This is a genomic window from Pseudomonas sp. S30 (assembly GCF_016518545.1).
GTDB lineage: Bacteria > Pseudomonadota > Gammaproteobacteria > Pseudomonadales > Pseudomonadaceae > Aquipseudomonas.
Genome location: NZ_JACVTO010000020.1, coordinates 1 through 57671, shown reverse-complemented (window position 1 = coordinate 57671; position 57671 = coordinate 1). Strand labels below are relative to the sequence as shown.

General features: G+C 64.7%; 48 protein-coding genes and 1 pseudogene (1 of these 49 running past the window's edge). 33 read left to right on the top strand and 16 right to left on the bottom strand.

The genetic code is table 11. From position 1 onward, the window contains the following. Both IAE34_RS19780 and IAE34_RS19775 read left to right on the top strand, forming a co-directional pair. Positions 1 to 2871, top strand: the 3' portion of a protein-coding gene (locus IAE34_RS19780) for a response regulator (protein WP_200140636.1). It extends 36 nt beyond the left edge of the window; only the last 2871 of its 2907 coding nucleotides appear in the window; its start codon lies beyond the left edge, outside the window; its stop codon occupies positions 2869 to 2871. After that, positions 2868 to 3533 carry a response regulator gene (locus IAE34_RS19775; RefSeq protein ID WP_200140635.1) on the top strand — a complete coding sequence of 222 codons (666 nt, stop codon included), beginning with the start codon at positions 2868 to 2870 and terminating at the stop codon, positions 3531 to 3533. Before IAE34_RS19780 ends, IAE34_RS19775 begins: the two co-directional genes overlap by 4 nt. A gap of 128 nt (positions 3534 to 3661) precedes the next feature. On the opposite strand, the gene IAE34_RS19770 is transcribed toward IAE34_RS19775, so the two are convergent. The 7 genes from IAE34_RS19770 to IAE34_RS19740 form a co-directional block, all read right to left on the bottom strand. Further along, positions 3662 to 4438 (bottom strand): hypothetical protein, encoded by a 777-nt coding sequence (locus IAE34_RS19770; protein ID WP_200140634.1) that lies wholly within the window; start codon positions 4436 to 4438, stop codon positions 3662 to 3664. A 215-nt stretch (positions 4439 to 4653) separates the two neighbouring features. Then, on the bottom strand, positions 4654 to 5811 hold the full coding sequence (cprA, locus tag IAE34_RS19765) for a cationic peptide resistance protein CprA (RefSeq protein ID WP_200140633.1): 1158 nt from the start codon (positions 5809 to 5811) through the stop codon (positions 4654 to 4656). 386 nt (positions 5812 to 6197) lie between these two features. Continuing rightward, positions 6198 to 7016, bottom strand: a complete 819-nt coding sequence (gene efeO / locus IAE34_RS19760) for an iron uptake system protein EfeO (RefSeq protein ID WP_200140632.1) — start codon at positions 7014 to 7016, stop codon at positions 6198 to 6200. A 19-nt stretch (positions 7017 to 7035) separates the two neighbouring features. Continuing rightward, entirely contained in the window at positions 7036 to 8346 is a 1311-nt protein-coding gene (gene efeB, locus IAE34_RS19755; protein WP_200140631.1) for an iron uptake transporter deferrochelatase/peroxidase subunit, read from the bottom strand. After that, entirely contained in the window at positions 8343 to 9572 is a 1230-nt protein-coding gene (gene efeO, locus IAE34_RS19750; RefSeq protein ID WP_233631258.1) for an iron uptake system protein EfeO, read from the bottom strand. The genes efeB and efeO (IAE34_RS19750) overlap by 4 nt, the downstream gene beginning before the upstream one ends. Further along, the gene (gene efeU, locus IAE34_RS19745) at positions 9569 to 10417 is read right to left on the bottom strand and encodes an iron uptake transporter permease EfeU (protein WP_200140630.1); all 849 of its coding nucleotides are present in this window, start codon (positions 10415 to 10417) and stop codon (positions 9569 to 9571) included. Before efeU ends, efeO (IAE34_RS19750) begins: the two co-directional genes overlap by 4 nt. Positions 10418 to 10548: 131 nt before the next feature. Continuing rightward, positions 10549 to 11919, bottom strand: coding sequence for a GntT/GntP/DsdX family permease (locus IAE34_RS19740; protein ID WP_200140629.1), 1371 nt, complete (start codon positions 11917 to 11919; stop codon positions 10549 to 10551). A 194-nt stretch (positions 11920 to 12113) separates the two neighbouring features. Between IAE34_RS19740 and IAE34_RS19735 the strand changes: the two genes are divergently transcribed. From IAE34_RS19735 to sfnG, 6 genes and pseudogenes are all read left to right on the top strand, one after another. Next, positions 12114 to 12620, top strand: coding sequence for a peroxiredoxin (locus tag IAE34_RS19735; protein WP_200140628.1), 507 nt, complete (start codon positions 12114 to 12116; stop codon positions 12618 to 12620). Positions 12621 to 12703: 83 nt separating this feature from the next. Next, complete coding sequence (locus IAE34_RS19730; RefSeq protein ID WP_200140627.1) at positions 12704 to 12859, top strand: hypothetical protein; 156 nt, start codon at positions 12704 to 12706, stop codon at positions 12857 to 12859. Further along, positions 12856 to 13170 (top strand): annotated as a pseudogene (locus tag IAE34_RS19725) (hypothetical protein); the annotation flags it as partial. The gene IAE34_RS19730 and the pseudogene IAE34_RS19725, both read left to right, overlap by 4 nt. Before the next feature lie 104 nt (positions 13171 to 13274). Beyond that, positions 13275 to 13625 carry a DUF7079 family protein gene (locus IAE34_RS19720; RefSeq protein WP_200140626.1) on the top strand — a complete coding sequence of 117 codons (351 nt, stop codon included), beginning with the start codon at positions 13275 to 13277 and terminating at the stop codon, positions 13623 to 13625. Between the two features lie 63 nt (positions 13626 to 13688). Continuing rightward, entirely contained in the window at positions 13689 to 14873 is a 1185-nt protein-coding gene (locus IAE34_RS19715; protein ID WP_200140625.1) for a DUF2252 family protein, read from the top strand. Between the two features lie 198 nt (positions 14874 to 15071). After that, the gene (gene sfnG, locus IAE34_RS19710; protein WP_200140624.1) at positions 15072 to 16163 is read left to right on the top strand and encodes a dimethylsulfone monooxygenase SfnG; all 1092 of its coding nucleotides are present in this window, start codon (positions 15072 to 15074) and stop codon (positions 16161 to 16163) included. A 34-nt stretch (positions 16164 to 16197) separates the two neighbouring features. On the opposite strand, the gene IAE34_RS19705 is transcribed toward sfnG, so the two are convergent. Beyond that, the gene (locus tag IAE34_RS19705; protein ID WP_200140623.1) at positions 16198 to 17292 is read right to left on the bottom strand and encodes a sigma-54 interaction domain-containing protein; all 1095 of its coding nucleotides are present in this window, start codon (positions 17290 to 17292) and stop codon (positions 16198 to 16200) included. Between the two features lie 217 nt (positions 17293 to 17509). Between IAE34_RS19705 and IAE34_RS19700 the strand changes: the two genes are divergently transcribed. After that, positions 17510 to 18256 carry a hypothetical protein gene (locus IAE34_RS19700; protein WP_200140622.1) on the top strand — a complete coding sequence of 249 codons (747 nt, stop codon included), beginning with the start codon at positions 17510 to 17512 and terminating at the stop codon, positions 18254 to 18256. A gap of 62 nt (positions 18257 to 18318) precedes the next feature. Here the strand turns inward: IAE34_RS19700 and IAE34_RS19695 are convergent, their stop codons facing one another. Continuing rightward, on the bottom strand, positions 18319 to 19365 hold the full coding sequence (locus tag IAE34_RS19695; RefSeq protein ID WP_200140621.1) for a LacI family DNA-binding transcriptional regulator: 1047 nt from the start codon (positions 19363 to 19365) through the stop codon (positions 18319 to 18321). Between the two features lie 205 nt (positions 19366 to 19570). Between IAE34_RS19695 and IAE34_RS19690 the strand changes: the two genes are divergently transcribed. The 9 genes from IAE34_RS19690 to IAE34_RS19650 all read left to right on the top strand — a co-directional run bounded on the left by IAE34_RS19690 (position 19571) and on the right by IAE34_RS19650 (position 29930). Then, complete coding sequence (locus IAE34_RS19690) at positions 19571 to 21835, top strand: TonB-dependent receptor (protein WP_200140620.1); 2265 nt, start codon at positions 19571 to 19573, stop codon at positions 21833 to 21835. A gap of 78 nt (positions 21836 to 21913) precedes the next feature. Beyond that, positions 21914 to 23254 (top strand): LLM class flavin-dependent oxidoreductase, encoded by a 1341-nt coding sequence (locus IAE34_RS19685; protein ID WP_200140619.1) that lies wholly within the window; start codon positions 21914 to 21916, stop codon positions 23252 to 23254. Continuing rightward, positions 23251 to 24540 (top strand): alpha/beta hydrolase family protein, encoded by a 1290-nt coding sequence (locus IAE34_RS19680; protein WP_200140618.1) that lies wholly within the window; start codon positions 23251 to 23253, stop codon positions 24538 to 24540. The genes IAE34_RS19685 and IAE34_RS19680 overlap by 4 nt, the downstream gene beginning before the upstream one ends. A gap of 13 nt (positions 24541 to 24553) precedes the next feature. Continuing rightward, the gene (mgrA, locus tag IAE34_RS19675) at positions 24554 to 25597 is read left to right on the top strand and encodes an L-glyceraldehyde 3-phosphate reductase (RefSeq protein ID WP_200140617.1); all 1044 of its coding nucleotides are present in this window, start codon (positions 24554 to 24556) and stop codon (positions 25595 to 25597) included. Between the two features lie 5 nt (positions 25598 to 25602). Next, complete coding sequence (locus tag IAE34_RS19670; RefSeq protein WP_200140616.1) at positions 25603 to 26535, top strand: aliphatic sulfonate ABC transporter substrate-binding protein; 933 nt, start codon at positions 25603 to 25605, stop codon at positions 26533 to 26535. A 452-nt stretch (positions 26536 to 26987) separates the two neighbouring features. Further along, complete coding sequence (locus IAE34_RS19665; RefSeq protein ID WP_200140615.1) at positions 26988 to 27653, top strand: amino acid ABC transporter permease; 666 nt, start codon at positions 26988 to 26990, stop codon at positions 27651 to 27653. After that, positions 27634 to 28293, top strand: a complete 660-nt coding sequence (locus IAE34_RS19660) for an amino acid ABC transporter permease (RefSeq protein ID WP_200140614.1) — start codon at positions 27634 to 27636, stop codon at positions 28291 to 28293. The genes IAE34_RS19665 and IAE34_RS19660 overlap by 20 nt, the downstream gene beginning before the upstream one ends. Continuing rightward, positions 28290 to 29045, top strand: coding sequence for an amino acid ABC transporter ATP-binding protein (locus tag IAE34_RS19655; protein ID WP_200140613.1), 756 nt, complete (start codon positions 28290 to 28292; stop codon positions 29043 to 29045). Before IAE34_RS19660 ends, IAE34_RS19655 begins: the two co-directional genes overlap by 4 nt. Before the next feature lie 3 nt (positions 29046 to 29048). Continuing rightward, positions 29049 to 29930, top strand: coding sequence for a transporter substrate-binding domain-containing protein (locus IAE34_RS19650; RefSeq protein ID WP_200140612.1), 882 nt, complete (start codon positions 29049 to 29051; stop codon positions 29928 to 29930). Between the two features lie 601 nt (positions 29931 to 30531). Here the strand turns inward: IAE34_RS19650 and IAE34_RS19645 are convergent. From IAE34_RS19645 to IAE34_RS19635, 3 genes are all read right to left on the bottom strand, one after another. Then, complete coding sequence (locus IAE34_RS19645; RefSeq protein ID WP_200140611.1) at positions 30532 to 30933, bottom strand: ExbD/TolR family protein; 402 nt, start codon at positions 30931 to 30933, stop codon at positions 30532 to 30534. A gap of 1 nt (position 30934) precedes the next feature. After that, positions 30935 to 31657, bottom strand: coding sequence for a MotA/TolQ/ExbB proton channel family protein (locus tag IAE34_RS19640; protein ID WP_200140610.1), 723 nt, complete (start codon positions 31655 to 31657; stop codon positions 30935 to 30937). 90 nt (positions 31658 to 31747) lie between these two features. Next, positions 31748 to 32563 carry an energy transducer TonB gene (locus IAE34_RS19635; protein ID WP_200140609.1) on the bottom strand — a complete coding sequence of 272 codons (816 nt, stop codon included), beginning with the start codon at positions 32561 to 32563 and terminating at the stop codon, positions 31748 to 31750. A 600-nt stretch (positions 32564 to 33163) separates the two neighbouring features. Between IAE34_RS19635 and IAE34_RS19630 the strand changes: the two genes are divergently transcribed. The 14 genes from IAE34_RS19630 to IAE34_RS19565 all read left to right on the top strand — a co-directional run bounded on the left by IAE34_RS19630 (position 33164) and on the right by IAE34_RS19565 (position 52550). Then, complete coding sequence (locus IAE34_RS19630) at positions 33164 to 33970, top strand: thioesterase II family protein (protein WP_200140608.1); 807 nt, start codon at positions 33164 to 33166, stop codon at positions 33968 to 33970. Positions 33971 to 34008: 38 nt separating this feature from the next. Continuing rightward, positions 34009 to 34926: a hypothetical protein gene (locus IAE34_RS19625; RefSeq protein ID WP_200140607.1), complete on the top strand. Its 918-nt coding sequence runs from the start codon at positions 34009 to 34011 to the stop codon at positions 34924 to 34926. Continuing rightward, positions 34926 to 37133 carry an iron-containing redox enzyme family protein gene (locus IAE34_RS19620; RefSeq protein ID WP_200140606.1) on the top strand — a complete coding sequence of 736 codons (2208 nt, stop codon included), beginning with the start codon at positions 34926 to 34928 and terminating at the stop codon, positions 37131 to 37133. Before IAE34_RS19625 ends, IAE34_RS19620 begins: the two co-directional genes overlap by 1 nt. A gap of 22 nt (positions 37134 to 37155) precedes the next feature. Next, entirely contained in the window at positions 37156 to 38349 is a 1194-nt protein-coding gene (locus IAE34_RS19615; RefSeq protein ID WP_200140605.1) for an acyl-CoA dehydrogenase family protein, read from the top strand. Between the two features lie 2 nt (positions 38350 to 38351). Continuing rightward, the gene (locus IAE34_RS19610) at positions 38352 to 39476 is read left to right on the top strand and encodes a cytochrome P450 (protein WP_200140604.1); all 1125 of its coding nucleotides are present in this window, start codon (positions 38352 to 38354) and stop codon (positions 39474 to 39476) included. 131 nt (positions 39477 to 39607) lie between these two features. Continuing rightward, a complete protein-coding gene (locus IAE34_RS19605) occupies positions 39608 to 40984 on the top strand; it encodes a lysine N(6)-hydroxylase/L-ornithine N(5)-oxygenase family protein (RefSeq protein WP_200140603.1) in 1377 nt (458 codons plus the stop codon). Positions 40985 to 41025: 41 nt separating this feature from the next. Continuing rightward, positions 41026 to 42057, top strand: coding sequence for an NAD(P)/FAD-dependent oxidoreductase (locus IAE34_RS19600; protein ID WP_200140602.1), 1032 nt, complete (start codon positions 41026 to 41028; stop codon positions 42055 to 42057). 36 nt (positions 42058 to 42093) lie between these two features. Then, positions 42094 to 44397 carry a class I tRNA ligase family protein gene (locus IAE34_RS19595; RefSeq protein ID WP_200140601.1) on the top strand — a complete coding sequence of 768 codons (2304 nt, stop codon included), beginning with the start codon at positions 42094 to 42096 and terminating at the stop codon, positions 44395 to 44397. After that, a complete protein-coding gene (locus tag IAE34_RS19590; RefSeq protein WP_200140600.1) occupies positions 44394 to 47675 on the top strand; it encodes a non-ribosomal peptide synthetase in 3282 nt (1093 codons plus the stop codon). The genes IAE34_RS19595 and IAE34_RS19590 overlap by 4 nt, the downstream gene beginning before the upstream one ends. Beyond that, a complete protein-coding gene (locus IAE34_RS19585) occupies positions 47672 to 49183 on the top strand; it encodes an AMP-binding protein (RefSeq protein WP_200140599.1) in 1512 nt (503 codons plus the stop codon). Before IAE34_RS19590 ends, IAE34_RS19585 begins: the two co-directional genes overlap by 4 nt. 4 nt (positions 49184 to 49187) lie before the next feature. After that, the gene (locus tag IAE34_RS19580) at positions 49188 to 49454 is read left to right on the top strand and encodes a hypothetical protein (RefSeq protein WP_200140598.1); all 267 of its coding nucleotides are present in this window, start codon (positions 49188 to 49190) and stop codon (positions 49452 to 49454) included. 50 nt (positions 49455 to 49504) lie between these two features. Then, on the top strand, positions 49505 to 50122 hold the full coding sequence (locus IAE34_RS19575) for a GNAT family N-acetyltransferase (protein WP_200140597.1): 618 nt from the start codon (positions 49505 to 49507) through the stop codon (positions 50120 to 50122). Continuing rightward, positions 50119 to 51195 (top strand): C45 family autoproteolytic acyltransferase/hydolase, encoded by a 1077-nt coding sequence (locus IAE34_RS19570; RefSeq protein ID WP_200140596.1) that lies wholly within the window; start codon positions 50119 to 50121, stop codon positions 51193 to 51195. Before IAE34_RS19575 ends, IAE34_RS19570 begins: the two co-directional genes overlap by 4 nt. A 176-nt stretch (positions 51196 to 51371) precedes the next feature. Then, on the top strand, positions 51372 to 52550 hold the full coding sequence (locus IAE34_RS19565; RefSeq protein WP_200140595.1) for an SfnB family sulfur acquisition oxidoreductase: 1179 nt from the start codon (positions 51372 to 51374) through the stop codon (positions 52548 to 52550). Between the two features lie 38 nt (positions 52551 to 52588). Here the strand turns inward: IAE34_RS19565 and IAE34_RS19560 are convergent, their stop codons facing one another. Together IAE34_RS19560 and IAE34_RS19555 are read right to left on the bottom strand one after the other, a co-directional pair. After that, positions 52589 to 53092, bottom strand: a complete 504-nt coding sequence (locus IAE34_RS19560) for an OsmC family protein (protein ID WP_200140594.1) — start codon at positions 53090 to 53092, stop codon at positions 52589 to 52591. Positions 53093 to 53151: 59 nt separating this feature from the next. Continuing rightward, positions 53152 to 54042 carry a LysR family transcriptional regulator gene (locus IAE34_RS19555; RefSeq protein ID WP_200140593.1) on the bottom strand — a complete coding sequence of 297 codons (891 nt, stop codon included), beginning with the start codon at positions 54040 to 54042 and terminating at the stop codon, positions 53152 to 53154. A 90-nt stretch (positions 54043 to 54132) separates the two neighbouring features. Between IAE34_RS19555 and IAE34_RS19550 the strand changes: the two genes are divergently transcribed. Next, the gene (locus IAE34_RS19550; protein WP_200140678.1) at positions 54133 to 54879 is read left to right on the top strand and encodes a sulfite exporter TauE/SafE family protein; all 747 of its coding nucleotides are present in this window, start codon (positions 54133 to 54135) and stop codon (positions 54877 to 54879) included. 214 nt (positions 54880 to 55093) lie between these two features. On the opposite strand, the gene IAE34_RS19545 is transcribed toward IAE34_RS19550, so the two are convergent. Together IAE34_RS19545 and IAE34_RS19540 are read right to left on the bottom strand one after the other, a co-directional pair. Next, the gene (locus tag IAE34_RS19545) at positions 55094 to 55996 is read right to left on the bottom strand and encodes a LysR family transcriptional regulator (RefSeq protein ID WP_200140592.1); all 903 of its coding nucleotides are present in this window, start codon (positions 55994 to 55996) and stop codon (positions 55094 to 55096) included. Positions 55997 to 56275: 279 nt separating this feature from the next. Next, positions 56276 to 57493 (bottom strand): Bcr/CflA family efflux MFS transporter, encoded by a 1218-nt coding sequence (locus tag IAE34_RS19540; protein ID WP_200140591.1) that lies wholly within the window; start codon positions 57491 to 57493, stop codon positions 56276 to 56278. Positions 57494 to 57671 lie beyond the last annotated feature (178 nt).

Sequence of the window (57671 nt, the reverse complement as noted above, 5' to 3'; positions counted from 1 at the left end):
AAAAGTTCCCAGCGTCTCAACAAGGCCTTGGTGCTGCTCAGCGGCCTCCTGCTGCTGTTTTCAGGCGTCGGCTACTGGGCTACTTCGCGGTTGCTCGAGTCCGAGCAGCAGCGCGCGGCGTTCCACTTCGCACGCATGCTCGAGCTCATTACCGAGCACGAGACCTTTTTGCGCAGCGTGTCGGAACTGGAACCACGCCAGCCATCAGGGGTACAGCCGGTCGTGGTGGCAGTATCGCTGGAAGCTGATCGCCGCAGGTTGCTCGAGGCGCGTGCCGCGGAGCTGTCCACGCCTTTTTCACTGGCCCACGGGGAAGCTCTGCGGCCAGAAGATCTGCGTGACGCCTTGAGTTGGGGGGCACGCTTTGCCAGTTATTATGGTGATTTCTGGGCGGGCTCGTCCGGTGCCTCGCCGCAGGTGTTCGTATGGACGGCAGAGGGCCAGGCCAGCTTGGCCATACCTGCTGTCGGCCATCGTCGCCAGCATCTGCAACTGACCGCGCCGCAGTTCGAGCGCGTCGTGGGCCGACTTGAACAACTGAGCAGTCGGCATGCCCTCCCGGTGGACCGGCGCGTGCACTGGATACGCGCGCCTGCGGGTCTGTATGAGGGTAGCCACAACCTGGTCGCGACTACCCGGCTGGACACCAGCGGCGTTCTGCCTGCGCCCAGCCGGGGCGGCGGCATGATGCTGGCCGCGGTGGTGGACACATCGCGAATGGATGAGTTCGACCGTGTGCTGCAGCTTTCGGTACACAACCAGTTCTCCCTGATTTCGCCGGATGGCGAAACGGTGATGGGCGAGCCCAACGAGATGGCATCGACGCCTCCGGGCCTGAGTTTCGACAGGTATAGCCTGCACTTCAAGATGGTCTCGACCGGTGAGCGTCGTTGGACTGGCGTGTATTCGATCACCTACCGGGAGTTCCTGCGCTATGCCAGATGGCCTCTGATGGGGCTAGGGCTTACCCTCATCGTCGTCATGCTGGCCGCCCTGTGGATCAATCGCTGGTACCGCACGCGTATCGTCGCGCCCGCGCGACGGGCGCAAGACCGGCTGTTCGAGAGCGAGGCCTTCAACCGGAGCATGCTTCACAACGCCCCGGTAGGGTTGTTCGTACTACGCCAGAGTGACTTTCAGTTGCTGCTGGAAAACGAGCGCGCGAGCGAACTTGGAGGTACCGAGACAGTCACCCGTCTGCTGGTCGACCACCACAGCGATCAGCCGCCGGGTGAGATGACGCTGCTGCTCGCGGACCGCTATCTGCAGGTGGTGGTAGTCGCCACCCGTTATGAAGGGCAGGACGTCTTTCTCTGCGGCTGCAACGACATCACCCAGCAGGTGGCCGAACAGCTGCTGTTGAACCAGTCCCACCGCCAGGCAAACGCGGCCAATCAGGCCAAGACCGTGTTCCTCGCCACCATGAGCCACGAGATCCGTACACCGCTGTACGGCGTCCTGGGTAATCTGGAGTTGCTGGCCCTGACCGAAATGAGCGAACGCCAGCGTCAGTATCTGGATGTCATACAGAGCTCGTCGACGGTGCTGTTCCAGCTCATCAGCAATGTGCTGGACGTATCGAAGATCGAGTCTGGGCAAATGGCCTTGGAAGTGGCAGCTTTCGATCCCGAAGCGCTCGTCGAGGACGCGGTGCTGGCGTTCACTGCCACCGCCCATAACAAGGGGCTGGAAATCGAGGCCGAGCTGGACCCGGACTTACCCGGAATGATCGAAGGTGATGCTGTTCGTATCCGGCAGATCCTCCATAACCTGTTGAACAATGCGATCAAGTTCACCGACTCGGGGCGGGTGCGTCTACGTCTGATCGTTCAGGAGCGCACTGAGCGTAGCGTGTCCCTGCAATGGCAAGTGACCGACACCGGTGTGGGTGTGCCGGAGCTCGCGCTCGGCGAGCTGTTCAAGCCGTTTTACCAGACCGCGGCCGGGCAGGGCGGGTGCGGTGCAGGGCTGGGGCTGTCGATCTGTGCGCGCCTGAGCGAGCTGATGGGCGGGCGCATGCGCGCCGTCAGTGAGCCCGGGCTTGGTAGCAGCTTTTCCTTGCTGATCACCCTGCCGGTGGTCGACACGCCCGGCCCTGCGCAGACCGGGACACCCTTGTGGTCGGGTGTCGGTGAACCCTGCCTGAACATGCGTGTTCTGGTAGCCGAAGACGACCCGATCAGCCAGGCCGTGATGCGTGAACAGCTAGAAGCGCTCGGTGCCTTGCCCACCGTGGCGAGCGACGGCCAGCAGGCGTTGCAGACCTGGCATGCGCAGCCATTCGACCTGGTGATCACCGACATCAACATGCCGCGCCTGAGTGGATACGAATTGGCGCGTACGCTTCGCGCTCAAGGTGCCAGTGTGCCTATCATCGGGGTGACCGCCAATGCCCTGCGTGAAGAGGGGGCGCGTTGTCTGGCGGTGGGCATGAACGCCTGGGTGGTGAAACCCTTGAGCTTGAACATGTTGCGTCAGGCGTTGCTGTCTCAGTGCAGAAGCCGGAACACGCTGGAGCACGTATCCTTCGCCGTGGACGATCCAAATCAGCAGACGTCGGACTGGATCGAGCTGTCCCCGCAGATGCGCCAGTTGATGGGCGAAACCCTGATGGCCGACATCGCCCAGCTCGAACAGGGCCTGCAGCACGCGGACTCGCTGGTACTGCAACAGCGCCTGCACCGGCTCAGCGGTTCGCTTGCAACAGTCAATGCCCAGCCACTCTACCGCCTCTGCCAGCATCTGGAAAAAACCTTGCACGATGCGCCCTTGACCGATGCATTGGCCAAGGACATCGAGACCTTGTGCGCGCGGCTGCTCGCGGTCGCACGCTACCTGCTGGCCCATTCTCCATCGAGCCCCAGTCCATGAGCCAAACCCTGAACAGGCGTGCATTGAACGTCGTTCTCGCCGATGACCACCCTATCGTCCTGCTCGGTGTGCGTGAAATCATCCACCGTGACCAGCGCTACAACGTGGTCGGTCAGGCGCATACCTCGTCCGAGCTGATCGAGCAACTCAAGGCGCACCGGCCAGAGGTGCTGGTTACCGATTTCAACATGCCGGGCGATCCGACCTACGGCGATGGGCTCAAGCTGATCGAGTACATCCTGCGCCACTTTCCCGCGACCCAGGTGCTGGTACTGACGATGATCTCCAACAGCCTCATCCTGTCGCGTCTGCATGAGCTAGGCGTGGCGGGTGTGATCCACAAGAGTCATCTTCACGGGGAAATCGAAAAGGCCTTGCACGCCATCAGCGTGCAACGCCGGTATCAGAGTCCGGGAATGGAAGCGACTTCAGTGGTTCGCCACCGAGAGCAGGTCCAGGCGCGTTTCGAGCAACTGTCGCCGCGAGAGGTGGAGGTCTTACGGCTGTTCGTTGGCGGGCTCAGCGTTGCCGACATCGCCCGGCACCTGTCGCGCAGCAACAAGACGGTGAGCGCGCAGAAGGTGTCGGCCATGCGCAAGCTTGAGGTGGAAACGGATCAGGCTTTGCTGACCTACTGCATCGAGGCTCGGTTGTTTCAATGAAGGTGGACCGATTCAGGCAGGCCATTTGTCCCCGGCCAGGCGTACCCGTCGAAGTCAGGCTGTCGGCGGGGTAGCGAGTCCACCTCGTGGATCGAAGACGAATCAACCTCGGTGCTGGTGATCGAACGCTATTTCGCCGCGCGACGATTTTTCAACATTGTGGCCAGTGCCAGCGTCAGTGCGACCGCCAGCGCGATGGCCAGCAGGAAGGTCAGGGCGATGCCCAGGTGCGGCAGCAGGTTGCCCAGGACCAGGTAGAAAGCGATGACACCGATGCCGCCGATGGCGTTACCGCGGATCATACCGGCCAGGGTGAAGCGGCCGCCTTGCACGTGGGAGAACACCACCAGGGGCCAGGCAATCACGGGAATCGGCGCGAGCATGCCGCTGATCGCAGGGCCGAGCCAGTGCGCCGCGCCGGTGGTGAGCATCAGCAGCGCCGTGGCAGCGACCATCCGCAGGGGGATTTCCCACCAGCGGTGGCGAATCTGCGCCAGCTGCGCGGGACGGGGCTCGCGGGCGGTGGCCCGGATCAGCAGGGCGATCAGCGTCAGGGCGATGGCGATCGACAGCGCCAGATTGCCCCAGTGGGTCAGGGCGTAGGACATCACGGTGTACAGGGCCAATGCCAGGAGAACCGAGCACGTCACGCCGTAGCGGCCGCTGGCGAACAGGTAGCAGGCATAACTGGCCTGCACGGCTGCCAGGCCGCCCAGGGCGCCAGGTACGGCCTGCTGGGAGAACGCGGTGCCTTGCTCCAGGCACAGGAACAGCATGACCAGCGCCGAGGTGATCGGCATACCCGACAGCAAGCCACCGAGCAGGCCGCCCCAGCGCCGCGACGCGAGGGACACGGCCCACATGAGCAAAGGTGTGGCGATCAGCTTGAGGTAGAAGAGGGTCATGGTGCGCGGTGATCCGAGAGTGCGTGTGAGGCCCCAGGAGGACACCTGCGGCAGCGGCATTGTCGGTCATCTGGCGCGCCAGGAATACTGCTTTGCGGGTCGCGGGACGAATTCGGGCATGATTCTGTCGGACGACAGGCCGAATGCCGAAGGCCGGGTTGGCCGGCCTTCGGTGGGATGGATGGCTGCGGCGACTGGCCGGACCTGTCCAGGGGTTACTTGAAATCCCACTGCATCTGGGTCGCGATGCTCACACCGCTGGAGGATCGCACGCAGACGTCCAGGTAATCGGTGAAGCGCGGCGGCATGGCGATGCCTTCTTCGAGCAATCGACGGTTGTCGAACAGATAGTTCAGGTCGGCGAAACCGCTGTACAGGCGCAAGGCCCGCAGGACCAGGCGCGGATTGGCAGGGCCGATGCGCGACTCGAAGCTCACGGCCAGCTCCTTGAGGTTGTCCACGTCGATCTTGCGGTAGCGCTCGCCGACCGGGTCGGCGCCGTTGGCCAGGGCGAAGGCGCGGTCGATTTCGCCGAAGGTGCACGCCGAGTCGTGCCCGGCCGAGATGTGGTACAGGTCGTGGCTCAGGCGTGGCTTGAGGGTCAGCCCGATCAGCGCCTCGGCGCAGTAGTCCACCGGAATCACGTCGATCTGCTCGTCCAGGCCGCAGGTGAAGCTCTCCAGCGCGAAGCCCATGCGGAATACCCAGAAGATACTGCCCGAGGCCTGGCAACCCAGGCTGCGGTGCCCGACCACGATCGACGGGCGTGCCACCACCAGTGGCAGCGACGGCAGGTCTTCACGCATGCGCCGCTCGATTTCGGCCTTGGACGCGGTGTAGTCCACCAGTTGCTGCTCGGCCTCGGGGAACTCCCATGACTCGCTGATCGGCGACTCGCGCTGCGGGCCGCAGCACATGGCGGTGCCTACGTGCAGGAAGCGCTTGAGCCGACGAGAGCGGCTGAGCACTTCGGCGAAGGCGAAGGTGCCCTCGACGTTGACCGGCCAGATGGTCGGGTTCTTCGAGAACGATGCCACCGCAGCGCAGTTGATGACCCGGTCCACTTCCAGCAGCCGCGGCGTCTCCCGGGCCAGCCAGCGGGTGTCGAGAAAATCGCCGCAGATGATCTGCTGCGTCTGCAGCGCCTGCCGTTCGGCAAGGCCCACACCATGCTGCTCCAGGTTGTTGCGCAAGCGCTGCAGACCTTCTTCGGCATGGTTGGCACGAACCAGGAACGACAGTTGCGCAGCCTGGCCGCTGGCGATCAGCTGGGCGGCGACCGACCCGCCAAGGAACCCGGTGGCGCCAGTGATCAGGATGCGTTCGGGCGGAGCGGTAAAGGTGATGGGTTCACCGGTGGCGAGCATGTTCATAGTTATCCTCAGGACGAGTGGGTCAGCCGCAGACGAATGATAGGCGCGCCATCGAACCAAAGTAATGAACTTAAAGTCATGCGGGCTTTCGATAATAGGTTTGGGATTTATCCGTGAATCCTGCCGGAACGGTAGGCGTAATGCGCAGGCAGCCGCTGACGCAAGGTGCGAGGCCTTGCGGGGCGTGGAGTTGGCGAGTCGAGACAGGGAAGGGCAAGGCGATGGCGGGCACGGTGACGAGCGGCGCGGTGCCGACCTGACACACACATGAAACAAACTTCAGGCAGGTAGCATGTCGCGGTCGACGCGCACGGCCGCTACTGCCGGTTCACGGCAGAGCAGGGCAGCGCGAGGAGTCGCGGCGCCCTGCCTCGGCGCCGGGGGGGTCAGTCGAGTCCCAGTTTGCCGCGCAGGGTCGACAAATCCTCGGCCAAGGTATTGACCGGGCCGATCATTGCCTTGCGGTCGCGCTCGGCCACCTTGTCATAGGACTGGAAGCCGCCATCGGCGGTCTTGTACTTGGCCAGCAGGGCGTTGACCGTAGCGAAGTTCTTGTCGACCTTGGCGACGAAGGCCTGGTCCTGGGCAGCCAGGTGGGTGCGGAACAGCTCGAAGATCTTCTGCGCGCCGTCGATGTTGCCCTGGAAGTCATAGAGGTCGGTATGGCTGTAGCGGTCTTCCTCGCCCGAGACCTTGGTGGCCGCCACTTCCTCCAGCAGGGCGGCCGCCCCACCCACGACTTTCTCCGGTGGGAACGTCAGGGTGGCGATGCGACTCTGCAGGTCCTTCACATCGGCGATGAGCTTGTCGGCGATGGGCCCCTGGTCCTGGGTGGTGTGGCGGTCGAACAAGGCGTATTCCAGGCGATGGAAGCCCGTGAAGTCTTCGGCCTGCACGCCTTTTTCGTGGTCGTCCACTCGCGAGTCGATGGCCGCATCCAGGTCGCTGAACAGCTCGGCGATCGGTTCGACCGCTTCGTAGTTGACGCGGGTGGTGGCGTACAGCGACTGCGCCTTGGCCAGGTCGCCCTGTTTGACCGCCTGAGTGAACTGCTGGGTGTCGTTGACCAGCTGATCGACCTTTTCGGTCACGTAGATCTTGTAGTCGGACACTGGCTGGACCAGGGTCAGGGGGTCGACCGCATTGGCGGCATGGGCCAGCAGCGGGGCACAGCTGAGCAACAGGGCGAGGCGGGTCTTGTTCATGTAGGCGTCCTGATCCGTGTCATGCGTTGTGGGAAGGCTGGGCCGCGCCGAGCAGCGAGCGGCCGATGAAATCCTGGTCGTGTTTCACGCCGGGCAGGGCGAAGAAATAGCCGCCGCCCACCGGTTTGATGTATTCCTCCAGCGGTTCACCGTTGAGGCGGTTCTGTACGGTGATGAAGCCTTTTTCCAGATCCGCCTGGTAGCAGATGAACAACAGGCCCATGTCCAGCTGGCCGTTCCTGCCCACGCCGGCGGAATAGTTGAACGGCCGGCGCAGGATCAGGTTGGCCTGGCTGGCGGCGTCGCGCGGGTTGGCCAGGCGAATGTGCGAGTCCAGGCGCGTCAGCTTGCCCTGCGCGTCGTGGGCGTAGTTCGGCACATCGGTTTCGCGCTGCCCGTCCATGGGAGCGCCGCTGGCCTTCTTGCGGCCGAAGATCGACTCCTGCTCCTGAAGCGGGGTGCGGTCCCAGCGCTCGACCAGATTGCGGATGATCCGTACCACCTGGTAACTGCCGCCGACCGCCCAGGCGGGCTCTGCGCCGGCCTTGGCCCACACCACCTGGTCCATCAGCGCCGCGTCGCTGGAATCGGGGTTGGCCGAGCCGTCGCGAAAACCCAGGAAGTTGCGCGCGCTCTGCTCAGGCTCGCCCGCCTTGCGCGGCGCCTGGGGCGGCACCGTGCCTTCCTGCTTCCAGCGCACGTAGAGCAGGTCGGGCAGGGTCTTGATGATGTCGCGCAGGGCGTGGATGTTGGTGTCCGGCGAATTGGAGCAGAACTGCAGGCCGAGATCGCCGTGGCAGCGCTCGGCCTCCAGGGCGTCGTTGGGGAAACCGCTCATGCGGGTCAGACGCCTGGGCCTGGCGCTGCTCAGGCCGAAGCGCTCGTCGAACAGCGAGTCACCGACCGAGACCGTGATGGTCAGGTTGTCCGGGGTGACCACCGGGCCGAGGATCCCGGAATCCGGCGGTGGTAACTTGGGATCCACCTGCGGTACCGGGCCGCCTGCCATCAGGAAGCGGATGCGCGCCTCCAGCGTGCGGAACAGTCGCTCGAGGTCGTCGCCATTCTGCGCCAGCACATCGAATGCGACGAACATGCCCGCTCCCGGGCGTGGGGTGACGATGCCGGGCTGGTGCTGGCCGAGCCAGGGGTTGCGCTTCTCGGTACGCTCGCTGTGGGGCGCTTCGGTGACCTTGGCTGGGGAGGGAGCGGCCAGTGCGGAGCCGGCCAGGCTGGCGCCGGCCATGGCCACCCCGGCGACGCCCAGCCCTGCCAGCAGGCGGCGACGCTCGGGAGAATGGGGGGCATTGGCGATGGTGCGGTCGGTCATTGGGTACTCGCTCGGGTCGCGGTGTCGTTCAGGCCCAGTACGGGGTCCAGCGCAGCGATGGCGTCGGCCAGGCGCTGGGCGTCGTCGGCTATGCGCTGCTTGTCTTCAGTCGACACTTGGTCGTACGGCGGGTACTGCTCGCCCTTGCCAAGGGCTGCCAGGTGCTGATGGAAGCGGTTCAGGGCGTCGTCGACGGTGGCCAGTTGCGTGGTGCCGTTTCGGCCGAGCAGGGGTCGAAGCAGGTCCATCGCCTTGCCGATGCCCTCCAGGTTGGCGACGAAGCCCGGCAGGTCGAGATGGCTGTAGCGTTCCTCTTCACCGCTGCTGCGGATCTTCGCCAGCCCTTGCAGGTGGCGCACCATCGCGGCGGTGAATTGCGCGGGGGCGATTGACTGGGCCAGCAACTGCGTCTTCAGTTCGGTGACGTCCCGGGTCAGTGCCTGCGCCACGCTGGCCAGGCCTACGGTGCTGTGTTGCCCATAGAGACCGTATTCGAGGCGGTGGAAGCCGCCGAACGCCGAGTCCTGCTCGCGCTGCTCGTAATAGTCGGCGCGGGCGTTTATGCGGTTGTCCAGTTCAGCCAGGCGCTGGCTGGCGGGGGCGATACGTTGGTACACCAACCGCGCAGCGGCGTAGGCCTGCTGGGCCTGCTGCAGGTCATTCGCCTCGATGGCCTGTTGCAGCGCGGTGACGGCCCTTACCAGCGCGCCACCCTGGCTGCTCAGGTACACACGGTATTCGGACAACGGGCCGATGAACGCCGTCAGTGCGGGCCGCGCCTTGGCCGCCGCGTCGGAGGCGGCAGTCGGGGTCACGGTGAGGCTGCCGCGCGGATTGCTCAACAGCCCGCAGGTGATCGTGTACTGGCCGGGCTGCAAGTTCGCGGTGATGAGCTGCGACAAGCCCGGCGCAATGTTCTCGCGCTCCTCGATCACCAGCACGCCATCGAGGATCTCCCACTCCACGGCGCGCTGGGATCGATTAATGATCCGGAAGCGGTTCACGCCGGCGGCCACCTTGAGTGCGTTCGGTTCACAGGCATGATCGAGCACAGTGACTACGGTTTCCTGTTCGCCCGGGGCCGCATGTCTGGCCTGGGCCTGATGCGCGGCGTAATAGAATACGCCCGCGGCGCCGATCATCAGCGCCACGCTGCCAGCCAGGGCCAGGCGCAAGAGGCGCGGGGAGGGAAGGTTGCCGGGCGTGCCGGTGTCGTGACGGCTCATGCGGGACCCTGCCGATGCGCGGTGTTGGACGAAGTGGGGTTGGCCGAAGCGGGCCAGAAGAACAGCACCAGCGCAGCTGTCAAGTACAGCAGGTACGCGCCCAGGGTGCTCACGGTCGGGGTGTCCTGGTAGCCGAACATGCCGGCCAGCACCGAGCCGGTCGGCCCGTCCGCGGGCAGCACGTGGCTGGTGTCGAACACCACGCCCTGCAGCAGGTTCCACACCCCCGCCTCATGCAGCGCCTGTACCGCGTTGGCCAGAATGCCGGCGGCTACCACCAGGATGAACAGGCCGGTCCAGCGGAAGAACTGCCCCAGGTTCAGACGCAGGCTGCCCGAATAGAGTGCCAACCCCACCAGTACCGCAGCGACCAGCCCCAGCAGGGCACCCAGGGGCGCTGCCGCGCCGCTGCTCTGCTGGAACACCGCCAAGAGGAAGAACACCGTCTCCAATCCTTCCCGGGCCACGGCGAAGAACACCATGCCGATCAGCGCCCAGGCCTGATGCCGCGAGCCGGCCAGTGCGGCTTCGAGCGAGGCATGCAGGTCGTGCTTGATCGACCGTGCCATCTTGCGCATCCACAGCACCATGGCGCTGAGCATGACCACGGCTGCCAGCCCGACGATCGCCTCGAACAGTTCCTGCTGCTTTTGCGGAAATTCGCGGCTCATCACTTCGAGGCCCGCACCGACCAGCAGCGACAGCGCCACGGCAAGAAATACCCCGATCCAGACCGCGGGCATCCACTGGCCCCGTCCGGTCTGGCGCAGGTAGCTGGCGATGATGCCGACGATGAGCGCGGCTTCGATGCCCTCGCGGAGCATGATGAGGAAAGGAACGAGCATGATTCTCCCGAGGTGACCGCTGGCATGAGAGCAGGTGGCCATCAATCTACCTCAATGAGAATCATTAGCGCATGTGAAACTTATTTAACATGACACCCTGGCTTGCGTGATGAGTCGTCCCCAGCGGAGCATCATGACAGCCATTGCCACAGCAACAGAGTGCCGATCAGCCCGACCACCGAAACGATGGTCTGCAACACCGACCACACCCACAGGGTCTGCTTGAGTTGCAGGCCGAAGTACTCGCGTACCATCCAGAAACCCGCATCGTTGACATGGCAGAAGAACACCGAACCGGCACCGATGGCCAGCGCCACCAGCGAACTCTGGGTGCTGGCAAGCCCGACGGTCAACGGCGCGAGAATGCCGGCCGTGGTAGTAGTGGCCACGGTTGCCGACCCCGTGGCCTGCCGCAGCGCCACCGCGATCAGCCAGGCCAGCAGCACGTACGACAGGTGCGCACCGCTGGCGACCTTGCTGATGGTGTCGCTGACACCCGCCTCCAGCAGGGTCTGCTTGAGGCCGCCACCTGCACCGATGGTCAGCAGCAGCACGGCGATGGGCGCCAGGCTCTTGCGCAGCACGCTACCGACCTGGTCGCGCGCCATGCCGATCGACCAACCCAGGCAGATCACCGCGGCGATCACTGCCAGGCCCAGGGCGATCAGGGGCTCACTGAGGAACCTGAGAGTCAGCGCCAGGCTGCTCTGCGGCGCCATGGCCACTTTGGCAAGAGTGCTGCCCAGCATCAGCAGCACCGGCAGCAGGATGATCAGCAGCGACATCACGAAGCTGGGCTGGCGCCGGGTGTTGGTCTTGGCGGTGAACAGCGCGCCCAACTCGGCGGGTTCCTGCACATCCATGCGCTTAGATAGCCAAATGCCATACAGCGGACCGGCCAGGATCACGGCGGGTACGGCGATGCACAGCCCCAGCAGCATGGTGGTGCCGAGGTCGGCCTGCAGTGCGCCCACGGCGATCAGCGGACCAGGATGCGGCGGCATGAGCGCGTGCAGGGTGGTCATGCCAGCCAGCGCTGGAATAGCCACCTTGAGCAGCGGCTGGCCGGATTGCCGAGCGATGACGAAGATCACCGGCACCATCAACACCAGCCCCACTTCGAAGAACAGCGGCAGGCCGATGACCATCGCCACCAAGGCCATTACCCAGGGCAATGCCTTGCCCTTGGCATGGCGCAGCAGTGTGGAGGCGATACGATCGGCCGCACCGGATTCGGCCATCAGGGCGCCGAGCATCGCGCCCAGGGCGATGATCATCCCGGCTTCCCCGAGCAGGCTCCCGGCGCCTTTGGCGAAGGCTTTGGCCACGGCTTCCGGCGGCAGGGCGGCGCCCAGGCCCGCCACGAAGGTGCCGATGAGGATGGAGAGGAACGGGGGCAGCTTGGTGATACTGATCAGCACCACGATGCAGGCGATGGCCGCCAGGCAGCAGAGCAGCAGTTGGGTGTCGTGGGCGAGCCACGTGGCAGATGTGGGATCCAAGGCAAACCTCTTCTTGTAATGTGTTGTTACTTGCTTGGATCGACTATAACGCAGCTATTCATATAGATGACTAGCCCAGCCATGGGTTTGCGGGCGTCCCTGGATGAAAGATTTTTTAGAAATAGCCGCCCCTTCATTGGGCTAAACAAGCAGGTAATTACCTACAATGCTCTTTTCACCTCAAGGATCCGACCATGATCAAGCCCGGCGACGCCCTTCCTGACGTGATCCTCCACCAGTACAACGCACAAGAGGGCGTCTGCGCGGTCGGCCCCGCCGCGTTTTCCCTGCGCGAGCGCTGTGCTGGCCGCCGGGTGTTGATCTTCGGCTTGCCTGGGGCCTTCACGCCGACTTGCTCGCAACGCCATGTGCCGGGCTATGTGGCGGCCGCGCAGGCGTTGTTCGACGCTGGCATCGACGAAATCCTGTGCCTCTCGGTCAATGATGCCTTCGTCATGCAGGCCTGGGGCGAGGGCATGGGCACCGCCGAGCTGGTGCAGATGATCGCCGATGGCAACGGGCTGTTCACCCAGGCGTGCGGATTAGGCCAGGATCTGTCGGGGCGTGGCATGGGCTATCGCTCATTGGGCTACGCCATGCTGGTGGATGACGGTGTGGTCCGTCACCTGGCGATCGAGGCGGCGGGACAGTTCGAGGTGAGCGACGCGCAGAGCCTGCTGGCGGTCATCAGAGCTGCATGAAGTGCGCCTGCTGCACGCGCCTGCTGCAAGACGGAACGACCGAGGCCGATGCAACTCCAAGGTGCAGACAAGGAGGAATCACCATGCAGCCAGAAACCGAAGGCCTGGAAGAGCAGGGCCCTAGTCGAATCCCCTTCATCAACGATCCTCGCAAGCCCGCGTCTCCTGCGCCTAACGACCCGGATGAGGTTCAGGACGATGAGTCGATCGACGAGGATGTCGACGATCAGTATGGATGAATTACCCAACCACCCCGGACGGCCGCTATTTCGTGGTGCGGGGTCGCCTGTGGCGTTGTAGCGACCCGTCGCTGCCCGAAACACGTCGTCAGGCGCTGGTCAGTGCACTGATGGCCGCGCGCCGTGGCGTCAAACAGGCCAGGCACGACGACGACGCACAGGCCTTGCGGGCCGCCCGCGCCGATGTCGACAGCGCCAAGGTCGCGCTCGGCGAGCGGGGCCCGGTCTGGTGGGACGACGGCAGTCCGGACTACAACCGTCACCTGGTGCGCAACTCGCCCTATGCACACTGGCATGCCAGCCTGGAAACCGCCTCCACTCGCACCGATGAGGGTGCTGGTCACGGGCCTGCCGCATCTGCCCCAGATCATCAAGGCGCTGTGTCTTCTGCTCCTGACGCGCCAGGACATCCGCAATGACCGCGATCGGGGCGGACCGCCTGATGGTTTGGCAGGCCCTGTCGGAGCTGTTCCTGGACACCGACGTCGATGCCAGCTTCGACCAGGTGGCTGCCCAGTTGGCGCGCAGCGGCTATACCCCTGATCAGGTAAACAGTGTTCTGTGGCTCGAGGTATATCCGGTGCTGCACCACAACTTGAGGTCCATGGTGGGGGAATGGGCAGGGTGGACGGACGCCTTCTTACTCGAGCATTTGAACGCCAGGCCTTTCGCACCCTGCGAACCGGTCCGGGGCAGTGTCGGCGCTGAAGTGGCCCGTTGCTGGAGTGAGGTTCGAAGCAGATGGGCAGCGCTGGCGAAGCTTTGAAACATTTTGGAACATGTTGTGGCCGGTAGAGTCAATCTGATATCGCCCGGCCCCGAGATTTCCATGAAATTACCGCGCCCCTCTGCACGCATCGAAACCCTCACCCAGCTGCGCAACTTGAAAATGGCACGCTCGGCACATGCCTACGTGCGCGGCAGCACCGTTCAGTTCTACGACTGGCTGCACACGCAATCGGGACGACGACTGCCGAGCGGACCTGCCGTATGGATCTGCGGCGATTGCCATGCAGGCAACCTGGGACCGACCGGTGATCTCAAGGGGCGAATCGATATCCACATACGTGACCTGGACCAGACGGTGATCGGTAACCCGGTACACGATCTGGTGCGGCTGGGCCTGTCTTTGGCCACGGCCGCACGCAGTTCCGATCTGCCGGGCGTGACCACCGCGCGCATGCTCGAGGACATGGTGCAGGGCTATGCCATGGCCTTCGAGCGCAACGATGACGAGGAGCCCGAGCGCCCAAGTCAGGTCAAGGCCGGGATGCGCACGGCCGTGCGCCGTACCTGGAAGAACCTGGCGCGCGAGCGCATCGAGCGGGTACGGCCGAGCATTCCCTTGGGCAAGCACTTCTGGCCGCTGTCGCGCGAGGAGCGCTCGGCGGTGAAGAAGCTATGTGCCTCCGATGAAATCCACACTTTGGTGACATCCCTGAAAGGGCGCAGTGCCGATGATCGCGTCGAGCTGCTCGATTGTGCCTATTGGGTGAAGGGTTGCAGCTCCCTGGGGTTGCTGCGCTACGCCGTGTTGATGGGCGTGGGCGAGGGCGACGAACAGGAGTTCTGCCTGCTGGATGTCAAGGAAGCGATCGCCGCGGCGGCGCCGCGCGCTGCCCGCGCCTCGATGCCGCGCGACAACGGCCGGCGCGTGGTGGAGGGCGCTCGTCACCTGTCTCCGGGCCTGGGCGATCGGATGGTCGCGGTGCGCATGCTCGACCACGGATTCTTCGTCCGTGAGCTGCTGCCCCAGGACCTCAAGCTGGAACTGGACGAGCTGGATGAGCAACAGGCCCGTCAGGCCGCCGGTTACCTGGCCAGGGTGGTGGGGTTGGCCCACGCCCGGCAAATGGACCTGTCCACGCGCGCGGCCTGGATGCAGGATCTTCAATTGCACCGTTCCTCCACGCTGGATGCGCCCTCCTGGCTGTGGAGCAACGTGATCCAGTTGGTCGGCAGTCACGAGCAAGGCTATCTGGAGCACTGCCGACGGTACGCCCTGACGCATTGAGGGATACGCTGGCGCGTCCATCCGCTGTTCGCCCAGCAACAGCGCCTGGGCACTTTGACCGGCTGGTAGGCACTGCCGACATCACTCGGCACGCTAGATGCCGCGATTTCCGGCGTCGGCGGGTTGGCACGGTTGCTGCTCTGGCTCCCTGTGAATGCCGCAGGGCGCGGCGTAATCCGCTTGCACAGGAGACACGTCATGAGCCAACCGATCCGCTTCGCCTATTGGGTGCCCAATGTCAGCGGTGGCCTGGTGGTCAGCCGCATCGAGCAGCGCACCCACTGGGACATCGACTACAATCGCACCCTGGCGCAAATTGCCGAGCGCGCTGGATTCGACTATGCGCTGTCGCAGATTCGCTTCACCGCCGGCTACGGTGCAGACAATCAGCACGAATCGGTGACCATCAGCCATGCCTTGCTCGCCGCCACCAAAACCCTCAAGGTGATCGCGGCCATTTTGCCCGGCCCCTGGACCCCGGCGCTCGCGGCCAAACAGCTGGCGAGTATCGACCAGTTCACCGCTGGACGCGTGGCGATCAATGTGGTCTCCGGCTGGTTCAAGGGCGAGTTTCGCGCGATCGGCGAGCCGTGGCTGGACCACGACGAGCGCTATCGCCGTTCCGAGGAGTTCATCCGGGCCCTGAAGGGTATCTGGACCCAGGACGACTTCAGCTTCCACGGCGATTTCTATCGTTTCAACAATTACACCCTCAAGCCCAAGCCCCTGCAACGCCCGCACCCCGAGATTTTCCAGGGGGGCAGCTCGCGGGCTGCGCGGGACATGGCGGCGCGCGTTTCGGACTGGTACTTCACCAACGGCAACAGCGTCGAGGGTGTGAAGCGGCAGATCGACGACCTGCGCGCCAAGGCCGCCGCCAACGGGCACTCGGTGAAGGTGGGCATCAACGCGTTCATCATCGCCCGCGACACCGAGGCTCAGGCTCGGGCGGTGCTCGACGAGATCATCGCCAAGGCCGATCCACAGGCGGTGGAGGGTTTTCGCAGTGAAGTCCGCCATGCGGGTGCGGCCAGCCCGGAAGGCGAGGGCAACTGGGCCGAGTCCAGTTTCGAGGACCTGGTGCAGTACAACGATGGGTTCAAGACCAACCTGATCGGCACGCCGCGCCAGATCGCCGAGCGCATCGTCGCGCTCAAGGCGGTGGGGGTGGACTTGATCCTGTCCGGCTTCCTGCACTTTCAGGAAGAGGTGGAGTACTTCGGCCGTCATGTGTTGCCGCTGGTGCGTGAGCTCGAGCAGCAGTCGCCGCAGTCAAAGGCTGTCGCTTGAGCGGCGGCGGCCGAAGCGAACCGGATTCTCGGCTTCAGATGGAAAGTCGCAATGGTCGCTCGTCCAAGGTCGCGGGGTCGGTGTGGCGCCTGTTGACCACCAGTTCGCCGATGGCGATCAGGCGCGCGCGGGTGACGTTTCGGCTCAGGCCCAGAAGGCTGGCGGTATGCACCTGGTTGCAGTGGCAGAAACGGTAGGCCGCACGCAGCAGACCGTCCTCGACCTGGGCATGCACATCGCTGCCCAGTTCCTCGAACAGGCGGTGAAAAGCCGCCGACAGCTGCTGTTCGGCGCTGAGCACCGGTGCCGATCCGCTGCGTTCCACGCGCAGTGGGGACAGACGCAGGTCCTGGTCGCGGACGACGCCATCACGGCACACCAGCAGGGTGTGATGAATGACGTTCTCCAGCTCGCGAATGTTGCCTGGCCAATCGTAGTCCAGCAGGGCGCGCTCGGCTTCCGGCGTCAGCCTCACCGAGGCATGACCCAGGCGTTCGCTGTAGCGCTGAATGAAATGCCGGGCCAGCGGAAGAACGTCGCCGGGTCGCTCGCGCAAGGCCTGCAACTGCAGGCTGACGACGCCGAGACGGTAGTACAGGTCCTCGCGGAAGTGCCCGGCGCCGATGGCTTGCTCCAATTGCACGTTGGTGGCCGCCACGATGCGCACATCGATCGCGATGCTCTTGCGCGAGCCCAATCGCACCACCTCCCGCTCCTGTAGCACGCGCAGCAGCTTGACCTGGATGGCCAGGGGCAGGTCGCCGATTTCGTCGAGGAACAGCGTGCCGCCGTTGGCTTCTTCGAACCAGCCGGCCTTGGCCGTCAGCGCTCCGGTGAACGCGCCTTTTTCGTGCCCGAACAGCTCTGCCTCGACCAGCGACTCGGAAAACGCGCCGCAGTTGACCGCGACGAACGGGCCGTCGCGCCGAGCGCTGAGGTGATGGACATGGCGCGCGACCAGCTCCTTGCCGGTCCCGGTATCGCCGATGATCAGCACGCTGGCCTCGCTCGGCGCGACCTTGTGCAGGTGGCCAAGCAGCGCCTGCGAGCGCGGATCCTCGAAGACCTGGGCGGTGGCGCGGATGGAGGTCGCCAATGACGGTGAAGGGGGCAGGGTGAGCAGATGCATGGGAGTTCCTGTAAACCAGAGGTAAGGCGCGGCGAACGCCTGAGTGGCGCAGGCATGTCATGTAACAGGATTTGTAAAAAGTATATAAAATAATAAAAATCGATATTTATATTCTTTTGAGAGATATCTACTCCTTTGGCCATCTCGCCTCGCTTGGCGAAAACCACCGTAGGTTATAGTTTCGACCCGGAGATGCACGGCGCCGAGGAGAGCCTGTATGGAAGCAGAGGGATTGTCGATCGGCTGGGATGTGGGGGGCTGGAACTGCGACCGCAACCGTTTGAGCCGGGATGCGCTGGTCGTGATCGATCCGCACGTGCGCGTGCTGGGCAAGCCGTGGCGAGGCAATCTGCGCGAATTGATCAATCGGGCGCAGACCACCCACGCCTTTGTCCAGGGGGTGCTTGACCTGTGCGAAGTGCCGATCACACTGAGGGGCGAGTCCCGGGTCAGGCTCGGTATCGACACCCCGCTGGGCTTTTCCGACGCGTTCATGGACCTGCTGCTCAATGATCGAGCCGCGCCGGACATACAGGCGTCGGCGAGCAACCCCTACCTGTTCAGATTCACCGAGCGCTTTCTGTTCGAGCAGGGGTTGTCCCCGCTGTCTGCCGTGAAAGACATGATCGGCAGCCAGGCCACCAAAGGCATGCATGTGATGGCCCGGTTCTTCCCGCATCGCGTCCAGTGCGGCGTGTGGAGCGATGGCGGTGGTGCATCGGCCGTGGAGGTGTATCCCAGCTCGGCAAAAGCGTCCACGGCGGTCAACGAACTGCGGGCGCGATGCCTGGCGGCGTCGGGCCTGGGCGATCCGGCCTGGCACGAGGACGAGCGTGATGCCCTGACGGCAGCGTTGCTGGCCTGGTTGCTCACGTTCAGACCGGCGCTCATGGCGTGGCCACCGGCGCAGGTAGCACAACGTGAAGGCTGGATATTCGTCCCCAAAGACTGTTTGCGCGGCTGAAGCGGTGCCGGCCAGGGGCAGTCGCCGCCGTGTCCCAGGATGAGCCGCGCAGCACTCGTCCCTCAGGCGCTCTCGCGCTCCACCACCTGGCAATGCATCAGGTTCAAGTGGTCGGCGCCCGATTGCCCGGACACAACGCCCAGTTGCTGCAGCACCCTCAGCGCCGCCACTTCCCCGATCTCCAGTGCTGGCGGGCGCAGGGTGGTCAGGCTCGGCAGCAGCATGGGCGCGAAGGCGTAGTCTCCGAAGCCCATCACGGCGCAATCCTGCGGCATGCTCAGGCCGCTGCGCTGAGCCGCCAGCAGGCCACCGGCGGCCAGGTTGTCGTTGGCGAAGATGATCGCGTCCGGCCGCACGCTGCGCTGCATCAATGCCTCCATCGCTTGCCTGCCGGCCTCGAAGGGCGCACTGGCGCTGTGGGGGACGAAGATCCACGGGGTCAACCCGGCCTCTTCGAGGGTCGCAGCATAACCATCCCGACGCTCCAGCGCGCTGAAATCGCCGGCGACGCTGTTCTGCACGAAGGCGATGCGCTGATAGCCCTTGCCTAGCAGGTACTGCGCCGCTTGCACGCCTACCGCGCGGTGGACGAAGCCGACCTGAATGGGGCTGCGCTCGGGCTGGTAGTCCCAGATTTCGACGACGGGCATGTCGGCCTCGGCCAGCATCTTCTCCGTGGCCTGGCTGTGGAAATGGCTGGTGACCACCAGGGCTGCCGGTGACCAGCCCAGAAAAGCGCGCACGGCGTTTTCCTCCTGCTCCTCGGAAAAGTAGCTGGACGCCAGCAGCAGCTGGTAGCCATGGCGTGCCAGGGTGTCGCTGAAGGCCTGGATGGTGGCGGCGAAAATCGGACCGGAGATGTTCGGCACCACCATCGCGACGATACGCCCGCGCGCCGATGCCAGGCTGCCTGCCACCAGATTGGGCACGTAGCCCAGCCGCGACACGGCTTCACCGATGCGCTGGCGCAGGGGCTCGGACACCTGGGCTGGATGATTGAAGAATCGCGAGACGGTGAGGGACGAAACCCCGACATCCTTGGCCACGTCGCTGAGCGTGACGCGTCCGGCACCGCGACGTTTGCGTATCGGCTGATTTGACTCACTCACGCTTCAACCTCATAAATGGATATATAAAAGTAATTTTTAATTATTTGACGGTCTATTCAGGGACTCAGATACTACCCATGTTAGCGCTGACATCAAGAACCTCGTGGTTCTTTTCTGCCACTCGCACGAGCGAGATCAGACCCGGCAGTTCTACACCCAGGCCTGCACTGGCGGGCGATATAGGTCTGATAAGGCAACGATCACGATGCACGACAATCTGCGTATTGCATTTACACCCTACACCTTCAACCCAGTGCCGCGTGCAGGCCGCAGCCCGCTGGCGCTGGGCATTCTGCTCGCGGCCCTGGGCGCTGGCAGCAGCCCGGCCGTGCTGGCGGCGTCTTCGCAGAACCCGCAGGCCACCCCGGCGTCGGACGTGACCCTCGGCGCGGTGACGGTGACGGCCACACGCCGTGAGGCGAATCTGCAACAGGTGCCGGTCGCGGTGTCGGTGGTCGATGGCGAGCAACTGGAGCGCGACAATCGCAACAACCTGTCGGCCATCGTCCAGCAGGTGCCGACCCTGAACTACCGCGCCGGTGCGTCGAACAAGGACACCTCGCTGTTCGTACGCGGTGTGGGCACCATCTCCACCTCGCCCGGCGTGGAGCCGACCGTGGCGACCGTGATCGATGGCGTGGTGCTCGGTCGTCCCGGGCAGTCCACCCTCGACCTGCTCGATGTCGAACGCATCGAAGTGCTGCGTGGCCCACAAGGGACTCTGTTCGGCAAGAACGCCTCGGCGGGTGTGCTCAATGTGGTCAGCAAGGGCATTTCCGAGCAGACCCACAGCTATGTGGACTACTCGCACTTCGGCGCGGGCAACGAGAGCCGACTGCGCTTCGGCATCGGTGGCCGTCTGACCGACACGGTCAAGGGCTCGCTCAGCACTTTGCTCGGCAGCTACGACGGCAATGTCGAGAACGTCGCCAACGGCCATGACGTCAACGGCTACGACCGCAAGGGCGTGCGCGGCAAGCTGGAGCTGGAGCCCAGTTCGGACATCAAGGTCACCCTCATCGGCGACTACATGGACGGCCACGACACCCTGCCCAGTGGCGTGATCACCTCGACCAGCAGCCCGGCATTCGCCGCCGCGCTGCGCCCGGTGTCGCTCAGCGACCACAACCGCAAGATCGACAGCGACTACAAGACCTACGTCGACGATATCAATACCGGGCTGTCGGGACAGGTGGACTGGACCCTGGGCGACTTCACCCTGACGTCCATCACGGCCTGGCGCGGTTGGCGCAACACCCAGTACCAGGACGGTGACCGCAGCGCGCAGCTGCCCCTGACCGCGTCCCACGACAAAGGCGAAGTGGACTACGACCAATACTCCCAGGAACTGCGCCTGACTTCGCCCAAAGGGCAGTTCAACGAGTACGTGCTCGGCCTGTTCTACATGCATGGCAAGTCGGACGAAACCTACTTCAGGCGCTCGGTCAATGCCGGCTTGGCCAACAGCGGTCGAGCCGACTACAGCGTCACCAGCGACAGCGTCGCCGTGTTCGGTGAGAACACCTTCAATTTCACCGACGACCTGCGGGGCATCCTCGGCCTGCGCTGGACCCATGACGACCTCGAATACGACCACCGCCGCGTGTCGAGCTCGGCCAGTGCCGTGACCGGCATCCAGCCGTCGACCGCCAGCCACGGCTCGGTGGACGAGGACGGCTTCAGTGGACGGGTAGGGCTGCAATACGATTTCACCGACGACCTGATGGGCTACGCCACCTATTCACGTGGGTACAAAGGCCCGGCCTACAATGTGTTCTTCAACATGCAGCCACGCGATACCCCAGCGCTCAAGCCGGAAACCTCCGATTCCTATGAGGTGGGGCTCAAGGCCAGCGCGCTGGACAAGCGCCTGACCGCCAACCTCGCGCTGTTCCACACCGACTACGACGACTACCAGGCCAATTTCTTCGACACCGTCGCCAACCAGGTGGTGACGCGGCTGATCAACGCCGGCAGCGTCAAGACCCAGGGCGTCGAGCTCGACGCCAGCTTCCAGGCCACGCGTGAACTGAAGCTGTCGGCCGCGCTGGCCTATACCAAGGCGCGGGTCGATCACTTCAATTGCCCGAGCGGCGCGGCGGCCACCTGCAACATCGACGGCGGACGCCTGCCCTTCACTCCGGACTGGAAAACCTACCTGCGCGCCGACTACAGCATTCCCCTGGACAACGGCCTGGACGTGGAGCTGAGCACCGACTACAGCTGGCAGGACCGGGTGCAGTTCAGCCTCGACCAGAACCCGGACACCGTGCAGGGCGCCTACGGCATCTGGAACGCCAGCATCGCCCTGGCCGACTACAGCGCCGGCTGGCGGGTGGCGCTGCTGGGCAAGAACCTGGGCGATACCTCCTATGCCCAGACCCTGGCCAGTGGCGGCAACTACCTCTACCGCGCGGTGCCGCGGGACGATCAGCGCTACTTCGGCGTGCAGTTGCGCCAGGATTTCTGATCCCGACCCTGGGTCATCATCCACCCGCAGTGCCTGACGCTCCGGGTGGCCTGCCAGCCTTCATGTGGACTTCCATCGATGAGCGCTTCTCCCCGTCAACTCAGCCTGGGTGCCTTTCTCATGGCCACCGGTCACCACGTCGCCGCCTGGCGTCACCATGATGTGCCGGCCGACCCGCTGGATTTCAGCCAGTACAAGCGCGCAGCGCAGATCGCCGAAGCGGCCCGCTTCGATGCGCTGTTCGTGGCCGACAGCGTCGCGGCGCCCGATGATGCGCTGGCCAGCAACAGCGCGCGGTCGGTGCACTTCGAACCCTTGACGCTGCTGTCGGCCCTGGCGGCGGTGACCGAGCACATCGGCCTGATCGGCACCGCGACCACCACCTACAACGAGCCGTACCACATCGCCCGCAAATTCGCCTCGCTCGACCACCTCTCCGGCGGCCGTGCCGGGTGGAACCTTGTCACCTCCGACGCCGCGGCCGAGGCTCACAATTTCGGCCGCGACACCCACGTGCCCCATGCCCAGCGCTATGCTCGGGCCGGGGAATTCCAGCAGGTGGTGCAGGGCTTGTGGGACAGCTGGGCGGACGACGCCTTCATCGCCGACAAGGCCAGCGGCCAGTTCCATCGCCCGGATCGGGTCCGCGCGCTCGACCATCAGGGGCAGCACTTTCAGGTGCGTGGGCCGCTAAACGTGGCGCGCTCGCCCCAGGGCCGACCGGTGCTGGTGCAGGCCGGCGCCTCGGAGGCGGGGCGCGAGCTGGCCGCCCAGAGCGCCGAGGTGGTGTTCACCGCGCAGACCTCGCTGGCCAAGGCCCAGGCCTTCTATGCCGACGTCAAGGGGCGCCTGGCGCGGTACGGGCGCAGCGAGACCGACCTGAAGATCATGCCGGGAGTATTCGTGGTGGTCGGCGCCAGCCAGGCCGAGGCCCAGGAGAAGTTCGAGCAGTTCCAGGCGCTAGTCGAACCGCAAGTCGGCGTGGCCTTGCTGGGTCGCATGCTGGGCAATTTCGACCTGTCCGGCTATCCGCTGGACAGTCCGCTGCCTGAGCTGCCGCTGACCCAGGATGGCCAGCAGAGCCGCCAGCGACTGCTCACCGAAATCGCCGGCCGGGAGCAACTGACCCTGGCCCAGCTCGGACGGCGCATCGCTGGAGGGCGTGGCCACTACAGCCTGATCGGCACGCCCGCGCAGATCGCCGATGAGCTGCAGGCCTGGTTCGAGGGTCGCGGCGCCGATGGCTTCAACATCCTGGTGCCGCACCTGCCCGATGGGCTTGCGGACTTCGCCTGCGAGGTGGTGCCCGAGTTGCAGCGCAGAGGGTTGTTCCGCACCGAGTACCAGGGCCGTACCCTGCGTGAGCATCTCGGACTGCAGCGTCCGGCCAATCCGTATTTCCCGCCGGTGCCGGCATGATCCGGGCCTGGGCCGCGTGGGCCTGCCTGTGCCTGTGCCTACCGGCAGGCGCTGATGTTCTGTACGGTGATGCGCGCCCCGACGCTCCTGAACTGGCGGCTCGGGGTGAAGCGGCGGTAGGTGTGCGCACGCTGGATCTCGTGCATGCCGACCAGCTCGACGTACTCGCCATCAGTGCCCGGCAGCCCGCGCCACGCTACGACCGCGCACTGCGCGTGGAGATCTGGTACCCGGCGCGGTTGGCCGCCGGGCAGAAGCCGTTGACCACCTACACCGATGTGCTGGGCGCAGGCCCTGGCGACTCCCATCGACCGAACACGCCCTTCACCTTTCAGGGGCGGGCCGTGCGCGACGCCGGGCCTGCCGACGGGCGCTACCCGCTGGTGATCCTGTCCCACGGCTACCCAGGCTCGCGGCTGCAGATGAGCTACCTCGCCGAGCACCTGGCCTCTCACGGCTACATCGTCGCCGCCCTGGACCACCGCGAGTCGACCCGCGCCGACAAGGCCGGTTTCGCCAGTACCCTGGTCAACCGACCACTGGATGACCTGTTCGTCCTGCAACAGCTGGCCGACGCGGGCCACTGGGCGCAGACCCGCTGGCTGGCAGGGCACCTGGACAGCGATCGCAGTGCGCTGATCGGTTACTCCATGGGCGGGTACGGTGCACTGCGCGCTGCGGGTGTGGCGCCCAGCGCAGCAGCTCGAGCCGCGGTGCCGCCCGGCGCGCTGGACCCGACCGTCACCGCCGATGCGCGAATCAAGGCGTTGGTGCTGTTCGCCCCCTGGGGCGGGCAGCAGGGCATGTTCGAATCCAGTGCCCTGGCGGCCCTGGCCGTGCCAAGCCTGTTCATCGCCGGTGACCAGGACGATGTCGCGGGCTACACCGACGGTGTCCGGCGCCTGTTCGAGGCGGCGACTCAGGCCGAGCGCTACCTGCTGGTGTATCGCGGGGCGCGTCACAATGTGGCGCCCAATCCGCCCCCAGCCGCCGCACGCAGTCATCCCGACGACTTCGCCGCCTACGCCGAGCCGGTCTGGGACAGCGCGCGCCTGAACAACATCAACCAGCATTTCGTGCTGGCTTTTCTCGACCAGCAACTCAAAGGCCTCGACCGCCAGGCCTACCTCAGGCTCATTCCCCGCTCGGACGACGGCCAGTGGCAGATGGACGCCCAGGGCCGACCCGGCCCTGGGCATACCTACTGGCATGGGTTCAAGCGTCGCAGTGCCGTGGGCCTTGAATTTCACAGGCTGCCCGCCGGGCAGTCCCCCTCCGTTCCTTGATCGAGACCCTGACATGACCTATCTTGCCGCCGCCAACCGTTACGAACGCCTGCCCTATCGACGCGTCGGGCGCAGTGGCCTGCAACTGCCGTTGCTGTCACTGGGCCTGTGGCACAATTTCGGTGATGCCACGCCCATCGATAGCCAGCGCGCCATGTTGCGCACTGCCTTCGACCTGGGGATCAACCACTTCGACCTGGCGAACAACTACGGGCCGCCCTACGGCAGTGCCGAGATCAACTTCGGCCGGCTGCTACGTGAAGACTTCGCTGCCTATCGCGACGAACTGATCATTTCCACCAAGGCCGGCTGGGACATGTGGGCCGGCCCGCACGGGCAGGGCGGCGGTTCGCGCAAGCACCTGCTGGCCAGCCTGGACCAGAGCCTTGGCCGGCTGGGCGTGGACTACGTGGACATCTTCTACTCGCACCGCTTCGACCCTGACACCCCCCTGGAGGAAACCGCCACCGCCCTGGCTGACATCGTGCGTCAGGGCAAGGCGCTGTACATCGGCATTTCCTCCTATTCGGCCGGCAAAACCCGCGAGATCGCCGCGTTGCTCAAGGCGCTGAACGTTCCTCTGCTGATCCACCAGCCGTCCTACAACCTGCTCAACCGCTGGGTGGAACGGGACCTGCTGGCGACCACCGAGGAGTTGGGCACGGGGGTGATCGTGTTCACCGCCCTGGCCCAGGGGCTGCTGACCGACAAGTACCTGGGCGGCGTGCCCAGCGACGCCCGGGTCAATCGGCCCGGCGGGGCTTCGTTGCTGCCCGAACATCTGAGCGAGGCCAACATCGCCCGCGCGCAGGCGCTGGCGCAGATCGCCCAGCGGCGTGGACAGAGCCTGGCGCAGTTGGCGCTGGCCTGGGTACTGCGCGACCCGCGTGTCAGTTCGGCCCTGATCGGCGCCAGCAATGCCCAGCAGATCGTCGAGAACGTCGCAGCGCTGGACAACCTCGCGTTCAGCGCCGAGGAGCTGGCCGAAATCGACCGCCACGCCGTGGAAGGCCATATCAACCTGTGGCACAAATCCGCCACGGACTGGCAGGAGTGATCAGCATGAAACCTTTTCGTCATTTCATCACCCTCCTGGGATTGCTGACCCTGTGCAGTGCGGCGCTGGCTGCAGATCCTCAACGCCTGCGGATCGGCTATCAGAAGGGCTCGGTGACGCTGGTGCTGGCCAAGCAACACCGCTCGCTGGAGCAGCGGTTCTCGGCCACGGAAGTGCAGTGGATCGAGTTCCCGGCCGGCCCGCAAATGCTCGAAGCGCTCAACGTCGGCGCGCTGGACATCGGCTCCACCGGCGACATCCCGCCGCTGTTCGCCCAGGCCGCCGGGGCCGATCTGCTGTACATCGGTGCCGAACCGCCCAAGCCCCAGGCCGAAGCGATCCTGGTACGCGGTAACAGCCCGATCACGACGGTGCAGCAGCTCAAGGGCCGGCGGGTCGCCCTGCAGAAAGGCTCCAGCGCGCACAATGTCCTGCTGCGTGCCTTGCAGCAGGCCGGGCTGAGCCTGACCGACATCCAGCCGATCTACCTGGCGCCGGCCGAGGCCCGCGCCGCGTTCGAGCGGGGCAGCGTGGACGCCTGGGCGATCTGGGATCCGTTCTACTCGGCCATCGAACTGGAGGGGCACGCACGCCTGCTGGCTAACGGCGAAGGCCTGGGGCTCAGTGGCCCGTTCTACCTGGGTGAGCGGGGCTACTTCCAGGCGCATTCGGACTTCGTCCAGCAGGTGCTACAGACGCTCAATGAGGCCGAGGCCCTGACGCGCAGTGACCCACGCGGGAGCGTCGAGTTGCTGGCAGGCTTCATGGGCCTGCCGGAAAACGTGATGCAGCGGGTGCTCAGCCATCGTCCCGCCTCGCCGATCGGGCCGCTGACTGCCTCGATCATCCAGGCCCAGCAGCGCACGGCCGATCTGTTCCTGGCCAATCGGCTGATTCCAAAGCCGGTGGACGTCAGCCTTGCCGTGGGCAAACCCTGACCGACAGCGTGGCGCTCTAGGCGGGACGACGCATAAGCTTATGGCAATTTGCTATTTATTAATGGGTTATTGAAGCCTTTAAGCTATAAGCCACCGAACAGCAGCGCCACCGCGCGTGACGCTGTCCGGCGCAGCTGCTCCGGGGAGAATTCGATCCGGGGCGCGAATCAGTCATGCTCGCCACCACCACCTGAAGCATGCGGCCAGTCCTGGCCAGCCACCGTCGTCTCGTCCAACCCCTGCCACCGTCATCGTGAGCAGGGCGCGCGGAGGCGACCGAACTCAACGTATGGCTGCCCGACGCTTGCTTCAAGCGCCGGGATAAGGTGTTGCTCGATGCTTTCGATTCGTCCAGTTCAGCGTTCTCGCCTCGATGGCGGCACGGCTTGCGCGATCCCGCCAACCCTGGCCAGTGCCGGTGGGTCGCGGGTGCGGTCCCAGGGTGCGTCTCGATGAGCTTCGACTGGCCCTTCGTACTGTCTACGCTGCCAGCCTTCGGCAAGGCCGTGCTGGTGACCCTGCAAGTGGGGGCCTTCGCCATTGCGGCGTCGCTGCTGGTGGCACTGGTCAATGCCTCGATCCTGGTGCTGCGCGTGCCGTTGCTGCGCCGACTGGTGGTGCTTTATGTGGAACTGGCTCGCAACACTCCCTTGCTGATCCAGCTGTTCTTCATCTACTTCGCCCTGCCCAGCGTAGGGGTGCGCATTTCCGGCTTCAGCTCGGCGCTCATCGCCATGACGTTCCTGGGCGGGGCCTATCTCACCGAGGTGCTGCGTGCCGGGGTGGAGGCGGTGCCCAAGGCACAGATCGAGTCCGGGCTGGCCATCGGCCTGTCGCGCTGGCAGCTGCTGCGTCACGTGATATTGCCCCAGGCCGGCATCCTCAGCCTGCCCGCGCTGTTCGCCAACTTCATCTTCCTGCTCAAGGAGACGACCATCGTGTCGGCCGTCGCCGTGCCGGAAATCCTGTACACCACCAAGAACTACATCGCCATGTATTACAAGACCTACGAGATGCTGGCCGTGATGACCGGGTTGTGCGTCGTGTTGTTCCTGCCGCTTTCGCTGCTGCTGGCTCACTTGGAACGGAGGCTGCAACATGGCCAGTTCGGGTCTTGAGCTGCTGTGGATCAGCGCCCCGCAGCTGGCCAGGGGCGCCTGGGTAACCCTGACCGTCTCAGCCTGGGCCATCGTCCTGAGTACGGTCGGCGGGGTGCTCTATGGCGTGTTGCGCAGCCTGGGCCGACGCTGGATCGACTGGCCGTTGCGGATCTACCTGGAGCTGTTCCGTGCCATACCGGTGCTGGTGTGGCTGTACTTGTTCTTCTTCGGCCTGCCGATCTTCATCGGCGTCAGCGTCCCGAGTTTCGGCTGCGCAGTGCTGGTGCTGGCGCTGTGGGGGGCGAGCGAGGTCGGCGAAGTAGTGCGCGGGGGGCTGCGTTCGCTGCCCCGCGGCCAGCGTGAGGCAGGCCTGGCGATCGGTCTGAGCACCTTCGAACTGTACCGCGAAGTGCTGCTGCCGCAGATTCTCAAGCGCATCACACCGCCGACGATCAACGTCTATACCCGGCTGATCAAGACCAGCTCGCTGGTGGTGCTGATCGGCGTGGTCGACGTCATCAAGGTGGGCCAGCAGATCATCGAGCGGACCTATGAGTCGATCCTCATCTACGGGGTTCTGCTGCTGTTCTTCTTTTCCCTTTGCTATCCGCTGTCGGCCGCCTCTCGCGTGCTGGAGCGGCGTTGGAGTCATGCATGAGCGCCCTGATCGAGCTGCGCGGTTTCAGCAAGCGTTTCGGCGCTACCCCGGTGCTGCGCGACATCGACCTGCAGGTCGAGCGCGGCGAGGTGGTGGTGATCCTGGGGCCCAGTGGCTGCGGCAAGAGCACCTTGCTGCGCTGCCTGAACGGGCTGGAAAGCGGGCAGGGCGGTAGCCTGCATTTCAACGGTGAGCGCCTGGACGCTGCCACCGACTGGCGCCAGGTACGCCAGCAGATCGGCATGGTATTCCAGAGCTACCACCTGTTTCCCCACAAGACGGTGCTGGACAACATCCTGCTCGGCCCGCTGCGGGTGCAGAAGCGGCCCTATGCCGAGGCCGCGAGCCACGCCCAGGCCCTGCTCGAGCGGGTCGGCCTGCTGGACAAGCGCGATGCCTATCCACGAGAGCTCTCTGGTGGGCAGCAGCAGCGCATCGCCATCGTCCGCGCCCTGTGCATGAATCCGCAGGTGATGTTGTTCGACGAGGTCACCGCCGCGCTAGACCCGGAAATGGTCAAGGAAGTGCTGGAGGTGATTCTCCAACTTGCCCAAGGTGGCATGACGTTGCTGATCGTCACCCACGAAATGGCCTTCGCCCGCGCGGTGGCCGACCGCATCCTGTTCATGGACGGTGGTGTCATCGCCGAACAGAACGATCCCGACACTTTTTTCAGCAACCCGCAGACCGCACGCGCGCAGCAGTTTCTGGAGAAGTTCTCCCATGTAGAAAACCTGCCAAGAAGGAAATGATCGATGAACCTCAGATCTGCGTGGCTACTGCCCTTGTTCGCCATCGGGCTGCTCGGCGGCTGCGGCAACAGCGAGCCGCCCAAGCCGGCCACCGGCACGCCCACCCCCTCGACTGCGGCTGCAGCGCCCAAGGGTTACCTGGACACCGTGAAAGCGCGCGACAAGCTGATCGTCGGCGTGTTCAGCGACAAGCCACCGTTCGGTTTCGTGGACGAGCAGGGCGAGTATGTCGGTTTCGACACCGATATCGCCAAGCGCCTGGCCAAGGACCTGCTGGGTGACGAGAAGAAAGTGGAGTTCGTGGTGGTCGAGCCGGCCAGCCGCATTCCGTTCCTGCAAAGCGACAAGGTCGACCTGATCCTGGCCAACATGACCGTGACCCCGGAGCGTGCACAGGCGGTCGATTTCACCCATCCCAACCTGCGCGTGGCCGTGCAGGCCATCGTCCGTGACGACAGCCCGGTACAGCGGCTCGATGACCTGGCCGACAAGACCGTCATCGTCACCAGCGGTACCACGGCCGACATCTGGCTGACCCAGAACCATCCGGACTGGAAGCTGCTCAAGTTCGAAAAGAACTCCGAGTCGCTGCAGGCCCTGGCCAATGGTCGAGGCGATGCCTATGCCCAGGACAACCTGGTGCTGTTCAGCTGGGCCAGGCAGAATCCGGGCTACCGCGTGCTGGGGGAAACCCTGGGCGAGCAGGCCCCCATCGCGCCGGCAGTGAAGAAAGGCAATGACGAGTTGCGCGAGTGGGTCAATGGCGAACTGACCAAGCTGGGCGAGGAACGGTTCCTGCTCAAACTGTACGACCAATACCTGCGCCCGCAACTGGCCGAGGGTACCGACCCGCAGGCAATCATCGTCGAAGGCGGGAAATGGTAGAGGCGTTCGTGGCGCGCTGAGTGCCACGCTGCGGGGCCTGTAGGCCCCGTTCGCCGAGCGCTATCGGCAAATTTGAACTTTGTCTGAAAAGTCCTGAAACGAGGGTCAGGCAATGCGAAAACTGACGGGAGCGCCCAGCTCGGACTGGCGTGCCAGGCTGGGCACCCCGACTGTCTTCAACTCAGCAGCATCGAGTAGCAGGCTTTTCAAACGCAGCCTGGCCTGTCGATCCAATGGCCCATGTCTGTACAGCGCGGTCTGCCCTGTATGCCTCTCTTCCCCTCGCAGCGCCCCTCTCACTGTCCACATAACCTGGCTGCACACCTGCCTCGACCGCTCACCGGGTGCATCGGCACGGCGGTCCGCTGTGCTGGCCCAAAGCGCCACGATCGGCCAGGCACTAGCGGCTCGGGAGTGATCCTCCACGACCACCGGGGCGGGAGCCTGGCAACTCAGGTGCCTAACGCCGCCGACCTTCGAACTGACTTGAACACCCGGCCCACTGCGGGCGAGTCGAAAGGCCGAGACGCAAACGCCGCGGGCACCTTTGGGAGATGCTCGCGGCGTTCTGGCCTGTCGAAGCCGGGACGGTGTCTAGCGTCTATTTGGCGGTGATCACCGCCAGCTTGGTGATCCCGGCCTTCTCGATCGACGCCATGGCGCGCGCCACTTCGCCATAGTTGACGCCGTTGTCGGCCTGCAACTGCACGCGAACATCCGGATCCTTGTCCTTGGCGGCCTGCAGGTTGCTCTGCAGCAAATCGGGCTGGATTTCGTCCTTGTTGATGAACAGCTTGCCCTTGTCGTCGATGCTCACCACCAAGGGGTCTTTCTGCTCCGCAGGCGCGACCGCTTCGGTCTTGGGCAGATTGATCGGGATGGAGTTGGTCAACAGGGGGGCGGTGACGATGAACACCACCAACAGCACCAGCATCACGTCGACCAGCGGCGTGACGTTGATCTCGCTCAGCACTTCATCGCTGTCCTGGGTCGAAAAGGCCATTTCAGGAGGCCTCCTTCACAGGCTGGCCGGCAGGAGCCGTGCCAGACTTGAGTACCGGGTGCAGCAACACGCGGAAGGCGTTTTTCTGGGCGAGGCTGTAGAAGTCGTGGGCGAAGTCGTCCAGGTCCGCGGCGGTCAGCTTCAACCGGCGCAGGTAGTAGTTGTAGACCAGCACGGCCGGCACGGCGACGGCGATGCCCACGCCGGTCGCGACCAGTGCCGCGCCAATGGGGCCAGCCACGGTTTCAAGGCTCGCCGAGCCGGCCGCGCTGATCCCCTTGAGTGCCGACATGATCCCCCAGACCGTACCGAAGAGGCCGATGAAGGGCGATGTGCTGCCGATGCTGGCCAACACCGCCAGCCCGGACTCCAGCGACCGACGCTCTCGCACGATCTGCTGACGCAAGGCACGCTCGAGGCGGTCCTGATGGTTGATCGACTGGCTCAGGTCGCCGGCATGGGCGGCATCGGGCACCTGAATGGCCGCGTAACCGGCCAGGGCCACCCGTGCAGCCGCGCCCGGAGCGTCCTGGGCCAACTGCGCGGCGCCATCCAGGCTCGAGGCAGCCCAGAAGCGCTGATGGAAACGCTTGTCCTGATTCTTCAGCCGGACGAACTGCACGCCCTTGAGCAGCGCCAGGCCCCAGGTTGCTACGGAAAACAGGATCAGCAGCCAGATGACGCCGTGTTCGACGGATTCGAAAGGTGATGCGATGAGGTTCATGGATGACTCTCCAGCAAGGCTTAGCTATTCAGTGAAGCGACGCGCCTTTGGTGAGGTAGCCCGCGAATGGTGTCGAATGGACGATGACGTCTACTGCAATTTGAAATCGATCGGTACGCTGACCCAGCCATCGATCGGCGTGTCGCCCTGCTTGGCGGGCGCGAAGCTCCAGCGCTTGACCGCCGCCAGCGCGGCGTCGTCGAGCTGGCTGCGCCCGCTGCTCTGCTGGATCTGCACCTCGCCCGGCTTGCCGCTGGCCAATACGTGAACCCGCAGCAGCACCGTGCCTTGCCAATTGCGCCGCAGGGCCAGGGCGGGGTACTCGGGCGCGGGGTTGCGCAGATAGCCTGCATTGGCCGATGCCGGGGTGATCGGTGCCGGCGCGGGCGGAGCAGGGGGCGCCGGCGGCGTCGCGGCCTGTGGCGGCGGCTGCACGGGCGTGGGCGCCGGAGCAGGTTTCGGGGCCGGCTTGGGTACAGGCTTGGGCACCGGTTTCGGCTTGGGCTTGACGACGGGCTTGGGGGGCGGTGGCTTGCTCGCCAGCTCGTCCTCGACCGGTGGTGGCGGCTCCACGGCCGGCTGTACGACGGGCTCGGGGGGTGGTGGCTCGACCACCGGCGGTGCAGGTTGGGAAAACTCGATGGTCATGGGCGGCACCTGAGGCGGCACCACCGGCAAAGGTGGCGTCGAGGAGCGGCTGATCCAGTAGATCACCGCGCCATGCAGCGCCAATGCAAAGATGCCCAGCATCACCGCTTCACGCCGGCGCAGCACGCGCCCGGGCGTGGAGTGCAACCTGGACAGCGCCAAGGGACCACGGTAGACCCGACCCAGATCGAGCAGCACGCCCCCCGGCGCCGGGCGCCAGAGCACATCCAGGGCGCTCGCTGTTTGGGTGTTGGCCATTGATTGACTCCTGGCTATTGAATGAGACCGCAAGGGCCGTTTCCTGAAAACGGGGCCACCCCTGCGCAATGGCGGCGATGCCCCGTCATCACCTCGAGTGCAAGGGACGTACCAACCGCTGCGCCCAGCAAAGCCGCGGTCTTGACGGCAGCGGCCGGACGCCGTGGTGTTCTGCTGGGCGCTTAATGTTGCTCCACTGTTTCCCTGGCAACAGTCGAACAGGGCGCCGGGTGATCCTGGAACACGCTGCGGGACGGCCGGTTTCGCTGCACGGGTCGCCGTCACGTCAGCCGTATGCTCAACGTCGCGCAGCACTTGAGTTAAAGCAATTCCTTAGTTTGCCTAAATATAAACTTTCATCCAGTTCGAAATGATTGAAATACTCTCGGAAATATATATATGTGGCTTGACGCACTTAAACATCCTGTGTAGGTTTCACTTCAGCTACCGCCTACGCATGACACGGATGTCCGTTCCTCCGTTGATTTACCACGCTCGTGCATGTTGCAGACAGGAAAACACGAGCAGTTATATGGCTTTGTATTCATCGCTGTAATAGCGATTCAAGCTATAGGGTTCATAACAGAGCGAAAACTGATCATGGACGAGTTGAACACGCGTGCACTGACGCGGCGCAAAGATAGTTGGTTCGTCCGTGCAGGTCGAAGGGACCCTGCTGTGCCGAACCTCTACTGTTTCGCCCATGCCGGGGGCAGCGCCGAACAGTTCCTGGCCTGGCAACGATCCTTGGCAGGTGTCGTCAACATCGTGGCCATGTGCCCGCCAGGGCTCGCCCATCGCTACACCGAACCGCGCTGCGATGACATGATCAGCCTGGCCGTCAGCGCCAGCGCGGCCATCGACTCGGATGAAAATCGCGTGCCATTCATGCTCTTCGGCCACAGTTTCGGCGCCTTGTTGGCATACGAAACCTGTCGTCTATTGGACAGGCCCGCCGCCGAGTTGATCGTTTCAGGCTGTGCGGCGCCTTCCTGGTTGCCCTCCAGGGAAGTGGTGGCCATGGCGGCACTGGAAGGCGCGGACTTTCTCGATAAAGTGCGTATTTTCGGTGGTATTCCAACTGATGTGGAAACGGATGAAATCATCAACAGCTATATTGTCAAGAAGTTGAAAGTCGATTTCACCATAATTGCCAAATACCTGTATGTGCGTGATCCATTATTGAACGCGAATGTCACCACCCTAAATGGCGTGAGCGATCCCCACGTCAGCGCCGAAAAGGTCATGGCATGGTCCGCGACCACCACAGGCACGACCCTGCACCACGCCATACCGGGCGATCACTTCTACTTCAATGAGCGACCGGACGCTGTCATCGAGATCATTCGCGCGCTGAGCCCCACGGCACATCACCGCGCGCCAGCACTGGATGTGCGCCTGATCTGAAGTCGACGCTGCTGAAACATCACCGGAGCGAACCTGAGATGAATACATCGATCCCGATGCTCGTCGCACCCCGTTACTGTCTAGGCGAAACGCAGGTCTCATGGGACAACCCAGTGTGGCGCGCGCGCGCCGAGGGTCTTGGCATGCGTCTGGATCCACACTTGTGGGGCTGGGGAACAGTGCGCACCACCCGCAGGTCCCTGGCTGAACTGGCGATCAGCAGCCTGCGTCAGACCCTGGAAGCGGCCGACTGCGATCCGGCCAGTGTGGACGGTGTGATTGTCTGTGCCCTGGCATTCCCCGGCGCGGCTGAGCAACAGCGTCATTTTCTCGCATCGATCCTGGAACCCTGCGGCCTGGCCCACGTAACGCCCATCGGCCTGACGCTGGGGCGCTGCACCACGTTTCTGCAAGGCATCGCGGTGGCACGCGCGCTGGTGGCTGCAGGCAGCCAACGGCGGGTTCTGGTGGTCACGGCCGGTCGGATCGAAGACGAGGCGCACAGGCTGGAAGTGTTCGCCCTGTTTTCAGACGGTGCAGCGAGTTGCCTGATCGCTCAGGGGGATACCTCGATGCCGGGTCTGGCCATCCGAGCGTGTGCACAAGCCCATGAGGCCAACCCGGCCAGGGATGATCTGTCGCCCGAGTTGTCTCGGCAGGTCAATGCCCAAATGCTCCAGGGCCTGGACCTCGAGCTGGACGATATCGAGCGATTGCTGCACAGCAACATCTATCTACCCGTTTGCACCCTCAAGGAGCGGCAGGCCGGTTTTTCGCAACGCCAGCTGTACACCGACAACATTGCCCGGATCGGCCATTGCTTCGGCGCCGATCCGATCATCAACCTGGTGGACCTGGCGCAATCCGAGGGTCTGGTCGAGCGGGCTCACTACCTGCTTGCCGCCAGCGTGCCTGGCGCACGGGTCGCCATTTTGCTGCGTCAGGAGGGCAGGTGATGAAGCGTTTCGACCGCCACGCCTTCGAGCCCGACCTCACCACCTCCATACCCGCGCAGGCGTTGCACTTCAGCATCCAGGCCCGGCAACGTCTGCAGGACAGTCTCGGGCAAACCCCGCAGGCGCTGTACGAAGCGCTGCTTGCCGACATCGAAAGCGAGGACAGCCAACTGCTGGCCTTGGCCGTGCTCCACGGCACGTTCGAGCACTGTCAAGTCGAGCCATTGCCTGAACGGATCCCTGCGCAGCAGCTGATCCACTGGATCGAGGCCAGACGCGAGGGGTTGGCGGACACGCTAGCGCAGCTGTGCGGCCCGGATGCGCTCACGGACGCCGCAGTGCTGAAAGCTCGAGCGCCGATTTCACTGGTCGCCGGCTGCTGGCTGGACCGGGTCTCACAACCTGCTACCGAGCCGGCCATGCTGGTCAGCCGCCTGACAGCCCACCGCTTCGCCCTCAAGGGCAAGGGCGTGGTCGGGGCGGGCCAGCAGGCCTGTCGGGTCCGCGCTCTGGCCGAACGCGGTGTGCATCTGCCGGCGCTGTACAGTGCGCGTTTCATGGAGGCGTGCGACGCGCCGACCACCGTCGTTCAGTGCGCCGCGTTCTACCTGGCGCTGTCGCGCTGGCCGGCCAGCTACCTGCCGGAGGTGCTGGGCGTGCACTATGCCCACTATCGCCTGGCGGTGGACGACCGGCTGTTGGGGGGGCCGAGCTTCCTGCCCGCCACGCTGCTGGATCGGCTGCTGGAGAGCGTGTACGAAACCACCGCCCGCACGGTCGACGGCGCAGCGGACCTGCAGCGATTCCTGCGAGGCGTGGCCCTCGGCGCGGCGTTGGAGCAGCGCAGCCTCGCCGCCATGGTGAGCGATGTGCAGGCACGTGCAGCGCTGAGCCTGACCCAGCGAGTGGGCCGTATCGTGAAGCGGCACATGCCCTATGCCGGACGCCAGCACGCGTACGTACGCCTGGGTGACCGGCGCCTGCCTGACTGGTTCGGGACCTATACCGACGAAGAAATCGCGGCTTTCATGGCGGCGTTCAGCCGCTCCCGTTCGATCAAACGCAACGCCAGGGGGAGTTGCCCCTTCCTGGAGGCGACGAAGTTCGGTGGGTCCATGTTCGGGCTGTTCACCCAGGACGAATTCGACGTGCTCGCCGCCTGGACCCAGGAGGTACAGGACGGGCACGACTCAGAGACCGTCGAGCAGGCATCGGCACCAGGAACTCACCCCGAAGATGCGGTCTGGACACTGCAGCCCCTTTCGCTGCCAGTCACGATCCGCTGGCAAGCACCGCAGGTACCGAGTGACCGGGAGTTGTTGCACCGCCTGGTCAACATCGAGGCGTACGCCAATACCCTGGAGCTCATCCGGTCGAAAATCGAGGACAACCTGCGTCACGCCGAACGGCTGTTCGACCATGGCCAGGCCGGCCGCTTCACCGATGCCTCCTGGTTGCCCTGGGACAGGCAAGCGCTGGCCCAGCGGGCGCAGGCGATCTACTGGAACAAGCTGGTCGAGCCCTGGCAGCGCCTGGAGACGGTCCCCGATCGCGAGACCGTGATCTTCGGGCAGAAACTCGCCGCACTGGGCAGCCTGCTCGATGGTTGCTGGGCGCACCGCGTGGCGAGCGTCGCCCGCTACAACAGCCGCACCGACGCGATGTTGTATGCCATCTATGCCGACGAGATGGGCAACGGCGAGCTGGAAAAGAACCACATCGTGTTGATCCAGCGGGTACTGCGCAGCCTGGGCATCGAACTGCCCCATATCCGCGACGAAGCGTTCATCGACCAGGCCGAGTTGCCCGACCTGTACGCGTTCGCCCTGCACCAGCTCGGGCTTTCGCTGTTTCCCGACAGCTTCTACCCCGAAATCCTCGGCTACAACCTGGGCATCGAGATGCTGGGGCTGGGTGAAATGCGACTGCATGAAATCCAGAAGCTGAGGCGCCATGGCTTCGATACCGTTTATGAGGAGGCGCACTTGACCATCGACAACTTCTCCAATGGCCACGCCCGGCAGTCGCTCCTGCTGATCGAGCACTTCATGGACGACACCGCACGCCACGCCAGTGCCGATGAGCTGGCCTGCGTCTGGCGCCGAGTCTGGCGAGGCTATGCCTCGTTCGCCTGGTTCATCGAGACCGATCTGCAGAACGCGGTGATGGCCAACTCCAGGCCGGCCATGGCCGAACTCATTCTCTGACGCGCGGTTTCTGGAGGTTGTCATGCCGCTTCACAGTTTCGACCCCAGCGTGCTCGAACTGCCATTGTTCGAAGACGAGCACCGGCATCTGGCACGGCAGATCGATGCCTGGTGTGCCGCGCAGCGCCACGACTGGCAGCGCTTGCAGCGCCAACCGCTTTCGGACGTGGGGCGCACGCTGATCACCCAGTTGGCCGACGCCGGCTGGTTCAGCCATCTGCTGGCCGGCACCGGTGACGTCCACGGCGACTTGCGCTCACTGTGCATCAGACGCCAGGCGCTGGCCTATGGGTCGGATCTGGCGGATTTCGCCTACTCGATTCAGGAGTTGACCGCCCGCGTCATTGCCTACCACGCCAGCGAGGCGCAGAAGCGGCACTATCTGCCGCTGTTCGCTTGCGGGCAGGTGGTGGGGGCTTTCGCCACCTCCGAGCTGGCCGTCGGCTCCGATGTGGGCAATATCGGGCTCAGCGCCCAATGCCAGGGTGACCATTACCTGCTCGATGGCGACAAGGCGTGGATCGCCCAGGGCGATCTGGCCGATGTCTGCATCGTGATCGCCCGCACCGGCCCGGCGCCGGGCCCTCTGGGACTGAGCGCATTGCTGGTGGACATGCGCCTGCCCGGCATCAGCGTGACGCCCGTGCAGGCCATCGCCCCCAGGTCCTGGGCCAACATCCGCTTCGACCGCTGCCGGGTACCGGTGGACGCGCTGATCGGCAAGCAAGGGCAGGGGTTCATCATTGCGATGCAGTCGCTGGATCGCTTTCGCATGACCGTGGCGGCTGCGGCGATCGGCTTCGCTCGCAAGGCGGCCGACTTCGCGCTGGCCAGGGCCTCTACCCGACGCGCCTACAAGGGCACGCTGTCGGACCTGCACACCGTCAAGGCGCAACTGGCAGGTATGGAACTGAAACTGGGCGCCAGTGCCTTGCTCACCGCCAAGGCGGCCTGGACCCTCGATGCCGGCAGACCTTTTGCCAAGGATTCGGCGGTCGCCAAGGTGTTCAGCACCGAAGCGGCGTGCGAGGTGGTCGACCAGGCGGTGCAGATCGCCGGTGCCGCAGGGCTGGTGCACGGCAGCGTCACCGAGAGCCTCTATCGCCAGGTACGTTCGCTTCGCCTCTATGAAGGGGCCAGTGAAGTGCTTCTGATGAACATCGCCACCTCGCTCGATGCGCGAAAGGCGCAGAACGCGTTCGACCCGCAGGAGTGACCATGCTCGATGCACTGACGGCGGTTCAGGATCACGACCCCTATCCGTACTACGCAGGATTGACCAGGGACCGGCCACTGGCCTTCGATGCCGACCTGAGCCTGTGGGTGGCGGCCAGCGCAGAGACGGTGACGCTGTGCCTGGAGCACGCCGAGCTGCTCGTCAGACCTGCTCACGAGCCCGTGCCACAGGGGCTGGTCGGTACCAGCGCCGGTCGGGTTTACGGTGGCCTGGTGCGGATGCGCGAGGGCACCCTTCAGCATGCGCTCAAGGCTGTGATCGTGGCCGCCTTCTCCAGCTTGGATACCAGGCGGCTCAGGAAGCTTGCATACGCCGTGTGCCGTGAGCGCCTCGACGAGGGGGCCGGCTACAACGACGTCCAGTTCACGGTGCCCGCGCGCGTGGTGGCCAGCCTGTGTGGCTTCACCACCCTGGAAAGCGCCGAGGCCAACCGCCTGATCGCTGATTTCGTGCAGTGCCTGCCGGCCGCGGCAGGCGCCGAGCAGCAGCGCCAAGCGTCCCTGGCAGCCGAGCGACTCTTGCACCTGTTCCACGGCCACGTCAGCGGCGCAGCCAATGGACCTCTGCTCGCGGCGCTTCTTCAAGCCGCATGTGCCCAGGGCTGGCCCGAACAGGCAGCGCTGCTGGAAAACGCCGTGGGTTTTCTTTCGCAAACCTACGACGCAACGGCCGGGCTGATCGGCAATGCCCTGGTCACGCTGTCCAGGCAGGGTGGTTGGCCTGACGGCCTGGCCGAGCAACTGAGCTATGTCGAGGAAGTGGCTCGCTACGATGCGCCGATCCAGAACACCCGGCGTTTCGCGGCACGCGACCTGTGGATTCTGGGCCAGCGGTTGCGCGCGGGTGACCAGGTGCTCGTGCTGCTCGCCGCGGCCAACCGGGACCCGCTCGTCAACGCGCACCCTGACCGTTTCATCGCGCAACGCACCGCCGCCCAGTGCTTCACCTTCAGCCACGGCCGCCACCGCTGCCCGGGCAGCACACTGGCGGTCGCCATCACCTGTGGGGTGCTCAACGCCTTGCTGGAAAACACTTCGGCCGCACCACGGCCTTCATCCGCGATCACCTATGTCCGCTCAGCCAACGCGCGTATCCCGAGATGGTGATACCCGGCTGCGTGAATAGGTCGCCTGCGACCAGGCCGGCGCGCGAGGAGGCGCGCGGGCCTTGAAGACACCCGCGCTCATCGATCCGACTCGCAAGTTAATTCATCAATTGACAGGGAAGAGGGTAGAAGATGAAAACCGTCAACAACTACAAGCGGCCGGTCATCAAGAAATCGCTCGAACACTACACGCTGTTCGGCATCGGAGCAGGGCCTGCCAATCTCAGCCTGGCGTCCCTGCTGCACCCGAAGACAGCCATCAGCAATCTGTTCGTCGAGCAGAAGAAGTCCTTCACCTGGCACGATGACCAGCTGATCGATGGCGCCACCCTGCAGGTGTCCCTGTTCAAGGACCTGGTGACGCTTTCGGACCCGACCAATCCCTTCTCGTTTCTCGCCTACCTGCACGAGAAGGGGCGCATCTATCACTTTCTCAACGCCCAGTTCGACGAAGTGCCGCGCCGGGAGTTTCGCAACTACATGGCCTGGGCCGCCAAGAAGAACCCGAACGTGACCTTCGCCGAGCGCGTGCTGGAGGTGGAGTTCGACACGGTGTTCCGCATTCGCACCGACCGGCGCGAGATCACGGCCGACAACATCAGCGTCGGCGTTGGCACGCAGCCATGGGTGCCGGAGTTCGCCCGCTGCATGCCCGCGCAGGATCACTTCCACATCAGCCAGTACATGCTCAGGAACGACAGCCTGGCCGGCAAGCGCGTGGCCATCGTGGGTGGTGGGCAATCAGGCGCCGAGGTGTTCCTCGACCTGATCTCCAAGCCCCACGCCAGCAAGCCGGCGCAGGTCAACTGGATATCGCGACGTCGCAACTACTTCCCGATCGACAATTCGACCTTCACCAACGATTTCTACATGCCGTGCTACTCCAACTATTCCAGTGCCTTGCCGTCTGCGGTCCGCGAGCAGACCACCTCGGCCCATCTGCTGACCTCCGACGGCATCTCGGAATCCACCCTCAAGGCCATCTACCAGAAGCTCTACTACTGCCGTTTCGTGGATGAGGACACGCGTCATTTCGGGCTTTTCCCCAACCGCTGCGTGACCGGCGTGGTGCCCAACCCTGGCAGGGGATGGAAGCTGGAAACCGAGCACAACGACCTCACCCACATCAGAGAGTCGATAAACGCAGACGTGGTCATCTGGGCCACCGGATTCAAACCGGCGCCCAAGCAGTTCCTGGACGGCATTGCCCATCGATTCAAGCGCGAAAACGCCGAGTACCTGGTGGATGAAGACTTCGCCGTGCAATGGGACGGGCCGGCTGACAGAGCGGTGTTCGTGCAGAACGGGGTGCGCGGACAACGCGGGCTGCCGGACGTCAACCTGAGTCTCAATGCCTGGCGCGCGCAACGTATCGTCGGGCGCCTGACCGGGCAGTATGCAGCGCCGCAGGGATGCTCCTTCATCGACTGGACGCGTCAGCAACCCTTCCTGCAGCCAGCCGGGCAGGTCGAGCGCAAGGCACGCGCCTTGAAGGCCGCGCTGAAGTAGCGCCTGAACCTCATTCCACTCAAGCGATGGAGAGCTTCTGTATGCAGCGATTTCCCGTGGTCATCGTCGGCGGCGGCATCATCGGTGTGATGATCGCCTACGAACTCACGCGCCATGACCCGAACATGCCGGTGCTGATCGTCGATCAGTCCCTGGCGGGGCAGGGCGCATCACGTTTTTCCGCCGGGGTCCATTTTCCCCGAGGCGCATCCGACACCGTGCGCCGGTTCTCGCAGTACAGCCACACCTACTACCGCGACCTGCTGCAACGACACCCGCAGGCGCCAATCCATCCGCTCGGCATGACGGTGGTCTGCAAGGCATCGCGGCAAAGCGCCGTAGAGGCCCAGTATCTGCCGCTGGCCGACCTGCGCGAGGTGTCCTCGAGCCTGTGGCCCACAGCGGCGCTCGACCTGCCAGGCGAGCACCTGGCATTGACAGGCGAGGGCGCCAACCATGCCGACGTCCAGGGCCTGGTCAGGTACCTGCTCAAGGCCATGGGCGACCGGGTACAGGTGATCGAGGGGGCGAGGGTGGAGTCCCTCGGCGGATCTGGCGCCCATGTGCTCGAGTTGAGCACGGGACACGCCATACACGCCGACAAGCTGGTGCTGGCGCCCGGCCCCTGGACGGCTGCACGGCCCTGGCAGTCCAGCCTTGCCCACCTCGGCATCCGGGTGAAGAAAGTGGTGGCCGCCCACGTGCGCATGCCGGTGTCGGCCGAGGACGGGCTGATCGTCTTCCAGGACGACGACGCGTTCCTGCTCCCCCTGCAGCAACGGGGCCATTGGCTGTTCAGCTACACCTGCGATGAATGGGACGTCGATCCCGGCACCGTCGCGCCCTCGCTGTCCTTCACCGACATCAACGACGCCAGAAACGTATTGGCCAGGTACGCGCCGGCCTGGGCCGAGCGCCTGGACGGTGGGCGCGTGTTCTGCGACGCCTACAGCCCCGACAGGGTGCCGATCATCGCTGAGGTCGGCCGCCACCTGGTGTTCGCCGGTGCCGCCAACGGGTCTGGCTACCGCCTCGCACCTGCTCTGGCGGCCGAGGTTCTGTCACTGCTTTGACTGGCCCATTTCCTGGAATATCAAAGGTATCTAGCCATGCGCGTCAATCACTACAGTCTTGATAAGCTCTCGAATCTTTTTGGCATCCAGATCGGCAGTATCGAGGGGTTGAACGCCCCAGCCGGATGGGGGCGGGTCGCGCCAGGCGAGCGCTCTACCAGTCACCGCCATGACGAGACCGAGTTCTTCGTCATCGTTCAAGGTCAGGGCAGCATCCAGGTGGGGGGTCAGAGCCATGAAGTGGGTCCAGGCAGCGTGGCGGTCTTCGAACCCTTCGAAACCCATGTCATTACCAACACCGGCAGCGAAGACCTGGTGTTCTTCCTGTCCTACCGGCGCGACGCCGAACGGGCCAGCCAGTCGGCCACTTCACCCGAGCGTCAGGTGCCTGCGCAGCGGCCCCAGTTCATCTTCTCCACGCCGCCCACGCCCAATGGCGACCTGCACCTGGGACATCTGTCCGGGCCGTACCTGGGGGCCGACGCGTACGTGCGCTATCAGCGCCTGATCGGCCACACGGCCTGGCACCTGACAGGCTCGGACGACTACCAGAGCTATGTCGACGCGCTGGCCAGGAAGGACGGCAAGCGCCCCGCGCAAGTGGCTGAGTTTTACTCCGCCGAGATTCTCCAGACCCTGGCGGCGATGGACATCGAACTCGACCAGTACACGGTCACCGACAAGTCCCCCGACTACGCCAGCGGCTTGCAGCGGTATTTCACCAGGCTGGTGGACTCCGGGCGGGTGGCGTGCGCGCAGGTCGCCGCCCTGCAAGACCCCGAGACCGGTGCCTACCTGTACGAAGTGGATGTCTGCGGAGCCTGCCCAGGGTGCGGCAGGACCACCAACGGCAATATCTGCGAGGAGTGCGGCGAACCCAATGTGGTAGTCGACCTGGGTGAGCCGCTGTCACGCCTCAGCGATCGGCCTGCGCAGCGAGTGGAGCGCGAGCAGTTCACCTTGCCGCTCGGCGAGTTCGCCTCGGACCTGGAGCGTCACCACAGCCTGGGCCGCGTACCGGCCAGGCTCAAGGAGCTCACCACCCGGGTACTGGCTCACGAGCGCCTGGATATCCCCATGACCCATTACAGCGATTGGGGCATCCGCCCGGTCGAGTCGGACCAGGAGCAGGTGATCTGGGTGTGGCCGGAAATGAGCTACGGCTTCCTCTACGGTATCGAGGCACTGGGCCGCAGGCTGGGCGCGGACTGGAACGCCCAGGCGCCCCAGCGTGACTGGAAGATCGTCCATTTCTTCGGCTACGACAACAGTTTCTACCACGGCATTCTGTACCCCGTGCTCTACCGCCTGGCCTGGCCCGACTGGCAGCCGGACATCGACTATCACGTCAATGAGTTCTACCTGCTCGACGGCAAGAAGTTCTCGACCAGCCGCCGCCATGCGGTCTGGGGCAAGGACATCCTCACGCCCGAGACCGTCGATGCCGTGCGCTACTACCTGTGCCTGACCCGTCCGGAAGATCAACGCAGCAACTTCGAACTGGCGGCCTACCGGGAGACGGTCCGCGACGTGCTGGTCGGCAAATGGCAAGCCTGGCTCGGCGCGTTGGGCGATCGGGTGAACCGGCACCACGCAGGCGTCGTCCCGGATGCCGGGATCTGGACTGCCGAGCATTCGGCCTTCCTGGCCACGCTGGCCGTGCATCTGGAGGCGGTGACCCGCGCGCTGAACCCTGAGGGTTTCTCCCTGCGCCGTGCAGCCGCCCAGTTGAACCGGCTGGTGGACGATGCCATGGCCTTCGCCGCCACCCAGCAACTGCTGGCCTTGGCGGCGCACCTGAAGGACGAATATCGGACCTCGGTGGCGCTGGAGCTTGCAGCGGCACAGTTGCTCGCCCAGCTCGCCGCGCCCCTGATGCCGCGCTTCTCCACCCGGCTGCTGGAAGCATTGGGCAGCACGTCGGGCGCAGTCTGGCCTCGTACCGTGGAGATCATGGTCCCTGGCAGCCAGTGCTCGCTGGCCGACGCGACCTTCTTCCAGAACCCCGATGAGCCAGGGTCCACCGAACATGGCTCCACCGAACATGGCGCTGACGAACACCGCTCCGGTGAACTGCCCGCCGCGCAGCCCTGCGCAACCTGGCTGCAACGGCAGGTCGAGCTCCTGATACCCAGAGCAGGCACCGACGCTGGCAGTCGCACGCTGCAGGAGCTGGGCGCTTCGTCGCTGGTGGCAGTGACGCTCCAGTACCAGCTCCTGCAGGACAAGGCGCTCGACGTGCCCATCGACAAGCTGATGCACACCCCTCTCGATGCCTTGGCCAGGGAGGTCGACGCCTGCGCCGTCGCGAAAGATGTGACCGAGGAGGTGGCATCATGAGCGCGACGGCCCTCTTGAACACGCTGACGTCCGCGGGGCTGGCCCTGGAGGTGGAGCAGGGCAACCTCAAGCTGCGCGGGCCCAGCGAGGCGATCACCGATGACCTGGTACAGGCCATCAAGGCGCAGAAACCCGCGCTCATCCATTACCTCGAAGCGGTCAGCACCGCATTCCCTCTCACGCCACTGCAAGGCGCCTACGTCAGGGGGCGCTCGGCAGCGTTCGAACTGGGCGGGGTGTCCAACCAGGTCTACCACGAGATCGACGGCGAGTGGGACATCGAGCGCCTGCAGGACGCCCTGGCTCAAGTGAGCGCGGCCCACTCGGCGCTGCGCAGCCGTGTGCTGGACGAGCACCGGCAATCCGAATCCAGCGCCGGGCTCGAGCTGCTGGTCAGCGATTGGCAGCACCTCGATGCACCGCAGCAGCAGGTGCAAAGGGCCGAGAAGCGTGCAGCGCTCAGCGCGTTGACCTTGCCCCTCGACGGCCCGTTGGTTCGTGTCGAAGTCGCTGTACTGGACCACCAGCGCAGGGTGCTGTTCGTGAACCATGATGGCCTGGTCATGGATGGCATCAGCATGTTCCTGTTCTTCGATGCGCTGCACCGCTGTTATGAAGGCGGCACCTTGGCCGCGGATCAACTGGTGTTTCGCGACCACGTCCAGGCCATCGCCAAGGACCGCGATGGGCCTGCCTACACGCGCTCGAAAGCGTATTGGCTGGCACGTCTGGCCGATCTGCCAGCCGCGCCCCGGCTGGCGCTGCCCAACGGCGCAGGGACGCAGGTCGATCACCGTTTCACCCAGCGCTCGGTCACTCTGGATCCGGCCCAGTGGGACGCCTTGCAGCAACGATGCCGGGACCAAGGCCTCACGCCTTCGGCTGCACTGCTGTTCGCCTGGTCGCACGTCCTGGCCCAGTGGGGGGCGGGCGATCGCTTCACCCTCAACGTGACAGTAGCCAACCGACGGCCCATGCACCCTGCGGCGTACACGGCGATCGGTCCGTTCTCCGACCCCATGCTGGTGCACGTCGAGTTGCCCGACTCCCTGACGCTGGCGCAGGCCGCCGCGGCCCTGCAAGCGCGCCTGCATACCGACCTGGACCATCGACACTTCTCCGGGATCGAAGTCATGCAGGCGCTCGCCCGAACCGCTGGCGGGCCGGGCGCGGCGAGCATGCCCTTCACCTTCAACTCGACGGTGGGCGCTTTGGGCGGGGTCGATGGCACGGCGCTGACCTTGCTGGGCACCGAGGTCTTCAGCGTCAGCCAGACGCCACAAGTGCTGCTGGACGTGTTCGTGATGGAGCAGCGCGGTCAGTTGGTCATACGCCTGGACGCGGTCGAGTCGCGCTTTCACCCCGGCATGCTGGACGCCATGACGCAGGGTTACGCCCTGACCTTGCAACAGCTGACCGCGAAGGCCACCTGGGCGCAGCGCACCCTCGATCTGCTGCCTGCGACGCAGCGCGCCAAACGTGCGGCCGCCAATGCCACCACGACCCCGCTGACCCGGCAGTGGCTGGGCGACGCCTTGCTGGAAGCTGCCAGCACCCACAACCAGGCGCCGGCCATCATCACCCGTGACGCTACCCTGAGCTACCAGGAGGTGTTTGCACGGGCGTCGGCCGCAGCGGCCTGGCTGCAGCGACAGGGCGTGCAACGCAACGAACTGGTGGCCGTGCATGCGCGCAAAGGGCCAGAGCAGATCATCGGTATCGTGGCGTGCGTGCTGGCCGGCGCGGCCTATCTGCCGGTGGACGTGGCGCTGCCGCAGAACCGCAAGGCCTACATGCTCGACCATGCCGGGGTGAGGTGCGTGCTGGTGGACGGGGCCTATGCGGACGAGCGCCTGCACCTGCGGCTCGACCAGACGCTACCGGCCCAGGCACTGCCTGCTCGCCCAGCCGGCGTCAACGGCGACGATCTGGCCTATGTGCTCTACACCTCAGGCACCACCGGCGAGCCCAAGGGGGTAATGGTCACCCACCGCAACGTCGCCAACCTGGTGGCCGACTGCGCACGGCGCTTCGGCATCGCCCCGACTGACCGTTTCTTCGCCATCAGTGCATTCAACTTCGACCTGTCGGTCTGGGACATCTTCGCCAGCCTGTCCAGTGGCGCAGCCCTTGTGCTACCCGATCACGACCGCGTGGCCGACCCTGAGCACTGGCGGGAACTGGGCGAACGGGGTGGCGTGACGGTCTGGAACTCGGTGCCGTCGGTGGTGCAGATGCTGCTCGACCACGGCTGCGCGCTGCCTTCGCAATTGCGCCTGGTGATGATGAGCGGGGACAAGATCCCGGTGACCCTGGCGGCACGCCTGGCCGAGTCCAGGTCGGACATCCGCCTGGTATCCCTGGGAGGGCCTACCGAGACCACCATCTGGAACATGGTGCACGAGATCGCCCGCAGCGATCTGCAAGGGCTCAGCATTCCCTACGGCAGGCCCAACGCGAACAACACCGCCCATGTGCGCGATGCCGCCAATCGCGACTGCCCGGAGTGGGTGGCGGGTGAGATCTGCTCAGGCGGTGCCGGGGTCACGCCAGGCTACCTGGGTGATGAGGCGAGGACGGCGCAGCGATACGGGTGGGACGAGCGCAGCGGCGAGAGGCTGTTCAGGACCGGCGATCGCGGCAGGTATCTGCCCGATGGCAACATCGAGATCCTTGGCCGAATCGACCATCAGCTCAAGGTCAACGGCTACCGTGTCGAAGCCGCCGAAGTGGAAGCACGGTTGGCCGAAGTGGACGGCATCCGTCAGGCCGTCGTCGTGGTGTGCCATGAGCCCCACGGCGCCACCCTGGTTGCCCATCTGGTGCCGAGCGGTTCTGCCCTGGAACCTGCTGCGATCAGGGCGCAATTGTCACGCGATCTGCCGGACTACATGGTGCCCGCACGCTACGTCTGGCATGCGTCGCTGCCGCGCAATCGCAACGACAAGATCGATCGCACGGCGCTCAGCGAATTCACTGCCCAGGCCAGCGCCGCGCCACCGGCGCCAGACGAGCAAGCGCCGTGCTCACAGGTGATGCGCGACGTCCTGGACATCTGGGCCAATGTACTAGGACGGCCCCAGGCTGAAATCGACACGGCAGCGGACTTCTTCGCCTCCGGGGGCAGCTCGATGGCCGCGGTCAGGGTGCTGACCCAGGTGCGCAAGACCTTCGGCATCGGGCTACCGCTCGATGCCCTGTACCAGTACAACTCCGTGCAAGCGCTGGCCAGGCAACTGTCCGCGCAGATCGCCGAGAAGGAGGCGGCTGCCCGATGACTTCCTTTGCGCTCGAGCGAATCCTTGCTAGCCCACCCACCGCTGGCGGCGACCTGATCCTGGGTAGCCTGGGCGGTGTCACCAGGATGCCTCTGACAGAGGTCTTCGTCCGATCCAGCGTAGTGGCCGAGCATCTGCAGTCACTGGGATTGGGGCCTGGCGACAGCATCGGTATCCTGGCGGCCAACTGCCTGGAATGGGTGCTGCTGGACCTCGCTGCCTTGCGGTTGAAGATCCGCACGGCAGGTTTCGACCCCGGCAAGTTCCGCCTGGAGGATGACCTGGCGGCGCGCTATGACCTTCGTTGGCTATTCACCGACAAGGGTGCGGACGATCCCGCTTCGCGGGTAAGCACGTTATCCAGCCTGCCCACCGGGCTGGACGGGCAGGTGAACCAGATCGTTCCTCCCATGTACGCAGCCGAAGACACCACGACGATCAAGTTCACCTCAGGCTCGACCGGCGCCCCGAAAGGCCTGGCCGCGACGGTAGGCAGCATCGACTCGTCCCTCTCGGCCGTACAGCAGGTGTTCCAGCACGGCCCGCCGGACAACCTGTTCATCTTCCTGCCGCTGTCGCTGCTGCAGCAGCGCTACTGGATCTACTCGGCCTTGGCCTTCGGCCACGATGTGACCCTGAGCACCTACCAGGCCGCGTTCCTGACCCTGGGCCAGGCCAAGCCAACGGTGGTCATGGGGGTACCGGCGTTCTTCGAAACGGCCCGTCGACACATTCAGGGCCCGAGCACTGCCAGTCGCGACACCGAGAGCCTGAAGGCCAGGGCTCGGCAGCTGTTCGGTCCCAACATCCGTTACCTGTGGACAGGCTCTGCCCCGGCCGACAGCGCCACGTTGCACTTTTACCGGGAAGTCGGATTACCCATCTACGAAGGGTACGGACTGAACGAAACCTGCATCGTCACCAAGAACCATCCGGGCGCGTCCCGCGAGGGGAGTGTGGGCCAGGCGCTCGCCGGCAAGCGGGTGGTGATCGAGGCGGATGGCTCGGTAGTGGTGTGCAGCGATTTCCCGGTCAATGACGCCTACCTGCATGCGCCGCCCGGCGCCTCCGAAAAGATCTTCGTCGCCCCGGGACGCGTGCGAACGGGCGACCTGGGCTACCTGGATGAGGATGGCTTTCTGTTCATCAAGGGCCGCAACGATGACGTGATCGTGCTGGACAACGGCAAGAAAATCGATATCCAGCCGATCGAAGCACGTTTTCGCGAAGCGCCCTGGGTGGCCGAATGCGTGATCTTCTGCCTGGACCAGAAGGACCTGGTGGCGGTGCTGTCGCCGGCCGGTTCCCTGGACGAGGCCACGAACGTGCACGGCCTGCGCCAGCAGATCAATGCCCGGAGCCAGCCCGACGAGCAGGTGTGCCGGACAGTGGTCGCCGACGAACCGTTCTCGATCGACAACGGCTTGCTCACGTCCCAGTACAAACCGATCCGCCGCGCAATCTTCGAACGATTTCAATCGCGTCTGACCGCCAAAGTGGAGGCATGAAGCCATGCATGAAGAGCTGGTACGACTCGCCCGGCAACAACTGGCCAACTGCCTGGGGGTCGATGGCGACGCCCCCCCGATGAACTTGGACGACGACATGGCCAACACCTTCGGCCTGACGTCATTGAACAAGGTGCTGTTCATCACGGCCCTGTGCGACGTGGCGCGGGTCGATATCGGCCGGCTCACCGAGGAGGACCTGGACAGCATGCGCACGCTCGGCGACGTCGTGCGGATCCTTGCCGCTACCGAGACGGTCGAGGACGTCTGAGCCGCACGCCAACAACGCGACACGCCAATGAATCCACAACGAGGTGAATCATGAACTGGAAAGAAAACGCATCCGCAGTGCTGGAAAACGACCAGGTGCAGATGAGGCCGGTGACCGAGGCCGATCGCGCGGCGATCCGCGAATTGGCCAAGGATGGTCATATCTGGCGCTACTTCGTGTCTCGCGTGGGCACCGATGCCGAGTTCGACACCTTCTTCTCCGGCATGCTGGCCGACCAGGCCAGCGGCGCACGGGCCGTGTACGTCGTGGTCGACAAGTCCACCGGCGCGGTGGCAGGCAGCATGAGCTACGGCAACCTGTTCGAGAAGGACGCGCGGCTGGAAATCGGCTGGTCGTGGCTGGGCGAGGCCTTCCGCGGCAAGGGTATCAATCGCTGGGCCAAGTTCCTGCTCTTGCAGCATGCCTTCGAGACCCTGAGTGCGCAGCGCGTCGAGTTCAAGACCGACGTGCTCAACCTTCAGGCGCGTGCCGGCCTGAGGAACATTGGCGCTCAGGAGGAAGGAGTACTGCGCAGCTTCAACTACATGCCCGGCGGGCGCCGACGCGACGCCATTTTCTACAGCGTGCTTGCCGCGGAGTGGCCCGCGATCAAGCAGGGCTTGCTCACCCAGGAGAAGCTTCGCCAGCCCGCCGAGGCGCAGGCATGACACCCCAGGCTACCCGGGTGTGCCTGCGTGGCGATGCCTTCGCGCGCGGCCATCAGCATGGCACCGCCTTGCGCGAGCGCTTGCAGGCGTTCGTCGCCGATGGCCAGTGCCGCCTGGACTGCCTCACCGACCGCGACCTCAGTGCCCAATACCTGCAGCATCTGGTCGCCAGCCACCGCGAAGTGGTCTGCGCCGTGATGCCCGACATCGGCCTGGAAATCGATGGCCTGGCCGCAGGCGCTGGGCTCAGCCGAGATCAGGCCTGGCTCCTGCAGCTTCGCCGCGAGGTGATCGGCTACCACGCCACCACGGCCGGCGACTGCACCACCTTGGCCACGCTCCAGGGCGAGAGCCTGCTGGCCCAGACGGTCGATCTGAACGGCAACCTCGACGACTGCATCGCGGTGCTGGACATCCAGGGCACGCCCTGTCGCGCCCTGGTGCTCAGCTTCGCGGGCCTGCTGGGCTATCTGGGCATCAACGAAGCGGGGCTGGCGATCGGGCTCAACCTGGTGCTGGGCGGGACATGGCGGCCGGGCGTCCCGCCGTATCTGGCGATCCGCCACCTGCTCGATACCTGCCAGACGGCCAGCCAGGCCCTGGAGCGCCTGAGAAGCCTGCCACTGTCGAGCTCGCGCTCTTTCACCTTGTGCGATGCACAGACAGCCTTGACCGTCGAGGTACTGGAGGGGGAGTGCAGGGTACTCGAACAGCAGCTCCTTGCGCACACCAATCACTACCTGCACGAGGACTTCCTGGCCCAGGATCGCTTGAACGTCTTCGCTCGCAACGCCTCGCTGCGCAGGCTGGAGGCTGCGCGAGCTTTCATGCAGCGCCCGGTGATCGATGCCCAGGGCTGCTTCGAGCTGTTCTGCGCTGCGCCGATCTGTGTCAAAGGCACCGGCAACATCCGCAAGGAACGAACGGTAGCGGCTGTGGTGATGCGCCCGACCCATGCCGAAATGCAGCTGCGCTGCGGCGATCCATCGCTATCGAACACCAGTACCTATGCACTGACGCCCTCCATGCCCACGCACACGCCGCGAGGTGCCCGACCATTACTCCAGAGATGACAGCTGCACCGCCGCTTCACTGAACATTGTCAGGCCGCCGGTGGGTGAGCTCATCGGAACCGGTCGCCGTGAGGATGCCGTGGCCGATCACCCCCCGCATCCTCAGGTCACTGACGCTCAAGGAAGAGGCTACGGACGCTCTTGTGAAAACAACAATCCTGTAGAGAGGCAATGTGATGACTCGTGCAACCAGTGTCATGAACGACTTGCAACAGATCGCCAACGAAGTGGCCAGCGACCTGCGCCTCACCGCCTCGCAAAGAGACGCATCGCGGGCGCTGAGTGCCGATGAGGTCGATCGATACGCGCACTCCGGCCTGTGGGCGATCACCGTGCCCGAAGCCTACGGCGGACCGGGGCTGGGGCATCAGGCGGTGGCCAGGGTGACCCGCATCATCGCGGCCGCCGACCCCTCCATCGCCCAGATTCCGCGCAGCCACTTCCACCTGATCGAGGTGCTCAAGGTGGTAGGCACCGAGGCCCAGAAACGCTTTTTCTTCGACCAGGCGCTGGCCAACAAGAAGCTCATGCAGGCCGCCTCCGAGATCGGCACCAAGACCATCAGCGAGATCAAGACGACGCTCACCCAACGCGACGGCAAGCTCTACCTCAATGGCAAGAAGTTCTATGCGACCGGGTGCATCCACGCCGATTGGATCGCCATCGTGGCCAAGGACGAATTGGGCTTCATGGTCAATGCCGTGGTGGCACGGGACGCGGCGGGGGTCACCGTGGAAAACGACTGGGCAGGGTTCGGCCAGCGAGTGACCGCCAGCGGCACGGTCAAACTGGTCGACGCCCAGGTGGATGAATCGATGGTCTTCGGTTATACGGAAGCCTTCGTCGAAAACAACGTGATCGGTGCCGGGTCCCAGTTGATCCATGCCGCGATCGACCTGGGGATCGCGTGCGAAGCCCTGGCCGATACCAAGCAGTACGTTCGGCAGCACACGCGCCCCTGGATGGACAGCGGCCTGGAGCGGGCTACGGACGATCCGCTGCTGATCGATCAGATCGCCAGGCTCGAGGTGGCCACGGCCGCGGCATCGGCCATGCTCGATCAGGCCTCGGCCAGCATGGACCAGATGCCTGACCGGCCTGACGAACAGGCGGTCGCCGAGGTGTCCATCGCCGTCGGCATGGCCAAGGTTCTGGCGGACGAGGCGGCGCTGCTGGCGACCAACAAGCTCTTCGAGCTGTGTGGCGCCAGCTCCACGCGCGAGCAACTGAACCTCAACCGGCACTGGCGCAATGCTCGCACCCATACCCTGCATGACCCCGTGCGCTGGAAGCTGCAGGCCATCGGTGACTACTTCCTCAATGGCAAGCTGCCCAAACGCCACAACTACATCTGATCGGTGTCGCCAGCGCCGTCAGCGGCACAGGGTGACTGTCACTGCGGGCACCCTGTGTTTGACTCGTTCGGCGCGAAGGACAGCTGCGCTTGATGGTGCACTGGAAAATTCACCGAGCGCGCGATGAAGCATTTCTCATGGGCCATGTCGTGCAGTACCCGCGCGGTGTGGACGTCCGATCCAGGTGCCAACAGCACCTTGGGTCTCAAGGTGACCGAGGTGAACTGCCCGCCGCCATCGCGCTCCACGACCATGGTCCCCTGGGCATCGTCCTCGTAGGCCAGCACCACCACGCCGGCTTCGGCACACAGGCCCAGGTACCAGAGCTTGTGGCAGGCGCCCAGGGCGGCCAGCAGCAGTTCCTCCGGGTTCCAGCGCGTCGGATCACCCCGGAAGGCAGGATCGGACGAGCCTTCGATGGGCGCCTTGCCGGGCGCATTGATCACATGGGCTCGGCTGTAGCCCTGGTAGGACGAAGTACCCGATCCCTGGTTACCAGTCCAGGTCACCTGAACCGCGTATTCATGGCCTTTCGTGTGCATGGATCCCTCCTGAAGGGGTGGATGAATGTTTTTTAACCAGGCGTCATGCCGGTCGAGGCTCAGTCGGCGGGCACGCCCAGGTGCCTGAGGAAACTGTGCATCGCTGGCGACAGCTCCAGCCAGTCACGGTAGACCACGCACAGCTGACGGCACGCCCAGTCATCCTCCAGCGCCACCCTGGCGTAGGCATAGCGAGGCTGCAGCTCATCGGCGATGCTCTGGGGCACGATGCCTATCCCGACCCCTTGATCGACCATCGTGCACAGGCCATCGAAGGTCTTCATCCGAATGCGCAGCGTCAGGCTGCGTCCAGAGGCCTCGGCCTGGTCCTGGATGTGATCCTGCAAGGCATTGCCGGATGCCAGGCCGACGAACACCTCGTTCAGCACGTCGGCGAAACGGATCGTACTGCGCGCTGCGAGGTGATGGGAGGGGGGGACGATCAGTAGCAGGTGATCACGGGCGACCGGGCGTACATGCAGCCCGGGACACTCGCACGAGTCGGAAATGATACCCGCCTCGATCATGCCAGCCGCGACGCCCTGGACGATCTCCAGGCTGGTCCTTTCCCGCAGGTCCACATGGATATCGGGCCGCCCGGACAGCCAGTCGGCCAGCCTGGGGGGCAGAAAGTGAGTCAATGCCGCCGTATTGGCGTATAGCGAGAGCGTGCCACGCGCGCCATTGGCGAACCCGTTCAGCTCACTCTTGAGCAGGGCTTGCTGTTGCAGGATCAGCCGCGCATGGTGGGCCACCGCTTCGCCTGCCTGGGTAGCGACTACCCCACGGGAGCGTCGCTCCAGCAGCGCCACCCCGGCGTCGTGCTCCATGTTGCGCAGTCGCTCGCTGGCAGAGGCCAATGCCAGGTGAGCCGCCTGGGCGCCCTGGGTGATGCTGCCAGCGTCCGCTATGCAGAGAAACAGTCGAAGGTCGGCAAGATCGAAGCGCATGAAGGTCTCCAGCCCAGCCTTCGGCTCAACCGAAGGCTACGAAAATTAATCCTAATTGTGCGCCCAGGCGGGATCACCTTCAATTCGGGCATGAACGAGACTTTTTTCTTCTACTCGATGATTACCCTGACCTTCATTGCCGCTGGGCTGGTGAAGGGCGTCACGGGCATGGGCCTGCCTACCGTCGCGATGGGACTGCTGGGCACCGCGATGCCGCCGTCGGCCGCGGCGGCGATACTGATCATTCCGTCGTTCGTCACCAACGTCTGGCAGTTCGTGTCGGGACCTGCGATCGTCCGGCTGATCCGCAGGCTTTGGCCCATGCAGCTGGCGATCGTGATCGGGACGGTACTGGGCTCGGCGCTGCTCATTTCGGTCAACCCTCTGTGGTCAGGCTTCGCTTTGGGTACCGCGCTGATCATCTATGCGGCCTATGCGTTGTTCGCTCCGCCTCTGGTGGTCACGCCGGGGGCCGAGAAGTGGCTTTCTCCGATCATCGGCCTGATAACGGGCGCAGTGACGGGCGCTACGGGCGTGTTCGTCATGCCGGCAGTACCGTACCTGCAGTCGCTGCAACTGGAAAAGGAAGAGCTGGTACAGGCGCTGGGATTGTCGTTCACCGTATCGACGCTGGCGCTGGCGGCCGGGTTGCTGCTGCATGGCGGCCTGAAGGTCGACCAACTGGGGCTTTCGACCCTGGCGATCATTCCAGCGCTCGTCGGGATGTTCATCGGTCAGACGATTCGCGCGCGAATCAGCGCCAAGCGCTTCAAGCAATGCTTCCTGGCGTTTCTCATCGTCCTGGGTATGGAGCTGGCCTCGCGGCCGTTTTTCTGACGTCCTCCCAGGCCAGGACGCCGTGCGGTGAAGCACGGCATACACAGCAAGGCGATCGACGCTCAACGGGCGTCCAGGGAGCAGGAGATGAAGCTTGAAGACGTCGATCCAGGTACGCTGCTGGCCGTCTGGTACATCGCGCTGGCGATCATCGCGATCCTGGTCATGACGATCGGCCAGAGCGGGGCGATTTCCTGACGCCGCCGGCCCGGGATCAGGGCAGGGGCTGCGGCCTTCGTTTCAGCAGAAAACTCACCAGCTCCTGATAGTAGCCAGGCAGCGACTTGAAGTCCCTGAAGCAGATCATCAGTTTGCGTAGCGCCCAATCGTCCTTGAGCTTCACCATTCTGAGGTCGAGCAGCTTGCCAAGCCGCTGCGCCGCCTGCCGCGGCATGATGCCCAGGCCCACGCCAGAGCTGATCACCTGCGCGATGGCGTCGAAGCTGGCCAGCCGGACGCGATAGTTCATGCGCACACCCATTTTCCTGGCATGACCCTCGATGGACTGCTGCAGAGCGCTGCCTTCGGCCAGCCCGATGAACTCGTAATGGACCACGTCGGCGAAGCAGGTTTCTTCGGTGGCGAGCAGGTCGCTCTTGCTCGGTACGACCACCACGAGATGATCGTCGCTGAATGCTGCCATGCACAGGCCGTCCAGGTCGACCGAATCGGCGACGATCCCCAGATCCGCGGCCTTGTTCTTCAAGTCGCTGACGATCTCGCTGCTGACCTTCTCCTTCACTTCGATGGAGATCTTGCCGTTGATCTTCAGGAATTCGCCCACCAGCTCGGGAAGGTACTCGCTCTGAGCGGCGGAATTGCACAGTAGCCTGATGCGACCCTGTAGGCCCTGGCCGTATTGGCGCAACTCACTGCGCATGCATTCGATCCGGCTCAACACGCCCTGGGCGTGGTGCTGCAGGGAAAATCCCGCGTCGGTCAATGAAATCCCCGCCCTTGAGCGATTCATCAGCGACACGCCCAGCTCACTTTCCATACCCCTCAGACGCTCGCTGGCAGCTTGCAGAGTGAGGCTCGAATGCCTGGCCCCGTGGGTGATGCTCCCTGCCTCGACGATGTTCAGAAACAGCTTCAAATCGACTAGATCGAATCGCATGATCGCTCCCCTTCGAGTGCCCTGCGGCAAAACATCGCCCTGGCGCAGAACGCTCGGTGATTGTTATTGATGTGAAGGGTCTTGCGCGGCCAGCGGGCTCACGCGTGCTCACCCACTGCAGCGCTGCGGTGGGTGTGGCTGAGAACCGTTGGCTCGATTGGTCATTGAACACGTTGATCGGGGATCGATCGCTCGACCCCGTTCCTTTCGAATAGGCAAGCGTAGCTCAAAAGCGATAATTATCTTGGCGATCGTCTGGAGGGCGCCTTGTTGGGCGCCTCAGTGCGCAGACATCGAGAAGCTGGCAGGTACATTGCGCAGGCTCAGGGCCGTCAGCAGGCACACGACCAGTGCGCTCACCGCCAGTAACGCGCTCCAGGCCAGCGGCCCATGCTGCAACGTCAGTGCGGCCAGAGGCGAGGCGGTCGAGGCCACCGACAGCTGGATGGCGCCCAGCAGGGCGGCGGTCGAGCCCAGGGAGGTGTCCTGGGACGCCATCACCAGCGACATCAATGTCGACTCGGCGATGCCCAGCCCGAACAGTGCCAACGCCATGCCGCCGGCCACACCCGGCAATCCCAGACCGGTCGCTGCGCTGAGCAAGGTGAGCAGCGCACCCAGGGCCATGCACGACACACCGACCAGGCTCAGACGGTTCAACCCCAGCCAGCCGATCAAGCGGCTGGCGAGCAGGGCGCCGACCATCACCGACATGCCGGTCGCACCGAACAGCAGTCCGAAGTGCTGGGCCGTCAGCCCGTAATGCGCCTGATAGACCAGCGTGGCGCCGCCTATGTACGCGAACAGGAAAAAGAACACGGCTGCGACCGCCAGGGTCGGACGCAGGAAACCGGCGTCGCCGAGAATGCCCAGGTAAGTGCGGCACGCCTGGCCCAGGCGCAGCGGCTCACGGCGCTCGACGGGCAGGGTCTCCGCAAGGTTGAGCACAGTGTTGAGCAGTACCAGCAGGCCCACGCCCGCCAGCACCAGCATCACCGCGCGCCAGCCGAAATGGGCATCGATCACGCCACCCAGGGCCGGCGCGAGGATCGGCGCCACGCCCTCGATGGTCATCAGCAGCGCGAACAGTTTGGTCGCCGCCACGCCCTGGCTGACGTCGCGCACCATGCTCATGATCACCACCAAGGTCAGTGCGCTGCCAAGTCCCTGGAAGAAGCGCAGGGCGATCAACGCATTCAGGCTGGGGGCCATGGCCGCACCCAACGAGCACAGGATGAACAGCAGCAGGCCTGCCAACAGCGGTCGGCGCCGACCGTAGGCGTCCACCACCGGGCCGAAGATCAGCTGGCCGGCGCCCATGGCCAGCAGGAAGAAAGTCAGCGTCAGTTGCACGCGGGTGAAACTGGCCTGGTAGTGGCTGGCGATTTCCGGAAGGCTCGACAGGTACATGTCGACGGCCGACGGACCCAAGGCCCCGATCAGGCCCAGGCCCAAGGCCAGCTTGAACGGTACGGAGGGTGAAGGAGTGGCGTTCATGATCATCTCGCAGATTTACGACCTACCGGCCGGTAGGCTGCGAATCCTAGGTGCGTGCCAATAGGTAGTCAAGGACCTTTGGCCAAAGACCGGACGATCTGCCACAGTGCCGTGCGCCGGGCACGCCGGTCGACAGCGTCCGAAGACCTGTGGCTCTGGGAAGGGAGGTGGGAAGGGC

Coding starts and splice junctions, on each gene's coding strand:
- IAE34_RS19650 (WP_200140612.1), top strand. CDS start 29,049: ATGAACCTCAGATCTGCGTGGCTACTGCCCTTGTTCGCCATCGGGCTG.
- IAE34_RS19615 (WP_200140605.1), top strand. CDS start 37,156: ATGCCGCTTCACAGTTTCGACCCCAGCGTGCTCGAACTGCCATTGTTC.
- IAE34_RS19705 (WP_200140623.1), bottom strand. CDS start 17,292: ATGCATCTGCTCACCCTGCCCCCTTCACCGTCATTGGCGACCTCCATC.
- IAE34_RS19715 (WP_200140625.1), top strand. CDS start 13,689: ATGAAATTACCGCGCCCCTCTGCACGCATCGAAACCCTCACCCAGCTG.
- IAE34_RS19770 (WP_200140634.1), bottom strand. CDS start 4,438: ATGACCCTCTTCTACCTCAAGCTGATCGCCACACCTTTGCTCATGTGG.
- sfnG (WP_200140624.1), top strand. CDS start 15,072: ATGAGCCAACCGATCCGCTTCGCCTATTGGGTGCCCAATGTCAGCGGT.
- IAE34_RS19545 (WP_200140592.1), bottom strand. CDS start 55,996: ATGCGATTCGATCTAGTCGATTTGAAGCTGTTTCTGAACATCGTCGAG.
- IAE34_RS19665 (WP_200140615.1), top strand. CDS start 26,988: ATGAGCTTCGACTGGCCCTTCGTACTGTCTACGCTGCCAGCCTTCGGC.
- IAE34_RS19660 (WP_200140614.1), top strand. CDS start 27,634: ATGGCCAGTTCGGGTCTTGAGCTGCTGTGGATCAGCGCCCCGCAGCTG.
- efeU (WP_200140630.1), bottom strand. CDS start 10,417: ATGCTCGTTCCTTTCCTCATCATGCTCCGCGAGGGCATCGAAGCCGCG.
- IAE34_RS19540 (WP_200140591.1), bottom strand. CDS start 57,493: ATGAACGCCACTCCTTCACCCTCCGTACCGTTCAAGCTGGCCTTGGGC.
- IAE34_RS19605 (WP_200140603.1), top strand. CDS start 39,608: ATGAAAACCGTCAACAACTACAAGCGGCCGGTCATCAAGAAATCGCTC.
- IAE34_RS19580 (WP_200140598.1), top strand. CDS start 49,188: ATGCATGAAGAGCTGGTACGACTCGCCCGGCAACAACTGGCCAACTGC.
- IAE34_RS19680 (WP_200140618.1), top strand. CDS start 23,251: ATGATCCGGGCCTGGGCCGCGTGGGCCTGCCTGTGCCTGTGCCTACCG.
- IAE34_RS19655 (WP_200140613.1), top strand. CDS start 28,290: ATGAGCGCCCTGATCGAGCTGCGCGGTTTCAGCAAGCGTTTCGGCGCT.
- IAE34_RS19700 (WP_200140622.1), top strand. CDS start 17,510: ATGGAAGCAGAGGGATTGTCGATCGGCTGGGATGTGGGGGGCTGGAAC.
- efeO (WP_200140632.1), bottom strand. CDS start 7,016: ATGAACAAGACCCGCCTCGCCCTGTTGCTCAGCTGTGCCCCGCTGCTG.
- IAE34_RS19610 (WP_200140604.1), top strand. CDS start 38,352: ATGCTCGATGCACTGACGGCGGTTCAGGATCACGACCCCTATCCGTAC.
- IAE34_RS19565 (WP_200140595.1), top strand. CDS start 51,372: ATGACTCGTGCAACCAGTGTCATGAACGACTTGCAACAGATCGCCAAC.
- IAE34_RS19670 (WP_200140616.1), top strand. CDS start 25,603: ATGAAACCTTTTCGTCATTTCATCACCCTCCTGGGATTGCTGACCCTG.
- mgrA (WP_200140617.1), top strand. CDS start 24,554: ATGACCTATCTTGCCGCCGCCAACCGTTACGAACGCCTGCCCTATCGA.
- IAE34_RS19640 (WP_200140610.1), bottom strand. CDS start 31,657: ATGAACCTCATCGCATCACCTTTCGAATCCGTCGAACACGGCGTCATC.
- IAE34_RS19685 (WP_200140619.1), top strand. CDS start 21,914: ATGAGCGCTTCTCCCCGTCAACTCAGCCTGGGTGCCTTTCTCATGGCC.
- IAE34_RS19560 (WP_200140594.1), bottom strand. CDS start 53,092: ATGCACACGAAAGGCCATGAATACGCGGTTCAGGTGACCTGGACTGGT.
- IAE34_RS19630 (WP_200140608.1), top strand. CDS start 33,164: ATGGACGAGTTGAACACGCGTGCACTGACGCGGCGCAAAGATAGTTGG.
- IAE34_RS19625 (WP_200140607.1), top strand. CDS start 34,009: ATGAATACATCGATCCCGATGCTCGTCGCACCCCGTTACTGTCTAGGC.
- IAE34_RS19595 (WP_200140601.1), top strand. CDS start 42,094: ATGCGCGTCAATCACTACAGTCTTGATAAGCTCTCGAATCTTTTTGGC.
- efeO (WP_233631258.1), bottom strand. CDS start 9,572: ATGAGCCGTCACGACACCGGCACGCCCGGCAACCTTCCCTCCCCGCGC.
- IAE34_RS19735 (WP_200140628.1), top strand. CDS start 12,114: ATGATCAAGCCCGGCGACGCCCTTCCTGACGTGATCCTCCACCAGTAC.
- IAE34_RS19635 (WP_200140609.1), bottom strand. CDS start 32,563: ATGGCCAACACCCAAACAGCGAGCGCCCTGGATGTGCTCTGGCGCCCG.
- IAE34_RS19620 (WP_200140606.1), top strand. CDS start 34,926: ATGAAGCGTTTCGACCGCCACGCCTTCGAGCCCGACCTCACCACCTCC.
- cprA (WP_200140633.1), bottom strand. CDS start 5,811: ATGAACATGCTCGCCACCGGTGAACCCATCACCTTTACCGCTCCGCCC.
- IAE34_RS19720 (WP_200140626.1), top strand. CDS start 13,275: ATGACCGCGATCGGGGCGGACCGCCTGATGGTTTGGCAGGCCCTGTCG.
- IAE34_RS19550 (WP_200140678.1), top strand. CDS start 54,133: ATGAACGAGACTTTTTTCTTCTACTCGATGATTACCCTGACCTTCATT.
- IAE34_RS19570 (WP_200140596.1), top strand. CDS start 50,119: ATGACACCCCAGGCTACCCGGGTGTGCCTGCGTGGCGATGCCTTCGCG.
- IAE34_RS19585 (WP_200140599.1), top strand. CDS start 47,672: ATGACTTCCTTTGCGCTCGAGCGAATCCTTGCTAGCCCACCCACCGCT.
- IAE34_RS19775 (WP_200140635.1), top strand. CDS start 2,868: ATGAGCCAAACCCTGAACAGGCGTGCATTGAACGTCGTTCTCGCCGAT.
- IAE34_RS19730 (WP_200140627.1), top strand. CDS start 12,704: ATGCAGCCAGAAACCGAAGGCCTGGAAGAGCAGGGCCCTAGTCGAATC.
- IAE34_RS19555 (WP_200140593.1), bottom strand. CDS start 54,042: ATGCGCTTCGATCTTGCCGACCTTCGACTGTTTCTCTGCATAGCGGAC.
- IAE34_RS19645 (WP_200140611.1), bottom strand. CDS start 30,933: ATGGCCTTTTCGACCCAGGACAGCGATGAAGTGCTGAGCGAGATCAAC.
- IAE34_RS19575 (WP_200140597.1), top strand. CDS start 49,505: ATGAACTGGAAAGAAAACGCATCCGCAGTGCTGGAAAACGACCAGGTG.
- IAE34_RS19600 (WP_200140602.1), top strand. CDS start 41,026: ATGCAGCGATTTCCCGTGGTCATCGTCGGCGGCGGCATCATCGGTGTG.
- IAE34_RS19590 (WP_200140600.1), top strand. CDS start 44,394: ATGAGCGCGACGGCCCTCTTGAACACGCTGACGTCCGCGGGGCTGGCC.
- efeB (WP_200140631.1), bottom strand. CDS start 8,346: ATGACCGACCGCACCATCGCCAATGCCCCCCATTCTCCCGAGCGTCGC.
- IAE34_RS19690 (WP_200140620.1), top strand. CDS start 19,571: ATGCACGACAATCTGCGTATTGCATTTACACCCTACACCTTCAACCCA.